Source organism: Mycobacterium kyogaense, assembly GCF_003254575.1.
GTDB classification, from domain to species: Bacteria; Actinomycetota; Actinomycetes; order Mycobacteriales; family Mycobacteriaceae; genus Mycobacterium; species Mycobacterium kyogaense.
Genome location: NZ_QJUA01000031.1, coordinates 1 through 56,942, shown reverse-complemented (window position 1 = coordinate 56,942; position 56,942 = coordinate 1). Strand labels below are relative to the sequence as shown.

The following is a 56,942-nucleotide window of genomic DNA, read 5'->3' as shown; positions in this document are numbered from 1 at the left end:
CACCGACAGTTACCGATGTCTCTGTTACGTGGACCATCTCGTTGTGTTTCGGCGACGTAACAACTGACGGCCTAGCGTGTGGTCGCCACCGGAAGCTCCGCGCCCCCGCGCTCGACGCCCGCTCGACTCGACAGCAACGTGAGGACGACGATCGTCAGCCCCAGCAGCACGAAGACGGCCCAGAGAGGGTGGGTGGCCGTCGCGAATTCCGCCGTGTGGGTGAGGGCGTCGCCGGCCAGTGGGCCGCAGAGCGCCACGCCGATGGCCAGGCCGACCTGCCGGCTCGTCGTGGCCAGCGCCGCGGCCGTGCCCGAGCGATCTGAGGGCAGCGCTGTGACCGCGAGCGCGGTGACGGGCGCGTTGACCATGCCGAAACCGATGCCGAAGACTGCGAACGACAGCCCCAGCGACCACATCGGAGTGTCGGACTCCAGCAGCATCAGTGACGCTGCTGCACCCGTGAACGCGAATCCGGAGACCAGCAGCGGGGTGCGCGTTCCCCACCGACCGATGAGGTGCCCGGCCACGGGAGAGCACAGGGCTGCGGCGGCGGCCATGGGCAGGAAGCACAGGCCGGCCCGGATCGCCGACAGTCCCCGTTCGTCCTGCAGATAGTGCGACATCACGAACAGGAATCCGCCGTAGAGCGCGAACGAGCAGACCGCGATGCCGATCGCCGAACAGAACAGCGGTCGGCGGAACAGGCGCAGATCGATGAAGGGTGTCCGGTGGCGTGCCTCCACGGTGAGGAACGCGATGGCCGCGCCGAGCGCCATCGTCGCGACCCCGACGACGGCCCCGCTGGTGGCGCCTCGGCCGGGGGCTTCGATGAGGACGAAGACCACGCCGAATATCGTTGCTGCGCCCAGCAGTTGGCCGGCCGGGTCGAATCCCGTCGGTCGCCGGGACGTGGATTCGGGGACGAACACGATGGTCAGCACGATGGCCGCCAGACAGATCGGGATGTTGATCCAGAACACCGCGCGCCAGCTCACCAGATCGGTGAGAGTTCCTCCCAGAACCGGACCGAGCGCCAGCCCCAGCCCGATCACCGAACCCCAGATCCCGATGGCGCGAGCGCGCTCGACGCGCCCCGGGAAGACCTGAACGACGATGGCCATCGCGATGGTGTTCAGCATCGATGCGCCCACGGCCTGTATCGCACGCGAGCCGACCAGCACCCCGACCGAACCCGCGAGGCTGCACATCAGCGATCCCAGCGCGAACGTCGTCAGGCCTGTCAGGAAGACGCGCTTGCGCCCGTAGCGGTCACCGGCCGCACCGGACAGCAGCAGCACGGTGGCCATGGTCAACGCATAGGCGGCGACGACCCACTGCATCGATGCCGCGGAGGCTCCGAGGTCGTCGCGGATGCTCGGTATCGCGACGTTGACGATCGTGCCGTCCATCGCGGCGATCAGGACGCCGAGGCAGCACGCCGCCAGAATGACCGCCTTGCGGCGCGGTGAACACTCCGCTTCCCCCACCGGCGCAGCGTAGAAGTGCGCGGTCAGGATCGCGCAGCCAACGACTCTTTCGTCAGAATCCGGCCGACTGGGCGTTGAGCACGATCTCCGACAGCGGCTTGCGCTTGCGAGGCATCTGGTCGCGCTCGGCGATCTCCGGGTCGACGTCGGCGTGTTCGCCGAGCCGTCCGACCGCGATGACCATCAGCGGTCGCAGGCTCGCGGGCAGGCCGAACGCCGTGACCGCCCCGGGGGTGTCGAAACCCGCCATCGGGTGGGTGACCAGCCCCCGCGACACCGCCTCGATCGCGAGAGTGGCCATCGCCGCACCGGCGTCGACCGCGCTGTACCGCGCAGTGGTGTCGTCCTCGCCCTCATCGGCGCACAGCAGCAGCAGCGCCCCCGCGGCGTGGGCGTAGCTGTTGCCCCGCTTCAACAGCCCCGCCAGAGTGCCGAAGGTGTCGTCGCCGCGGACGCCGACCACGAACCGCACCGGCTGGCGACGGCCCCAGGTAGCGGCCCAGCGGGCCGCCTCGAGCAGGGCGGTCAGGTCGTCCTTCGGGAGTTCGGCGGTGGCATCGAAGGCCCGCGGGCTCCAGCGGGCCGCTATCGGAGGGTGCAGAGGGACCGAGGTGTCGGCCGACCGATCAGTGCCTGTCACCCCGGCGACGCTACTGGGGCGAATAAATCAGGTGCGCTCAGCCTTTATCCTTGTTCGGGTTCCCTCACGTCCGAAAGGCTCTCCAGTGGCGCTCGTCGTACAGAAGTACGGCGGATCCTCGGTGTCCGACGCCGAGCGCATCCGTCGTGTGGCCGAGCGCATCGTCGAAACCAAGAAGGCCGGCAACGACGTCGTCGTCGTCGTCTCGGCGATGGGCGACACCACCGATGAGCTGCTCGACCTGGCCAAACAGGTCTGTCCCGCACCGCCTGCGCGTGAGCTGGACATGCTCCTGACGGCCGGGGAGCGAATCTCCAATGCGCTCGTCGCGATGGCGATCGAGTCGCTCGGCGCGCAGGCCCGCTCGTTCACCGGCTCGCAGGCCGGCGTGGTGACCACCGGCACCCACGGCAACGCCAAGATCATCGACGTCACGCCCACCCGGCTGCGTTCGGCACTCGACGAGGGCCAGATCGTGCTCGTCGCCGGCTTCCAGGGCGTGAGTCAGGACACCAAGGACGTCACCACCCTGGGGCGGGGCGGCTCCGACACCACCGCCGTCGCCGTGGCGGCCGCCCTCAACGCCGACGTCTGCGAGATCTACACCGACGTCGACGGCATCTTCACCGCCGACCCGCGCATCGTGCCCAACGCCCGCCGCCTGGACACCGTCTCCTTCGAGGAGATGCTCGAGATGGCCGCCGCCGGCGCCAAGGTGCTGATGCTGCGCTGTGTCGAGTACGCGCGCCGCTTCGACCTGCCCATCCACGTCCGCTCGTCGTACTCCGACCGGCCGGGCACCATCGTCAAAGGATCGATCGAGGACATCCCCATGGAAGACGCCATCCTCACCGGAGTAGCCCACGACCGCGGCGAGGCGAAGGTGACCGTCGTCGGCCTACCCGACGTCCCCGGTTACGCCGCCCAGGTGTTCCGCGCGATCGCCGACACCGACGTCAACATCGACATGGTGTTGCAGAACATCTCCAAGGTCGAGGACGGTAAGACCGACATCACGTTCACGTGCTCGCGGGAGAGCGGGCCGGGCGCGGTCGAGAAGCTGACGTCCCTGCAGGACGAGATCGGCTTCACCCGAGTGCTCTACGACGACCACATCGGCAAGGTGTCGCTGATCGGTGCCGGGATGCGCAGCCATCCCGGCGTGACGGCGACGTTCTGCGAGGCGCTGGCCAAGGCCGGCATCAACATCGACCTGATCTCGACGTCGGAGATCCGGATCTCGGTGCTGATCAAGGACACCGAGCTCGACCGGGCGGTCGCCGCGCTGCACGACGCGTTCGGGCTCGGCGGCGACGAGGAAGCGGTCGTGTACGCGGGAACGGGGCGCTAGCAATGGCCGGTCGAGCGAAGCGACGGGGGAAATAATGGTGCGCATTGGAGTAGTCGGAGCGACCGGTCAGGTCGGCCAGGTCATGCGAACCCTGTTGGCGGAACGTGACTTTCCCGCCACCGAGGTCCGGTTCTTCGCATCGGCCCGCTCGGCGGGCAAGAAGCTGGAGTTCCGTGGCCAGGAGATCGAGGTCGAAGACTCCGAGACGGCGGACCCGTCGGGTCTGGACATCGCGTTGTTCTCCGCCGGCGCGACGATGTCGCGGGTGCAGGCGCCGCGATTCGCCGCCGCAGGCGCGGTCGTGGTCGACAACTCCTCGGCGTGGCGCAAGGACCCAGACGTCCCGCTGGTGGTCTCCGAGGTCAACTTCGCGCGCGACGCAGGGGTGCGGCCGAAAGGCATCATCGCCAACCCGAACTGCACCACGATGGCGGCGATGCCGGTGCTCAAGCCGCTGCACGACAAGGCCGGCCTCGTTCGCATGATCGCCTCGACCTATCAGGCGGTGTCGGGCAGCGGACTCGCCGGCGTCGACGAGCTCTTCGGTCAGGCCAGCGCCGTGGTCGCCGACAGCCAGGCGCTGGTGCACGACGGCAGCGCCGTGGCTTTCCCCGCGCCGAACAAATACGTGGCGCCGATCGCGTTCAACGTCGTCCCGCTGGCAGGCTCGCTGGTCGACGACGGATCCGGGGAGACCGACGAGGACCAGAAGCTGCGCAACGAGAGCCGCAAGATCCTCGGCATCCCCGACCTCGCGGTGTCCGGCACCTGCGTGCGGGTGCCGGTCTACACCGGACACTCGCTGTCGCTGAACGTCGAATTCGCGCAGCCGCTCTCGGCCGCCGAGGCCACCGAGATCCTGTCCGGGGCGCCCGGTGTGACGCTGGTCGACGTGCCGACGCCGCTGGCCGCCGCGGGCGTCGACGACTCTCTGGTGGGCCGGATTCGGCAGGATCCCGGCGTGTCCGGCGGCCGCGGACTCGCGCTCTTCGTCTCCGGCGACAACCTACGAAAAGGTGCGGCGCTGAACACCATTCAGATCGCCGAGTTGCTGGCCGCCCAGCTCTAGTGCGCCGAAACCGACGTTCGGGCGGGTAAGTGCGAGAGACGGGCGCCTTTTCGTCGATCTCGGCGCTGGTGCTCGCCCTGGCCCTCGCTCCCGGCGCGTCTGCCACGCCGGTCGATCTGCCCCCGCTGCAGCCCGGCCAGGTGCTGCGTGTCGGCCCGGTGGCCGGAACCGGCACGCCGACAGCTGATTACGGTATCGGCGCGACGGATCTGTGTGAGTTCATGCAGTTCCCCTCCGGCATCCTGCAGGTGTGCGGGGACAGCTTCGCCGGCCAGGGCGTCGGATTCGGCGGCTGGTATTCGCCGATCGCGTTGCACGTCGTCGACGGGTCGCTCGAGGACCCGGGCGGGGTGCGCTACGACGGGGTGACCGGGATCGGCACTCCGCTGCTCGCCGACCCGACACCGCCGGGCTCCTCGCAGCTGCCCGCCGGCATCGTCGAGATCAACCGGGAGAACTATCTGCTCGTCACCACCACGAAAGATCTGCGGCCGCAGTCGTCCCGTTTGGTGAAAGCCGAAGCAGGGCAGGGCAACTGGGCGACGGTGGCCGGCTCGGTACGCGATGCCGCCTATGCCGGCGGTGGTCAGTCCCAGATCAGTGGCTACTACGACCCGATCCCGACTCCTGACTCGCCGCGCGGCTGGGTGTACATCGTCGCCAACAACTTCGACCGCACCGGCCCGTTGACGCTCTATCGGACGCCGCCGCAGACCTTCACCGATCGTGCACACTGGCAGGCGTGGTCTCCGGCCGGCTGGGGTACACCGCCCGCGCCGCTGTGGGGTGACCGGGTCGGCGAGATGAGCGTGCGCCAGATCGACGGGCAGACCGTGCTGTCGTACTTCAACGCCAGCACCGGCAACATGGAGATCCGTGTCGCGAACAATCCGACACAGCTGGGGACCGCGCCGGTGACCACCGTCGTCGTCGCTGCGCCATGGCCAGAGCAAGCCGAGGATCTCCCTGCGCCACAAGACAATAGACTCGCCCAGCCCTACGGTGGATACCTCTCACCGGCGTCGACACCCGACGCGGTGCGCGTCTTCGTCAGCCAGTGGAACACCACCCCGCGCGGCGGCAGCCCGTACCGCGTCATCCAGTTCGCGGTGAATCCGGTCAAGCCCTGACGGCGCGCTCCCCGCCGGGTTTGCACTGCCGAGCGACCGGACATTATGTTCATGGCGGATGTGATCGTGCGGGAAGGGAGTGACCGATGTCCGTTCTGTTCATCGCGGAGAGGTCCAGGCGAGCGAGTGCGGGACTCTCAGGCCTGTCGATGGTCGCCGGCGACGGTGTCGGGTTCTCCGAGGACCCGCCGTTCCTGTACAGCGACTCGCCCGCCGAAGCGAGGAGAGTGGCCCTGGTGAGCGGCGGGGGCGCGGGTCACGAGCCGATGCACGGCGGATTCGTCGGCCGCGGCGGGCTGGACGCAGCCTGTCCGGGTGAGATCTTCACGTCCCCGCACAATCGGCAGATCTACGCGGCGTGCAGCCGGGTCGCGCGACCGGACGGCGTGCTGCAGATCGTGAAGAACTACACCGGCGACGTCCTGAACTTCAACATCGCCGCCGAGAGGTTGCGGGCCGACGGCATCCCGGTCGAGCAAGTGCTGGTCGACGACGACTGGGGTTCGCGTGACGCCGGGAAGGTGGGCAGGCGGGGCACCGCGGCGACGGTCATCGTCGAGAAGGTGCTGGGTGCCGCCGCCGACGACGGGATGTCCCTGACGGACCTGGCTGCCCTGGGACGGGACATCGTGGCGCGATCGCGCACCGTGGCGATCGCCGCGGAGGCCCACCGCAGCCCGGGAGACGGCGACCGCGCCTTCGAGGTGTCGCCGGACTCGCTCGAATTCGGTGTCGGCATCCACGGGGAGCCCGCACGCGAAAGCATCGAAGCCGCCGACCTCGACGGGTTGGTCGGCACCATGGTCGACGCGCTGACCGCCGACCTTTCGGCACCGGACGGAGTGCTGGTGCTGGTCAACGGCCTCGGCGGAACAGGGCAGCTCGAGTTGCTGCACGTCGGCGACGCCGCTGCCCGGGCCCTCACCGACCGCGACCTGACGGTGCGCAGCCTGGTCGTGGGTGCGTACTGCACGGCCCTGGACATGCGGGGCGTGAGCTTGACGGTGGTCGACGCCGACCCGGCCTGGCTGCCGCACTGGTACGCCGATCACGGAACCCCCGGGCTGCCCCGACCCCGGCCGTTCCCGGGGATCCGGACACTGCGCGGCGTCGCCTCGGACGACGACGCATCCGAGGCAGCGTCACCGTGGCTGCAGGATGTGGCGAGCCGAACCGAGCGACTGCGGGATCGGTTCAACGCGCTGGATCAGGCAGCAGGCGACGGCGACTTCGGCGACAACCTCTCGGTCGGCGTCGGGCACGCGGTGCGGCGCGGGGACGTCGATGACGACGTGGTGGCCGATCTCGGACATCTCGCCGACGCGTTCCTCGATGACGTCGGCGGGTCGAGCGGACCGCTGCTGGGGCTGGTGTTCGGCGGGGTGTCGTCCCGTGCCGAGGATTCTCGGTCCGAGGAGCTCGGCGGCGCCGTGCTCGCCGGACTCGCCGATGCGTTGACAGCCGTGCAGCGGGCAGGCGGTGCCGAGCCCGGCGACCGGACATTGGTCGATCCACTGGCCGCCATCGTCGAGGACGCCCGCACGCGGGGCGTGAGTGCGCTCGATGAGGCATCGGTGCTGGCGGGAATCGAGGCGGCCGCGTCGACCGCGGACATGGTCGCCGGCCGGGGTCGGGCCGCCTACGTCGGAGAACGCGCGATCGGCCAGCCCGATGCCGGTGCTGTCGCGATCGCGTGGTTGGCCGCGTTGCTCTGGCAGGCCGCCGGCGGTGGCTCTGCGGCCGTCGACGACGCACTGGCGGACCTGCTGTCTGCCGCGTGACCCGCGTGGCCGGCGGTTGCTCACCGAACCCGACCTCATACGCAATTCACAGGCAACGCCTAACCGGCATTGTGCGTTGTGGAGCAGGATCGTGCGCATGAGCGAGACACCGCCACCGTCGGCACCGCAGTCATCGTCACCCCCGCCCGACCAGAACGAGCCCGCCACGGGGCCCGTCTTCGCGCCGCCGCCCGCCTACACCGAGCCCGCCCCGACGCCGCAGAACACCGTCTACGTCGAGCGATCCAGCCGCCTCACCAAAGTCGCGGCATGGGTCGGCATCGTCGCCGGCTCGCTGTTCATCGTCGTCGTGATCTTCGGCGCCGGCTTCTTCACCGGTAAGGCCGTCGGCAATCACCGGGACTACGACCGCGGCCACGAGATGATGATGCGGCCCGGCGCGTCGATGTTCCCGATGGGTCCGCCGGGAGGCTTCCAGCGCGGTCCGTCGTTCTCCGGCCCCTTCGGCCCGGGACAGATCATCGAGATCCCGCGACCCGGCGGAGCGCCGGGGGAGCCCGATACACCGACGCCGCCGCGGCCCTGAGTACGGATGGTTTCTACAGCTTCTGGGTATGCGGCGCCAAGACGGCGGCGCAGCCCGGCAGCCGCTCGGCAGCTTCAGGAGAGTAGATGTCTGACAAGTACGCGACCACCGACGGTGGTGCCCCGGTCCCCAGCCTCGAGCACTCGCTGACCGTCGGCCCGGACGGGCCCATCCTGCTGCAGGACCACTACCTGCTCGAGCAGATGGCCAACTTCAACCGGGAGCGCATCCCGGAGCGCCAGCCCCACGCCAAGGGCGGCGGTGCCTTCGGCGAGTTCGAGGTCACCCATGATGTCAGCGCTTTCACCAAGGCCGCGTTCCTGCAGCCGGGGGTGAAGACGGAGATGGTGGCCCGGTTCTCGACGGTGGCCGGTGAGCGTGGCAGCCCAGACACCTGGCGTGATCCGCGCGGGTTCTCGCTGAAGTTCTACACGTCCGAGGGCAACTTCGACATGGTCGGCAACAACACCCCGGTGTTCTTCCTGCGTGATCCGATGAAGTTCCAGAACTTCATCCGCAGCCAGAAGCGGATGCAGGCGTCGAACCTGCGCGACCACCACATGCAGTGGGACTTCTGGACGCTGTCGCCGGAGTCGGCGCACCAGGTCACGTGGTTGATGGGTGACCGCGGCATCCCGAAGACGTGGCGGCACATGAACGGCTACTCGAGCCACACCTACAGCTGGGTCAACGCCGACGACGAGCTCTTCTGGGTGAAGTACCACTTCAAGACCGACCAGGGCATCGACTACCTCACCCAGGAGGACGCCGACCGGCTGGCCGGCGAGGATGCCGACTATCACCAGCGGGACCTGTTCACCGCGATCGAGGACGGCAACTTCCCGACGTGGACGCTGCACGTGCAGGTCATGCCGTTCGAGGACGCGAAGACGTACCGCTACAACCCCTTCGACCTGACCAAGGTGTGGCCGCACAGCGACTATCCGCTGCAGCAGGTCGGAAAGATGACGCTCAACCGCAACGTCGTCGACTACCACGCTCAGATGGAGCAGGCCGCGTTCGAGCCGAACAACGTCGTGCCGGGCACCGGGCTCTCACCCGACAAGATGCTGCTGGCGCGCGGCTTCTCCTACGCCGACGCTCATCGGCACCGCCTCGGTGTCAACTACAAGCAGATCCCCGTGAACGAGCCGAAAGTGGAGGTGCGGGCCTACTCCAAGGACGGGCCGATGCGCATCCGCAACGTCACCGATCCCGTGTACGCGCCCAATTCGATGGGCGGGCCCGAAGCCGACCCGCGGCGGGCGTCCGAGGTGCACTGGGCGTCCGACGGCGACATGGTGCGGGCGGCGTATGCGTTGCGCGCCGAGGACGACGACTGGGGCCAGGCCGGCACTCTCGTGCGCGAGGTTCTCGACGACGAGGCGCGAGATCGCTTGGTGCAGAACATCGTCGGGCATGTCTCCGACGGTGTGAAGGAGCCGGTGCTGTCCCGGGTGTTCGAGTACTGGCGCAACGTCGATCCCGATCTCGGCAAGAAGGTCGAGGAGGGCGTGCGGGGCGCGTGACGCGTCGCGAGTGCACGGTTTCTGACGAGAACCTCGAGACGGCGCGTCAGAAACCGTGCACTCGGCGTCAGCGCTGGCCCGGGTAGGGCAGCAGCGCCATCTCGCGAGCGTTCTTGATCGCCGTGGCGACCTGTCTCTGCTGCTGGACCGTGACGCCGGTGACCGACCGCGATCGGATCTTGCCGCGCTCGGACAGGAACTGCCGCAGCGTCGCGGTGTCTTTGTAGTCGACGGCCTCGATTCCCAACGAGGACAACAGGTTCCGGCGCTTCTTCGCGGGCTCGAGTACCCGCCTCGACCGCTTCACCAGCTCGACTTCCGCACACCCGGCAGCTCACCGCGATGGGCGAGTTCGCGCATCCGGACCCGCGAGAGCCCGAATTTGCGCAGATGGCCGCGGGGCCGGCCGTCGACCGCGTCGCGGTTGCGCAGCCGCACCGGGCTCGCATCCCGCGGTTGCCGATTCAGTTCTGCCTGGGCCGCCGCACGCTCCTGCGGTCCACCGATGCGGATGATCTCCTTGAGTTCGGCGCGACGCTCCGCGTACCGGGCGACGATCTCGCGGCGCCGGGCGTCGGCGACGATCTTGGATTTCTTGGCCATCAGCGCTCTTCGCGGAATTCGACGTGCCGGCGCGCGACGGGATCGTACTTGCGCAGGACGATCCGGTCGGGATCGTTGCGCCTGTTCTTGCGCGTGACGTAGGTGTAGCCGGTGCCCGCTGTTGAGCGGAGCTTCACCACGGGACGGATGTCGGTACTACGTGCCATCAGACTTTCTGCCCTTCCCGGCGGAGGCGGGCCACCACCGATTCGATGCCGTCACGGTCGATGGTCTTGATGCCTTTCGCGCTGACGCGCAACGTGATTCGGCGACCTTCTGACGGCAGGTGATAGGTCTTGCGTTGGATGTTGGGGTCCCAGCGCCGACGAGTGCGGCGGTGCGAATGCGACACCGCGTTGCCGAAGCTGGGTGCGCGTCCGGTGACCTGGCAGTGAGCCGACATGGCGCCTCCTTAATGGAAATCGTTTTCGACAAGATGCGGAGTGGACTGTAGCGTGAACGCGTCTTTATTGAAAATCATTCCCGATAAGGAGTCAGTCGATGCGCACCCCCGTCATCGTCGTGGCCGGCCACAACAGCGCCGCCGGCACAGCCGAGATCACTCGAGTCCTGCTCGAGCGACCGGGCACGCTGGCGGTGGAGCACGTCTTCGACGGGCACGTGGTGCACCGCACCACCACGTCGATCCAGCGCGGCATCACCGTGAAAGCCGACGCGGTACTCGAGCTGACCAACTGCTGCCTGTCCTGCACCGTGCGCGAGGATCTGCTGGCCCACCTGTGCCACCTGCACCGCCGCGGCGGTGTCGAGCGCATCGTCGTGCGTCTGGCTCCGTCGCTGGAACCCGCACCCGTCTGCGCCGCGATCGCGCACTCGACCGCCGCGAGTGAGCTGTCTGTCGCTGCTGTGCTCACCGCCGTCGACACGGACACCTGGTTGCCCCACGCGCTCGGTGAGGACGAGTTGGCCGACGGACGGACCGTGGCGCAGGTCGCGGTCGGACAGGTCGAGTTCGCCGACGTCGCCGTTCTGTCGGCCCCGGATCGCGAGACACTCGCCGTCGTTCGCAGGCTCGCCCCGCGCGCCCGCATCACCGTCGGCGCCGACCGACTCGAACTCGCCCTCGCGCACCTCGAATCGGATGCACGACGCGGCCGCGGCGACGATCCGCATGCGTCGCTGCTCGCCGGTCAACCGCCGTTGGACCCCGACGGTCGCGTCGGGCTGGTCGAGTTCACCGCTCGGCGCCCGTTCCACCCCGACCGCCTGCACGATGCGCTCGACGTGCTGCTCGACGGCGTGGTGCGCAGCCGAGGGCGGCTCTGGGTCGCCAACCGGCCGGACCGGGTGATGTGGTTGGAGTCTGCAGGTGGCGGCCTGCTGGTGACGAACGCGGGAAAATGGTTGGCGGCGATGACCTCTCGCGAGACCGCCTACGTCAATCCGGAACGCCGTGCGATGGCGGCTCTGATGTGGGACCCGCGCCACGGCGATCGGCACACCTCGCTGGCAGTGCTGACCTGCGGGGCCGGCGACCGGGACATCACGCGAGCGCTGAACGGCGCCCTGCTGACCGATGACGAGGTGAGCCGTGAGCACGAATGGTCCTGCTACGCCGACCCTTTCGGCGACTGGCATGCCGACCCGTGCGGTGAAGCGGTGTCCACGTCCGCAGGCGAGGAGGAGAGCGGCGCGGAAGGTTGATCGCCGACTGGCATGATCGGTGAGGTGAAAGCCGTCGCTGCAGGCTGCATCGCCGCTGCCAGTTTGGCTCTGACCGTCACGTCGGCCGCGCCCTCCGCTGCCCGGCCGTCCGAGCCCGGAGTGGTGAACTACGCGGTGCTCAACAAGGGTTCCGTCGGCAACATCGTCGGCGCGCGCCTGGGCGTCGAGTCGACGTTCACGGCGCCGTTCCAGGCGTACTGGGTCGACAATCCGGTCTGCAACAACTGGGCCGACATCGGGTTGCCCGAGGTGTATCTCGATCCCGACCTCGCCGCGTTCAACGGCGCGACGGCCCAGGAATCCCCATCCGACATGACGCACTTCGTCAAACAGGCGGTCGGCGTCTTCGCCACGCCCGAGGCCGCCGGCCGCGCGTACCACCGCGCCGTCGATCGGACCGTCGGCTGCAGCGGCCAGACCACAGCGATGCATCTCGACAACGGCGCCACCCAGGTGTGGAGCTTCACGGGCGGACCTGCCGGCGCCGACCAGGCCGACTGGGTCAAGCAGGAGGCCGGTACCGATCGGCGGTGCTTCGTCACCACCCGGCTGCGGGAGAACGTGCTGCTGCAGGCCAAGGTGTGTCAATCGGGCAACGGCGGACCCGCGGTCAACGTGCTCGCCGGCGCGATGCAGAACACCCTCGGCCAGTAACGCTGCACGCCCGGATGGGCACGTCATAGGTGTGTCATGCCGCCGAGGGGGGAATTGTCGGTGCGGTCTGGAAGATAAAAGGGAAGACTCGTCACGCAGATCGTCAACGATGGAAAGAGGGGGCTGATATGGCCCGCACCATGCCGTGCGACGTTTCCCCCGGCAACACCCTGACCAGCGCCGAAGCCGCCGCCGAACGTCTCGTGGCGAGCTGCCTGGTCGACGGGCCGGTCGGTGGGGTCGGGCTGGAGGTCGAGGCGCACTGCTTCGTCCTGGCCGATCCGCAGCGCCGTCCCGGCTGGGACGAGCTGACCGCGACCATCGCGACGCTGCCGCCGCTCCCCGGCGGCAGCGTGGTCACCGTGGAGCCCGGAGGGGCGGTCGAGCTGTCGGGTCCTCCTGCGGCCGATCCCGTCGCCGCGATCGCGGCGACGCGCGCCGATCGCGTTGCGCTGCGCTCGGTCTTCCGCGAGGCCGGCTTCGGACTGGTGCTCCTCGGCGCTGATCCGCTGCGCCCGCCGCGCCGGGTCAACCCGGGCGGCCGGTACCAGGCCATGGAACGCTTCTTCGAGACCAGCGGCACCGGTGAAGCCGGCGCGGCGATGATGACGTCCACGGCGTCGATCCAGGTCAACCTCGAGGCGGGACCGCGGTCGCAGTGGGCGCAGCGGGTCCGGTTGGCGCACGCTCTCGGCCCCACGATGATCGCGGTCGCGGCGAACTCGCCGGTGCTCGGCGGCGGCTTCACCGGCTGGCAGTCCTCCCGGCAGCGGGTGTGGGGGCAACTCGATTCGGCTCGATGCGGGCCCGTGCTCGGCGCCAGCGGTGACGACCCGGCCAGCGATTGGGCGCGGTATGCGCTGCGTGCGCCGGTGATGCTGGTGAACAGTCCGGACCCGGAGCCGGTCACGGAATGGGTGCCGTTCGCGGACTGGGCCGACGGGCGGGTGCTGCTCGGCGGGCGGCGGCCCACCAAGGCCGACCTCGACTACCACCTGACCACGCTGTTCCCGCCGGTGCGCCCGCGCGGCTTCCTGGAGATCCGCTATCTGGACAGCGTTCCGGACGCATTGTGGCCCGCGGTGGCGTGGACACTGACGGCCCTGCTGGACGATGAGGGCGCCGCCGACATCGCCGCGGAAGCCACCGAGGAAGTCGCGACGGCGTGGGATCGCGCGGCGCGAATCGGTCTGGCCGACCGACACCTACATGCGGCGGCGCTGACCTGTGTGACCGCTGCCGCCGAGCGGGCGCCATCGGAGCTGACGGAATCGATGGACCTACTGGTGCGTTCGGTCGAGCGAGGCCGCTGCGCCGCCGACGACTTCGCCGACCGCGTGGTCAGTTCCGGCATCGCCACGGCGATCACCGAGATGGCAGAAGGGGAACTGTGACGACCCGCGAGCTCCTGGCCGAGGAACTGACCACCGCCCGGCACCGCACCCTGCGATTGGTCGACTTCGACGACGCGGAGGTGCGTCGGCAGTACGACCCGCTGATGAGCCCCCTGGTCTGGGACCTCGCGCACATCGGCCAGCAGGAGGAGCTGTGGTTGCTGCGGGGCGGCAACCCCGATCGTCCGGGCATGCTGACCCGCCAGGTCGATCAGCTCTACGACGCGTTCGTGCATTCGCGGGCCAGCAGGGTGGACCTGCCGCTACTGCCGCCCGCCGACGCGCGCGCCTACTGCGCCACGGTGCGCAACAAGGTGCTCGACGCTCTCGATGCGCTGCCCGACGACCACCCCGAGGCGTTCACGTTCGGGATGGTGGCCAGCCACGAGAACCAGCACGACGAGACCATGCTGCAGGCCCTGAACCTGCGCTCGGGCGCCCCGCTGCTCGACCGTGGCGCCGCGTTGCCCGCAGGCCGCCCCGGGCTGGCCGGCACATGGGTCGAGGTGCCGGCCGGTGAGTTCGTTCTCGGTGTCGACCCGGCCGAAGAACCCTTCTCCCTGGACAACGAGCGGCCCGCGCACACGGTCGTGGTTCCCGCGTTCCGCATCGGCCGGGTGCCCGTCACCAACGGCGAATGGCAGCAGTTCGTCGACGACGGTGGATACGACCAGCGGCGCTGGTGGACCGATGCCGGCTGGGCCCACCGTCAGCAGGCCGGGCTGGCCGCGCCGCAGTTCTGGAACACCGGGACACTGGTCGGCACCCGCACCCGCTTCGGTCACATCGAGGACATCCCCGCCGACGAGCCCGTTCAGCACGTCGACTTCCACGAAGCGCAGGCGTACGCGGCGTGGGCCGGTGCCCGGCTCCCCACCGAGATCGAGTGGGAGAAGGCGTGCGCGTGGGACCCGGAGGTCGGCCGGCGCCGGCGCTACCCGTGGGGCTCGGACACCCCGTCGGCCGAGCGGGTCAATCTCGGTGGCGACGCGCTGCGGCCGGCTCCGGTCGGCGCCTACCCCGGCGGTGCCTCGGCCTACGGCGCCGAACAGATGCTGGGTGACGTGTGGGAGTGGACCACCTCGACGTTGCGGCCGTGGCCGGGGTTCACGCCGATGGTGTACGAGCAGTACTCCAGCCCGTTCTTCGACGGCACCACCTCCGGCGACTATCGCGTGCTGCGCGGCGGGTCCTGGGCGGTGGCACCCGGCATCCTGCGTCCGAGCTTCCGCAACTGGGACCACCCGATCCGCAGGCAGATCTTCTCGGGTGTGCGGTTGGCCTGGGATGTGTAGGCACCTGGCCTGGCTGGGTGAGCCGGTGACGGTGGCCTCGCTGATGCTCGAGCCACCGTCCGGGCTACTGGTGCAGTCGTATGCACCCCGCCGACAGAAGCACGGGCTGATGAACGCCGACGGCTGGGGCGCAGGCTTTTTCGACGGTACGCACCCGCGACGGTGGCGCAGCGCTGCGCCGCTGTGGGGTGACGTGTCGTTCGCGTCGGTGGCGCCGGCGTTGAGCAGCTCGTGCGTGGTCGCCGCGGTGCGATCGGCCAGCGTCGGGATGCCCATCGAACCGTCTGCGTCGGCGCCGTTCACCGACGGGACGTGGTTGCTGTCGCACAACGGGCTCGTCGATCGCGCAGTGCTGCCGTTGTCACCGCATGCCGAGTCGACCAACGACAGTGCGCTACTGGCCGCCCTCATCTTCGAGCGCGGGCTGGACGCGCTCGGGGACACCGTGGCCGCGGTCGCCGCCGACGACCCGAATGCCCGGCTGAACATTGTGGCCGGCAACGGTTCTCGACTGCTGGCCACCACCTGGGGCGACACCCTGTCGGTGCTGCGCAGACCCGACGGCGTGGTGCTGGCGAGCGAACCCTACGACGATGATCCGGCGTGGCAGGAGATTCCCGACCGCCACTTCGTCGAGGTCATCGGCCACCACGTCGACCTCTCACCGCTGAAAGGATCGTGATGACGTTCTCGCTGGAGAACTACCTGGCCGCAGACGCCGCCGAGGCCGCGTTGCGTCGGGATGTGCGCGACGGGCTCACCGGCGACCCGAAATCGTTGCCGCCCAAGTGGTTCTACGACTCGGTCGGCAGTGATCTGTTCGATCAGATCACCCGGTTGCCGGAGTACTACCCGACGCGCGCCGAGGCGCAGATCCTCACCGCGCGGGCAGGGGAGATCGCTGCCGCGTCCGGCGCGGACACCCTCGTCGAACTGGGCAGTGGAACCTCGGAGAAGACCCGACGCCTGCTCGACGCGATGCGTGAGCGCGGCGCATTGCGCAGGTTCATCCCGTTCGACGTCGACGCCACGGTGCTGGAAGCTGCGGGCGCAGCGATCTCCGATGAGTACCCGGGCATCGAGATCGCCGCGGTCTGCGGTGATTTCGAGGAGCACCTGGGCAAGATCCCGGCCACCGGGCGGCGCCTGGTGGCGTTCCTGGGCTCCACCATCGGCAACCTCACCGCAGGCCCGCGCGCAGAGTTCCTCTCGTCGGTCGCGGCGATGATGCAGCCCGGCGACACGCTGCTGCTCGGCACCGATCTGGTGAAGGACACCGAACGTCTGGTCCGCGCCTACGACGACAGCGCCGGGGTGACGGCGCGGTTCAATCTCAACGTCCTCGCCGTGGTGAACCGGGAACTCGGGGCAGACTTCGACGCCGCCGCGTTCACCCATGTCGCCCGGTGGAATCCGGACGAGGAACGCATCGAGATGTGGCTGCGGTCCGATCGCTCGCAGCGGGTGCACATCCCGGCGCTCGACCTGTCGGTCGACTTCGCCGACGGCGAGGAGATGCTCACCGAGGTGTCGTGCAAGTTCCGGCCGGCCGGCGTCGACGCCGAACTGCGCGCGGCGGGATTGACCCGCACGCAGTGGTGGACCGACGAGGCGGGCGACTTCGGACTGTCGCTGGCAGTGAAGTGACACTCGCGCAGCAGTGGCGGGCCGCGCGCCCGCCGGCGGCCGGCGTGCACCTGGACAGCGCCGCATGTTCGCGCCAGAGCGTGGCAGCCCTCGAGGCTGCAGCGCAGCATGCCCGGCACGAGGCCGAGGTCGGCGGTTACGTTGCCGCCGTCGCGGCGGCTCCGGTGCTGGACGCGGGCCGTGCGGCGATGCAGGCGCTGGCCGGGATGGCCGATGCCGAGGTGTTCTTCACGACGGGGTCCAACAACGCGCTCGACATCCTGCTCTCCGACTGGGCGGGCGATCGTGTGATCGCATGTCTGACCGGTGAGTACGGTCCGAACCTGGCGATCATGGCCCGGCACGGCTTCGAGATCCGCGAGCTGCCCGTCGACGGATTCGGCCGGCTCGACCTCGACGCCGTCGGCGCGGCCCTCTCCAACGACCCGCCCGCGCTGGTGCACCTGACGATGCTGGGCAGCCACAGCGGGGTGGTCCAACCGGCACGTGAGCTCGCAGGCGCGTGTCGCAGTCAGGGCTTGCCGCTGATCGTCGACGCGGCGCAGGGCTTCGCGCACCTCGACTGCACGGGCATCGGGGCCGACGCCATCTATTCGTCGTCGCGGAAGTGGTCGGCCGGACCGCGCGGCGTCGGCGTGCTCGCCACGCGGCCCGGGCTGCTGTCGGAGGACACGCAGGCGCGGATCGCGCACGCCGAAACCAGCGTCGCCAACCACGTGGGGTTCTCAGTGGCCATCGGCGAACACGTCGCCGCCGGACCGGCGAACATCCAGGCCGGGCTGCGTGAGGTCGGCGCGCAGACCCGCCGTGCGCTGGCCGACGTGCCGGGCTGGCACGTGCGAGAGAACGTCGACGAACCGAGCGCGATCACGACGCTGACCCCGCCCGACGGAGTCGACGCCGCGGCGGTGCGCGCGGACCTGATCGTCCAGCACGGAATCCTCACCACGTTCATCGGCGTCGAGCGCGCGCCGAAGGAGATGACGCGTCCCGCCCTGCGCGTCTCACCGCACGTCGACCTCACCGACGACGACCTGGCGGCGCTCGTCGAGGCATTGGTGGCCGTCACGCGGGTGTGACGCGGCGCACTTCTGGTTATCCCTGCTGCACCATCACTGGAGGGGGACGCCACCATGACCGCCGCCGAGGCCGACACACCGGACACGCCCGAGAAGTCCGGGAAGAAGCGCGACCGGACGCACTGGCTCTACATCATGGTGATCGTCGCGGTGATCGCCGGCATCATCGTCGGTTTGGTGGCCCCCGAGGTCGCCGGATCGCTCGGGGTGCTGGGGGAGCTGTTCGTCAAGCTGATCAAGATGATGATCGTCCCGGTCATCTTCTGCACCGTGGTCTTGGGCATCGGCAAGGTGAAGGCCGCGACCGCGGTCGGCAAGGTCGGCGGGCTGGCCATCGCCTACTTCCTGGTGATGTCGACCGTGGCGCTGGCGATCGGCCTGGTGGTCGGCAACATCATCAGCCCCGGCACCGGGTTGAACGTGCCCAACGATCCCGGCAAGGGCGTCGAGCTGGCCGGTGAAGCCGAATCTGCCGGCGGCACGATGGACTTCATCGCCAACATCATCCCGTCCACATTGTTCTCCTCGGTCACCGAGGGCAACGTGTTGCAAGCGCTGTTCGTGGCGCTGCTCGTCGGCTTCGGTATCCAGTCGCTGGGTGCCACCGGGGAGCCGCTGCTGCGCGGCATCGAGGCGCTGCAGAAGCTGGTGTTCAAGATCCTCATCGGCGTGCTGTGGCTCGCGCCGATCGGCGCCTTCGGCGCCATCGCCGAGGTGGTCGGTGACACCGGCTTCGAGGCGGTGATCCAGCTCGGCGTGCTGATGGCGGCCTTCTATCTGACCTGCGTGATCTTCGTCTTCGGGGTGCTCGGCGCACTGTTGTGGACCGTGGCGCGGGTGTCGGTGTTCAAGCTGGCCCGGTACCTCGCGCGGGAGTACCTGCTGATCGTCGCGACGTCGTCGTCGGAATCCGCGCTGCCGCGGCTGATCGCGAAGATGGAGCACGCCGGGGTGAAACCCGCGACCGTCGGCATCGTCGTGCCCACCGGCTACTCGTTCAACCTCGACGGCACCGCCATCTACCTGACCATGGCCTCGCTGTTCATCGCCGACGCGTTGGGTGACCCGCTGTCCATCCCCGAACAGCTCGGGCTCCTCGCGTTCATGATCGTCGCGTCCAAGGGGGCGGCCGGCGTCAGCGGCGCCGGGCTGGCCACGCTGGCCGCCGGCCTGCAGAGCCACCGACCCGAGCTGCTCGACGGCGTCGGGATCATCGTCGGCATCGACCGGTTCATGTCGGAAGCGCGGGCGCTGACCAACTTCTCCGGCAACGCCGTCGCCACCCTGCTGGTCGGGCATTGGACGCACAGCGTCGACGAGGAGCGGTTGCGCGACGTGCTCGACGGTAACCGTCCGTTCGACGAATCCACGATGGTCGACGACCACGACACCAGCGACCGGCCCAAGGAGACCTCTCCGACCGGGTAGGTAGGGCCCTGCCCGCCCGTCCGCACTTGCGCTGCCCGACGATTCGGTTGTGCCCGTGAGCTGTTCTCCAGCTCACATCTGCCGTGCCATGGTGGTCCCCCGACACCAGCCGCAGCACCGCAGAGAGGACCCCGCCATGAAGGTCGAAGATCTTCTGAAGCCCTTCCCCATCAAGGAGTTTCACCCGTTCCCCCGCGCCATGATGGGGCCCGGCGCGCATGAGATGGTCGGTCCGGAAGCCCTCAAGATGGGCTTCAAGCGCGTGCTGCTGATGAGCTCGGGCCTGCGCGGCACCGACATCGTGCACAACATGGCCGAGTCCCTGAAATGGCACGGCCTCGAGGTCGTCGTCTACGACCAGGTGGAGTCCAACCCCAAGGACTACAACGTGATGGACTCGGTGAAGCTGTACCAGGAGAACGAGTGCGACAGCTTCATCTCCATCGGCGGCGGCTCCACCCACGACGCCTGCAAGGGCGCCCGAATCTCGATCGCCCACGACGGCCGCAATGTCAACGACTTCGAGGGTTTCAACAAAAGCGAGAACCCCAAGAACCCGCCGCACATCGCGATCTCGACCACCGCGGGCACCGGGTCGGAGACCTCGTGGGCCTACGTCATCACCGACACCACCACCGACCCGGACAACCCGCACAAGTACGTCGCGTTCGACGACGCCTCGGTGGCGACGCTGGCCGTCGACGACCCGGTGCTGTACTACGAATGCCCCGTCGACTACACCGCCCAGTGCGGTTTCGACGTGCTCGCCCACGCCTCCGAGCCGTACGTGTCCCGGCTGAACTTCGAACCGTCGCTGGGCAATGCGATCCGCGCTATCAAGCTGACCGCGGAGAACCTGCGCGAAGCCACCTGGAACGGAACGGATCTCAAGGGCCGCGAGGGCATGATGTACGCGCAGTACATCGCCGCACAGGCCTTCAACTCCGGAGGTCTCGGCATCATCCACTCGATCTCCCACGCGGTCAGCGCCTTCTACGACACCCACCACGGCCTCAACAACGCGATCGCGCTGCCGCGCGTGTGGGCGTTCAACATGCCGGTGGCCTACAAGCGCTTCGCCGACATCGCCCAGGCGATGGGTGTGGACACCTACGGCATGACCGACGTGCAGGCCGCCGACGCGGCGCTGGCCGCGGCGATCCGCCTGCTGCGCGACGTGGACATCATCGAGCGCTTCGTCGACGTGAAGCAGGACAGCTACTCCAAGAACCGACTGGGCAAGGGCCCCACCAAGTTCTACGAGAACGCGCCGGCCATCTTGGGCGACAAGGCTGACGTCGACCGCATCACCAACCACGTCCTCGGCGACGCCTGCACGCCGGGCAACGCCAAGGAGTGCACGTTCGACACCGTGCGTCCGGTGGTCGAGCACTGCATGAACGGCAGCCTCGACGAGCTGCTGCCCTGACATGTTCACTTCGGTGGAGCAGGTGCGCGAGGCGCTCGCCGGCGAGGGATACGTCGCCGACGAGCGCCTGGCCACCACGGTGTTCCTGCAGACCCGTCTCGACAAGCCGCTGCTGATCGAGGGACCGGCCGGCGTCGGGAAGACCGAGTTGGCCAAGGTGCTGGCGGCAGCCACCGGGCGGCGGCTGCTGCGCCTGCAGTGCTACGAAGGCCAGGACGAGACTAAGGCGCTCTACGAGTGGGATTACGGCAAGCAGCTGCTGTACACCCAGATCCTGCGGGAGAAGATCGGGCAACTCGTGGCCGATGCGACGGACCTCGACGAGGCTGTCGAGCGCATCGGGACCCAGGAGAGCGTGTTCTTCTCCGACCGCTTCCTGGCGCCGCGACCTCTGCTCGAGGCGGTGCGGTCGGAGGAACCGGTGGTGCTGCTGATCGACGAGATCGACCGTGCTGACGAGGCATTGGAAGCGGTGCTGCTCGAACTACTCGGGGAATACCAGGTTTCGGTGCCCGAGCTGGGAACGTTCACCGCGAAGCACGCGCCGTACGTGATCCTCACGTCGAACAACACCCGTGACCTCGCGGCGGCCCTGAAACGACGCTGTCTGCACCTGTTCCTCGACTACCCCGCGGCGGAACGGGAACTGCAGATCGTGCAGTCGAAGAACACCGGCCTCTCCGATGCGCTCGCCACCGAACTCGTCGAGGTGGTGCGTGGGCTCCGCGAACTGGAACTGCGCAAGGCGCCCAGCATCTCCGAGACCATCGACTGGGCGCGCACCCTGGCCGTGCTCGGGGTGAAGGACCTGTCGGCGCAGGTGCTCTCGGACACGGTGTCGGTGGTGGTCAAGTACGACAAGGACGTTCGCAAAGCGCTGGATGCGCTGCCGCGCCTGGTCGATCCGAATGCGACAGTGCCGGAACACAAGCACAACCATCACGATCACGGCCACCACCACGATCACGACCATCCGCACGGTCATGATCACGACCACGACCACGGGGACGACGGTCGGGCCGCGCGGCTGGCCAAGGACAAACCGGGTCGCTTCACCGACGGCTACTACGGCACCCCGAAAAGGTCAGAGACCGCGACCTTGGGTCGACGCCGGGCGCTGTGACCGATGGAAGCCACACTGCACCGCTTCGTCCGGCTGCTCCGCCTCGGCGGGGTGCGCGTCTCGATCCCCGAGGCGACTGACGCGATGCGGTGCGCTGGGCAGCCCGGTGTGTTGTCGTCCCGGGCTGTCCTGCGCACTGCACTGCGGGTCGCGTTGGTCAAAGACGAGCGGGACGGACCGATCTTCGACGAGATCTTCGATGCGTTCTTCAGCCTCGTGCGCGTCGAAGGCGACGACCATGGGCATGGGCACACCCACGCCCACGATGACCTCGTCGACACCGGGGAGCTCGAATCCTTCACGCTCTCCGAGCAACCCAGTGAGACCCCGGAGCAGGGTCACGAGCACGGCAAGCCGTCGAGCATCCGTGACTACTTCAAGCAGGAGGACCTCGCGCAGCGCTACAACCTGCATCAGGAGGCCAACAAGATCGACCTGGCGGCACTGACCGACGAGATCGCGTTCAGCCATCAGGCTCGCACGGGCGCCGACGACGCCTATCGGGTGCAGCTGTCGACCGACCGGCTGCACGGTGCATCGACCGTGGGCACCCTGTCGACATCGGCAGGCACCCCCGTCGACGCCGAGCTCACCATCGCCCAGCAGGAGGCGCTCCTGGGTTGGCTGCACGGCGAATTCGGGGACCAGGCCGGCGACGGCGACGACGCGGCCGCGCTACGGCGGCGGCTGGCCGGGGTGCTGGAGAATCTCCCTCAGGCGCTCACACGCCACCTCGAAGCGCTGCTGGCGCTGGAGACCGCGATCGTCGAGACGCGGGAGCGGCGCGAGGCCCGGGTGGACCGGATCGGAGAGGCCGAACGCGCCGACCTCGAGGACTCGCTGCGCCGGCTCGCCCGCACGCTGCACGGCGCGTTGACCCACCGGCGGAGGGTCGCTGCCGCGGGACGCGTCGACTCCGGTCAGACGATGCGCCGCAACATGCGCTTCGACGGTGTGCCGTTCATGCCCGTCACGGTGCGGCGCGCCGAGGACCGGCCGAGGCTGGTCGTGCTGGCCGATGTCAGCCTGTCGGTGCGGGCGACATCGCGGTTCACCCTGAGCCTGGTGCACGGCCTGCAGGACCTGTTCACCCAGGTCAGGTCGTTCGTGTTCGTCGCCGATATCGCCGAGACCACCGAGCTGTTCCGCGACCAGCCCGGCGACCGGGCGCTGGGCCAGATCTTCGGCGGGGACGTGATCGACACGGCGGCGAACTCGGACTACGGCAGCGTCTTCGGCGACTTCCTCGCCGAGCACTCGTCGGCGGTGACCCGGCGCACCACGGTGCTGGTACTCGGCGACGGCCGCACGAACGGCCGCGACCCCAACCTCGCCGCCTTCGAGGAGATCACCCGCCGCGCACGCGAAACCGTGTGGCTCACCCCCGAACCGCGCTACTCCTGGGGCCTGGGCAGCTGCGATCTGCCCCGCTACGCCGAGTTCTGCGACCGGGTCCGCGTGGTGGCCGACCTGACGGGCCTGGAAAGCGCCGCCCACGAATTCGCGGCGGAAGCCGTGGGTAGGTGAGGCATGGGTCGTACCCTGAAAACGCGCGGTCACACCACGTGACCGCGGCCCGGGTTGGCGAGGCGAGATGACGACAGGACACACGCACACGGCGGTCGAGTCACGGCTGCTCAAGTTCCACGCCCCCGAGATCGTGTTCGGGGTGTCCTCGATGGTCGAGGCGGCCCACGCGGCGATGCGGCTCGGCGCGATGCGGCCGATGCTGGTCACCGATCCCGGACTCATCGAGGCCGGCTGGGCCGACGAGATGGTCGGCCACCTTGCCGAGCAGGGCATCGCGACGCGGCTGTGGCATGACCTGACGCCCAACCCCAAAGACCACGAGATCGCCGCGGGCTTCGAGCGCTACGCCGAGTACGGCTGCGACGTGCTGGTCGCCGTCGGTGGCGGATCGGTGATCGACGCCGCCAAAGGCGTGGCGATCCTGGCGGCCAACGGCGGCGACATCCTGGACTACGAAGGCGTGGACAAGGCCGAGATGCCGATCCCGCCGCTGGTGGTCGTGCCGTCCACCTCCGGCACCGGCGCCGACGTCTCGCAGTTCTGCATCGTCACCGACACCACCCGCAACACCAAGATCACGATCCTCGGCCGGGCGCTGGTGCCCGACATCACCGTGATCGACCCGCGGCTGCTGACCACGATGCCGGACTGGCTCAACGCCGCCACCGGCCTGGACGCCCTCACCCACGGCATCGAGGCGTTCGTCTCGCTGGGGCACAACCAGCTCACCGATCACCACGCGCTGCGGGCCGTGCAGATGGTGACCGACAACCTGGCCGACACCCTCTCCCGGCCCGACGAGATGTCGTCGCGCGTGCTGATGGCGCAGGCCGCGCTCGAGGCGGGGCTGGCCTTCACCAACGCGATCCTGGGCGCCACCCATGCGATGAGCCACCAGGTGGGCGGACTGCTCGACCTGCCGCACGGCGTCGTCAACGGCGTGCTGCTGCCGCATGTGATCCGGTTCAATGCCGAAGCAGACCCCGAGCCGTACAAGACCATCGCGACCTTCCTCGGGGTGGCCGATGCGGGGGCGCCGGCGGTCGAAGCGGCACTGGCGCTGGCCGATCGCATCGACGCGCTGGCCCGCGACGTCGGGGTGCCCCGCGGGCTCGCCGAACTGGGAGTGCAGCCCGAGGACCTGCCTCGGCTGGCCGAGACCGCGCTGTCGGATGCCTGCATGAGCACCAACCCGCGACCCGCCGACGTGGCCCAGATGCACGCGCTGTTCCAGGCGGCGATGTGAGATGACCGCCGCCGACGCCGGGCCGCCGGACCTGGCCAGGCTCACCGGGCTGCGTTCGGGCAAAGGCCGCTTCTACTCCGAATTGCGGCTCACCGCAGCACGGTTGGATCGGGTGATGGTGGCGCTGGACACCATCTCGCGCGCGCTGGTGCAGACGATCGACGGCCCCGAGAAGCTCGTCCGTGCCGTGGCAGAGGCGGCCCGCGCCACCCTGGACGCCGACTGGGTGCTGCTCGCCCTGGCCGACGGCGCGCTGCCCGAAGCCAGTGTGCGGCATCTGATCCTGGATTCCGGGGGAGTGTCGTATGCGTTCGAGGGGCTGTGTGACGCCCGCGATCCGGGGGCCGCGCTGCCCGACGCGGTCCTCAACCGGCTCAACGACATCCTGCGGGGACAGCTCGCCGCGTTCCGGCTCCCGGTGATCGAGACGCAGCACGCGCACGTACCGATCGAACTCGACGGCACGGTGATCGGAGCGTTCGCGGCCTGGACTCCGCCGCACCGGACGCTCGACGGCACCGACGCGATGGTGATGCGCATCCTCGCCAGCCAGACCGCCGTGGCGCTGCAGAACTCGGCGCTGTTCACCAAATCGGTGTCCCTGCTGGCGCAGTCCGAGGCGCGCAACGCCGAGCTGCTGGCCACCCAGCGTGAACTGGGGGCGGTCCAGCGCCACCAGGTGCTCAACTCCGAACGTCACCGCATCGCGCGGGAGCTCCACGACAGCGTCGCGCAGACGGTGCTGTCCGCAGGCATGCAGATCGAGGTGTGCCGCAGTGAAATAGCCTCGCAGTCAGGGGAACTGGCGAGTCGGTTGGACCTGGCCAAGGAGCTCACCCGATCGGCCACCGAGCAGTTGCGCTCGGCGATCTATGCGCTGAACCAGCCCGCCGACGCGCAACGGTCCAGTCTGGCCGCGATGCTCGGCCAGCTCGCCACCGTGCACATGCCCGAGGATCTGCGGGTCACGCTGCGCGTCGACGGGTACGCCCGCGAACTGCCCAGCGAGGTCGAGCACGCACTGTTGAGGATCGCGGGGGAGGCGCTGTTCAACACCGCGATGCACGGTCACGCGACCCGGGCCAATGTGCGGCTGACCTACCGCCAGGATGCGGTCTCGCTCTCGATCGCCGACGACGGCACCGGTGACCCGGACAAGCTCCGCCTGATGCTGCGGATGGCCGAGGCCGCCGATGTCGACGGTCGGCACCGCGGCCTGGCCAACATGGCCGCACGTGCGGCAGGGCACGGAGGAACCTTCGGCGTGTACCGCTCACGCCTCGGCGGCGTCCGCGTCGTGGCCCGCATTCCCTATCGTGCAACGGATCTCGCAGAAAGCCGGACGCCATGACACCCATCAGGCTGGTCCTCGTCGACGACCATGCGATCCTGCGTCAGGGCCTGCGCTCGGTCCTCGAACGCGCCGACGACCTCGTGGTGGTCGGCGAGGCCGCCTCGGAGACCGAGGCGGAGGCCGTCGTACGCGCCACGTCTCCCGACGTGGTCCTGCTGGACCTCAAGCTGTCGGCGGGTTCGGAGTTCGAGGGACTGACGTTGTGCGGCAAGCTCTCCGCCGCGTATCCGGATCTGGGCCTGCTGATCCTCACCACGTTCCTCGACGAGGACCTGGTGGTGCGGGCCGTGCACGCCGGTGCCCGCGGCTACGTGGTCAAGGACGTCGACACCACCGAGCTGGTACGCGCGATCCGCGCCATCTCCGCCGGGGACAGCGCGTTCGATTCACGCAGCGCCGCAGCGGTGGTCCGGTCCCTGTCGGGACGCGGTGAACCCAAGGCGCAGCTCACCGACCGGGAAGTGGAGGTGCTCCGACTCCTGGCGGCAGGCTTGTCCAACAACAAGATCGGCGAGAAGCTCTACATCTCCGCGACCACGGCGAAGTTCCACGTCAGCAACATCATGCGCAAGCTCGAGGTGAGCAGGCGCGCCGAGGCGGTGTACGCCGCGAGCAAGCGGGGTCTGATCTAGCGATCGAGGATCAGCCAACCGCCGTGCAGTTCGAAGGTGCGGGCGCTGACGTTCGGGTGCCGGCGCATCAGGTCGTCAGCCAGACGCCGCATCCGCGCCGGATCGAAGCGCTGCACGTGGCCGTAGCACTCCCGCGGCTCGTCTTCGAACGGAACTGCGATCACCACGCGGCGGCGTGCCAGCCGCAGGGCTTCATCGCAGACGGCGATCATCACGTCGTCCGGGACATGTTCGATCAGGTGCAGCGCGGTGACGGTGTCGACACTGCCGGACTGCAGCGGCACGGCCGTCGCATCGCAGGCCAGCGTGGTCAACGGCCGCTGCAATCGCGGGCTGACTGCGTTCAGTAACCGCATCGTCGAGCCGTTGAGATCGGTGGCCGTCACGTCGATCTGGCGCGCCATGCGCAGCGGGAAGAAGCCGAAGCACGAGCCCAGATCGAGCAGCCGATCCCCCCGCACCTGTGCCTGCGCTTCGGCGTGGATGGGCCCGAAGGCGGTGTCACCCCGTTCGAGCGCGCGCAGCGAGTTGCGATAGAACCGCAGCCACGAAGCCAGGCTCCCGTCGACGGTCGAGCGCACCACACCCGTGAACACCAACTCGAATTCTGCTTGACCGCGCAGCATCTCGGTGTCGACCAGGTACTCGGTCAGTAGCGATGTCAGTGCATCGGAAAGCTCGGCGGGGCTCAGATCGTGCTCGACGGAGAGCAGATCGTCGCGCCGCTGCACACAGAACCGGCCGGCGCACACCGTCGCCGCGCTGCGGTGGGGCCGATGCGGACCCCGCCGGCGGCTGACCCGGATGTGCTGACTGCTCCACAACCCTCGAGGTGACGGTGCCAGCGGATCGAGTTGCGCTGCTTGCATGTTCGACAACGCTAGGAGGCGGTGCCGGCGATTCGCGTGCCCCGATCGGGCGCGATGTGAGGTCCGCCCGGGTGGGTGGGTACTGCCCGATCGGTGAGTTCTTCTGAGCCGTTCTCGCTTCTAGCGTTGACGGCAACGAGATGTGAAGGAGTCACCATGGCCGCATGGTTCGAAACCGTCGCCGACGCGCAGCGACGAGCCCGAAAGCGCCTGCCGCCCAGCGTCTACAGCGCACTCGTCGCAGGTTCGGAGAAGGGTGTGACGGTGTCGGACAACACCGCCGCTTTCGCCGAGCTGGGTTTCGCGCCCCACGTGGCGGGCCTGTCCGGTAAGCGGGACATGGCGACCACGGTGATGGGGCAGGCGATCTCGTTGCCTGTGTTGATCTCGCCGACCGGTGTGCAGGCCGTGCACCCGGACGGGGAGGTCGCGGTGGCGCGCGCGGCCGCTGCGCGCGGCACCGCGATCGGTCTGTCCTCGTTCGCGAGCAAGCCCATCGAAGAGGTCACAGCGGCCAACCCGGCCACGTTCTTCCAGATGTACTGGACCGGTGGCCGGGACAAGCTGCTGGCCCGCATGGAACGTGCGCGGAGCGCGGGTGCGGTGGGTCTGATCATCACCACCGACTGGTCGTTCTCCAACGGCAGGGACTGGGGGAGCCCGGCGATCCCCGAGCGGATGGACCTCAAGGCGATGATGCGGTTCGCGCCGGAGGGAATCCGCAGGCCGCGTTGGCTTCTCGAGTTCGCGAAGACGGGGCGTGTACCCGACCTGACCGCGCCGAACCTCGCCGACGGCGGTGCGGCACCGACCTTCTTCGGCGCCTACGGCGAATGGATGCAGACTCCACTGCCGACCTGGGAGGACATCGCCTGGCTGCGGGAGCAGTGGGGCGGACCGTTCATGCTCAAGGGGGTGATGCGCGTCGACGACGCTCGGCGGGCGGTCGACGCCGGCGTCACCGCGATCTCGGTGTCCAACCACGGCGGCAACAACCTCGATGGCACTCCGGCCCCGATCCGCGCGCTGCCGGCCATCGCCGAGGCTGTCGGCGACGACGTGGAGATCGTGCTCGACGGCGGGATCCGCCGCGGCTCCGACGTCGTCAAGGCGGTGGCGCTCGGTGCCCGTGCGGTGATGATCGGGCGCGCCTACCTGTGGGGCCTGGCGGCCGGCGGGCAAGCCGGTGTCGAGAACGTCCTCGACATCCTGCGCGGCGGTATCGATTCGGCACTGCTGGGGCTCGGGTTGTCCTCCATTCAGGAGCTGGAGCCCACGAGTATCATTGTGCCCCCGGGCTTTCGAAGAGACCTGGGCGTCTAAGCCGGTTTGTGGGCGGTGAGCAGGAACGCGCTCATCTTGGCCCGCCCCTTGTCGTCGCGGGCGTGCGGCGGCAGAGGAACTTCGGCGGGCATCTTCGCGTGGATGAAGGCCGGCCGGATCTCGTCGATGTCCCAGTACTTGCCGACGACGTCGCGGAGTTCGTCCTCGGTGACCTCGTTGGGCTTCTGCTCGACATCGGCCGGGAACGCGCCGCGCGCGAACACCAGGATGAAGTAGGTCGCGCCTGGTGCTGCGGCACGGTGCACCGCCTGCACGTAACTGTCGCGGCCCTCCAGCGGCAGCGAATGGAACAGAGTCGAGTCGATCACCGTCGAGAACCGGCCGTCGAACCCGGTGAAGGACGTGATGTCCGCGGCGAGGAACGTCGCGCCGGTCAGGCCGCGCTCCTGTGCCGCCGCCGTCGCAGCGGCGATGGCGGTCGGAGAGAGGTCGATCCCGGTCACGGTGTAGCCCTGCGCAGCCAGCGCCAGCGACAGCTCGGCATGGCCGCAACCGGCGTCGAGTACCTCGCTGCGCACCCGCCCCGCGTCGATCAGGGCCGCGAGTTCGGGCTGCGGCTCACCGATGTTCCACGGCGGCTCAGCGGCGAAATCACTCTCGCCCCGATATGCGCTGTCCCAGTCCATGTCGTGGAGGTTGTCGGTCATGACCACAAGCTACGCGCCGAGCGGGAAGATCCGGCCGCGCCCGAGGCTTGAAGAAAGGCAACACCGGCCACTGAAAGGCTGACCAACCATGATCAGGCCCCTGACCATTCCCCGCGGCTCCTTCGACCTCGCGGGTCTGCTCCACCTGCCCGACGATGCCGACGCCGGCCACCCGCTCGCGGCGGTGGTGCTCTCCACCCCGGGCAGCAGCGTGAAGGAGCAGATCGGCGCCAACTACGCGACCCGGCTCGCCGCCCGCGGCATCGCCGCTCTCGTCTTCGATCCGGCGTATCAGGGAGAGAGCGGCGGGACGCCCAGGGATCTGGAAGACCCCTACCGTCGCGGCGAGGACATCTCGTTCGCCGTCGACGCGCTCCAACAGGTGCCCGAGATCGATCCCGGCCGCATCGGGGTGCTCGGCATCTGCGCCGGCGGTGGCTACGCCGTGTACACCGCGCGCACCGATCACCGCATCCGCGCGGTCGGTACCGTGGTCGCCGGCAACATGGGTGAGAGCTGGCGGTCGGCGGCCTTCGCCCCTGACGGCCCCGCCGCGGCACTCGACCGTCTTGCGGCCGAGCGCACCCGCGAGGTCCGGACCGGCTCCCTTGACCGCCTCACCTGGTTACCCGACACCGCCGAGGACGCCGTCGCCGCGGGCGTCACCGACATCGACAACACCCAGGCGATCGAGTACTACCGGACGCCGCGGGGCGGGCACCCGCGGTCGACGAACCGGCGGCTGGCCCGAAGCGATGCGCTGCTGATCGGCTACGACGCGTTCCACCTCGTGGACCAGCTGCTGACGCAGCCTCTCGCGGTCATCGTCGCCGGGCGCCGGGGCGTGACCATGTCCTACGAGGCGGGCATGACACTGTGGGCGATGGCGCCGAACCCGATCGACCTGATGGTGATCGAGGGTGCCGGTCACTACGAGATGTACGACGTTCCGGAGTACGTCGACCAGGCCGTCGATCGACTGGCTGGCTTCTACCGCGAGTTCCTCTCCGGCACGTAGGCCCGTCACACGTCGATGGCGACGGTGGCCCGGTAGTCCTGCAGCGCAATGGCATCCTGCGGCGATCGCGGATAGGGGTCGAGGGCACGCAACGCGACACTGTGCCCGCCCACCTGGGCCGTCGGCCCCGTCGTCTCCGATGCGGGGTAGGTGCTGAGCTCGATCGTCTGCGGCGGCGTGCCGGCGGATTCGACGACGAGTGCGATGCGCGCCTGGCCCGCCCACACGCAGTCGACCAGCGCGGGGCACCGAGAGTCCTCGAGCACCCGCTCGAAGCGGACGGTCACGGCCGAACCTGCCACTCCCGCCTGCTGCCCACCGGCCAGCACGAGCACCGGCTCGGCCGCGGCAGTGCCGGCGGTGGCGACGGTGAGAACGGTTGCCGCGCAGGCGATGAGGCGTCCCCTCACGTCGGCACCTCCCAGGTGTGTACCGGATCGTTGGAGTGCATGCGTTCGCAGTACAGGCGCAGCATCTCGGCCAGCGCCGCGGGCCGGCTCATACCGCGGCCCTGCAGCGCCGCCACCGCCGCCGTCTGCCACACCGCGCCGTTGCGGCCCGACTTTGCGCGGCCCTCGATCACCCCGAGGTAGCGGTCGCGAACCTCAGCGGCCACCTCCCAGCGGCGCAGCCCCTCGTCGGCCAGCGGCAGCAGATGCCGCAGCACCAACTCGTCGGGAGTGACCTCGCCCGCGCCCGGCCAGTACAGGCGGGCATCGAGGCCGTACTGGGCGGCAGCCTCGAAATTCGCCTGTGCCGTCGAGAAACTCAGCTTGGTCCACAGGGGGCGGTCCTCCTCGGACAGCGCCCGCAGCGCGCCATAGTAGAACGCCGCGTTGGCCATCATGTCGACCACCGTCGGCCCCGCGGGCAGGACGCGGTTCTCCACCCGCAGGTGCGGGCGGCCGGCCACCACGTCGTACACCGGCCGGTTCCAGCGGTAGATGGTGCCGTTGTGCAGCCGCAGCTCCGACAGCGTCGGTGTCCGGCCGGCGGCGAGTTCGGCGACCGGATCCTCGTCGGACAGCTCGGGCAGCAGTGACGGGAAGTACCGCACGTTCTCCTCGAACAGATCGAAGATCGAGGTGATCCACCGTTCCCCGAACCACACCCGCGGCCGCACCCCCTGCGTCTTCAACTCGTCGGGGCGGGTGTCGGTGGCCTGGGCGAACAGCTCGATGCGCGTTTCGGCCCACAGCCGGTGGCCGAAGAAGTACGGCGAGTTGGCGCCCAGCGCGAGCTGCGGCCCGGCCAGCACCTGGGCGGCATTCCAGTTGTTCGCGAAGTCGCCGGGAGACACTTGTAGGTGCAATTGCATACTGGTGCAGGCAGATTCGGGAGCGATCGAGGCGGTCTGCAGGCTCAGCCGTTCCGGGCCGTGGATGTCGATGTCGATGTCCTCACCGCGCGCGGTGAAGATCGAGTCGTTGAGCGCCTGATAGCGGGTCGACTCACTCATCCAGTGCCCGGACAGATGCTGGGGCATCAGCGTGGGCAGGATGCCGACCATCACGATGTGTGAGCCGTCGCTGTTGGCCTTCGCCTCCGCCGCGTTCAGGCTGGCCCGTACCTCGCCCTCCAGATCGAGCGCCGCGCGGCCGGGCAGCCGGCGCGGCGGCACGTTGAACTCGATGTTGTAGGCGCCGAGCTCCGTCTGATACGCGGGATCGGCGATCGCCGCGAGCACCTCGGAGTTGTTCATCGCCGGCTGATAGTCGCCGTCGACCAGGTTGCACTCGATCTCCATGCCGGTGAGCGGCTTCTCGAAGTCGAAGCTGGACTGCGCCAGCATCGTCTCGAACACGTCGAGGCACAGCTGCACCTTGCGCCGGTACTCGCGGCGATGCTCGCGAGTGAACTCGGTCTGCGTCAGTTCCTCGCCCACGACAGCCATTCAACGCCATCGGCTGCGATCGGGCGGCACAGTTGGCCGGTAAGGTCGGGCGGAGCACGAGGGGAGGAACGGTCAGGGGATGAGTGCGCGCGCCACCTTCGTGCTGCTCGGGCCGTTCCACGTGGCCGTCGATCGCACTGTCGTGCCCCTGGGCACACCCAAGCAGCGCGCCGTGCTCGCGGTGCTGGTGCTGGGCCGCAACCGCCCGATGCCGACCGAAGCGCTGATCGATGCGGTGTGGGGCGAGAATGCCCCGGCCGAAGCCCGGGCCAGCCTGCACGCCTACCTCTCGAATCTGCGTCGCCTGCTGCGTACCGCCGGCGTGGACGACCGCCGCTTCCTGGAGAAGGCATCCGGTGGCTACCGGGTACACGTCGACGAGCAGGACGTGGACCTCGGCCGCTTCATCGCGGCCCGGAGGACGGGGCTGGAAGCTGCCGCGGAGGGGCGGTTCGAGGACGCGAGCGCGCACCTGAGCGACGCGCTCGCGCAGTGGCAGGGTGACTTCCTGGCCGATCTGCGCGGCTTCCCCTTCGTGACGTCGTTCGAGGTGGCGCTTTCGGAAGACAGGATCTCAGCCCACACCGTGCGGGCGCAGGCCGAGATCGCCTGCGGGCGAGCCGAGTCGGTGATCGGCGAACTCGAAGAACTGGTCGCCCGCCACCCGTACCGGGAGCCGCTGTGGGCGCAGCTCATGACGGCCTACTACCTCGCGCAGCGCCAGTCCGATGCCCTGGATGCGTATCGTCGCGTCAAGGATGTGCTCGCCGACGAACTCGGCATCGACCCGGCGCCCGAGCTGCGTGATCTGCACGCCGTGATCCTGCGCCAGGCGCCCCTGAACGTCGGACCGTCGATTCGCAAGACCGCGGCCGACACGATGGTCGCCACCGTCAACCGTCTGATGTCGGCGACACCGGGCGGTACCGCGCGGCTACGCACGCCGTCGGGCCAGACGTATCCACTGACCGACGTCGTCACCCGGATCGGCAGGCATTCCGGCAACGACATCGTGCTCGGCGACCCGCGCGTGAGCCGCCAGCACGCGGTCATCATCGGCTCCGGCACCGGGTACGTGATCATGGATGCCGGCTCGGCCAACGGAATATCCCTGCGCGGCGGCCGCATTCAGGGCAGCGCCGAACTCTCCGACGGCGACCGGCTCGGAATCGGCGACGGCGAGTTCGTCTTCGAGCACGACGGAGACTGAGACCGCGGCGCCCCAGGACCACCGAGGACGCCACAGTCCCAAGATTTTTCCAAGGTCGTCCCGAGAACCTTGTCTCACTCGTCGGGGACACCGGGACGGCACGGTCGACTTGGGCGGCCGCGCCACCGATCGGGGGACGGTACGACCGGTGCCCGACGAGCAGGCCGCTGGTGCGAGGGGACTCACGCGGCCGACCGGTCGGGTCCGGGGAATTCGGTGCGCCGAGGACCCCGGACCCGGCCACCCGGTCAGCCGAGAACGGCGCGCGCCCGCACCACGTCGGGCAACGTGCAGTCGGCCGGCAGCCGGGCCAACGCGTCGGCGAGCTGGGGGTGCGCCGGCTCGCCGCGCAGGTCGACATCGTCGAGTGCGGCCCGCAACTCGTACAGTGGTGCACCCTGGTGGCGGGCCAAGGCCATCGCCGCCCCCAGATCGGCCGCCCTGGTGTCCGGATCGGTGTGCGTGCTCGCCCGGGCCCGCAGCAATTCCGCGTCGAAGAAGTGCATCTGGGTGTCCTCGGCGATCTGCAGCGCGCCGTTGATGCGATCCCGCGCATCGTCGCGGCGTCCTGCAGCGATGAGCAGGCGGCCGATCACGCAGTCGTACTGGGTCTGGTACGCGTACAGCCCGAGCGCTCGCCAGAAGTCGGTGAACCCGGTCAGCGCGTCGATCTGCTCCGTCAACCCCTCGCCGGACTCGGATGCGTGCAGCGAGACCTCGGCCGCGACGGTGGCCTGTCCGAGCGTGGAGCCGAGCGCATGCCAGAAATCGATGCCGTATCGCTCGGCCCGTTCGACCATCTCGGCCACCACCTGCTGGGCGCGTGCGAGGTCACCGCTCTCGCGGCGCAGCCAGATCTCGATGTGGTGGGCATAGGCCTGGTTGTAAGGCCCCCACGGGAACGCCAGCTCGTCACCGCGGTTCACGGCCTTCACCATCGCGGCTTCTGCAGCTGCCTGTTCTCCGCGCAGCGCGTGGTAGATCGACAGGTGCTCGTAGGCCAGCGCGACCACGTCCCACGGGATGAACCACAGCTCCTGCATGCTGTTCTGGCCCTCGGCGTCGAAACCGGCACTCGCCTCTTCGAAATACTCTCTGGCGCGCTCGAATTCGCCACGCAGGAAACTCACCATGCCCTGCACGCAGGCGATGGCGGGGTTCCACACCCGGCGCCGCTCGTCGGGCGTCTCCTGCAGAGCTTCCGCCAGCTGGTGCGCGCGCCGCAGATCGGACTTGTTGATGTAATAGCTGCTGACCGCCAGCAGGGTCCCGATCACCTGATCGTCGTGCAGATCCGAGCCGACGATCTGCAGGCTCCGCTCCAGATCCTCTGCCACCGAAGGACTTTGGTAACCCTCCGCGGTCGAGGTGAGGAATCCCCGTTCGAGCCGTGGCTCGATCTCCAACCGGTCGCGGTCGCGGCCCGGCGGGCACAGCTCCAGTTGCGCCAACGACTTCGTCAGGTAGGCGCGGGCCTCCTCCAGGGCGCCGCGACGGCGCGCGGTGGCCGACGCCTCGCGGTACGCGCCTGCTGCATCGGCGTGCCGCTCGGCCTGCTCGTAGTGGGCGGCCACCAGACGCCAGTCCGGTTCCCCGGCCGCACCGGCGACCAAGACGTCTGCGGTCCTCCCGTGTAGGGCACGACGCACGCTCGGCGGCGCCAGTTCCGCGGCCACCTCACGCAGGAGTTCGTGACGGAACTTCCACACGTCCGGCCCGTGCGGCTCGAACACCTTGGCGTCCTCGAGCTCGTCGATGACGTCGTCGACCGCGTCCTCGCTCAGCGCCGACACCGCGATCAGCAACCCGCGATCCACGTGTCTGCCGATCACGGCGGCCGCCTCGACCACCGGCACCACGTCGGGGACGGCGAGCAACCGGGCGAACAGCGGCTCGTACAGGGAGTCAGGGACCGTCGAATGCGTTGCGCCCGAATCGGAATCGAGACCGTTGACCACCTGCTCGATGTAGAACGGCACGCCGCCGCACCTGGCTCGCACCGCCGCGCACTGTTCCGGCGCGATCCGCGGATCGAGGGCCAGCACCAGTTCGTCGGTCTGCTCGTCCGACAGCGGCGACAGATCGAAGACCTTCGCGGGCCACTGCTCGCCGAGCCAGTTGCCCTCACGGCCGGTGATGACCACCAGCAACCGGCCGCCGGTCGTGCTGAGCACGCTGCCCAGTAAGTCCAGCGTGGACCGGTCGAACCAGTGGGCGTCCTCGACCAGCAGGAGGCCGGGCCGACCGCCGAAGGCGGAGAACAGGTAGTTCTCCATTGCTGCGGCGATGAGCTCCGCCAGTTTGCGTCCCTCGGCCTGCGGTGGTGCATAGCCGAGTGCGGCGTCGAGGCCGAGAATCGGTGCGAGCAAGGGGATCTCGGCATCCGGGTCCAGCCCGAGCGTCCGCAGCTCGGCCTCCAGCAGCTGCAGGCGGCGGACCGGATCGGTCATCCGCGTGATGCCGCAGCGTCGTTCCAGCAGCAACCGGGCCGGATGCAGGCCCACGTCGGTGTGCACAGGGGAGCCGACGAGCTCGAGAACGGTTCCGCCGTCGTGCTGCACCAGCTGGGTGGCCGTGGCGGCGAGGCGGCTCTTGCCGATACCCGCCTCACCCCGGAACACCACGGCCGGCACCGTCAGCGTGCCCGCCTGCGCGCGCCGCCAGCTCTTCTCCAGTCGAGTGGATTCGCGGTCCCGCCCCACGAGCGGCCCCATGGGTGCGGTCGTGGTGTAGGCGCGTTCGCCGAGAACGCGGAACGGATTGATCACCTCCGCCGAACCCGGCATCGTGGCCGACGGCAGCCGTTCGAGATCGAATGCGTTGCGCACCAACGGTTCCACCGAGTGAGACACCGCCACCCCGCCCGTCGGCGCCAGCGCGGACACCTGCGCGGCCAGGCTGACCGCGAGGCCGTACACGTCGTCCTGGTCGCTGTCGAGATAGACCGGCCCGCGATGCACACCGATGCGGACATCGACGCCCGCTCCGAACCTGCGTCGGGCCTGCTCGCTGAGCCGCGCCACGTCGTGGGCGATGTCGAGCCCCGCCTGGACCGCGCGGTGCACGTCGTCCTCGTGCGCATTGGGATAGCCGAACACCACCAGCAGCCCGTCGACGTTGGCCGTGGCGACGTGACCCTCGTAGCGCTCGGCCACCTGGCGGACGACGTCACGGAAGCGACTGATCAAGAGGCGGTGGGTTTCCGGCTCGACACGCAACGCCAGATCGGTGGCATCGACCAGATCGGCCGAGATCATCGTCAGGCGCCGGATCTCGCCGCGATCGGTCGGAGCGCGCAGCAGATCCTCGGCCTCGGCGTTGCGATGGTCGACAGCCAGCACCTGATCGGCCAGGGCCGACGCCCGCGCCCGATCGCCGCTGTTGATGGCCGCGACGGCCCGGTCCAGCAGGTCATCGATCGAATCGCCCGTACGCGACAGATCGAGGTCGCCCTCACTCGTCTCGTCGAGGGCTGTGACCTTACTGACTCTGCTGACCTCGCCGACCTCGCTGCCCAACAGCGTCGCCACCAGATCGCCGTCCGCGCCTCCCCGGCTCGACGTCACCGACACCCTCGCCTGGCCGGAGACCGACCGGTCGAGCGCCCGGCTCGCCGCCTCGGCGAGCTCCAGCGCGCTCTGATAGCGGTCGTCGGGATTCTTGGCCATGCCTTTGGCGATGACGGCGTCGAACGCGGCCGGGATGTAGGGGTTGATCGCCGACGGCATGGGCGGTGGCGCGGTCAGATGGGCCATCATCTGTTCCTCGACGCTCTGGCCGGGGAACGGTGTGGTCGCGGTCAGGCACTGGGCCAGCACACAGGCCAGCGAATACACGTCGGACCCGACGTCACCGACGCCGTTGCGGAACCGCTCGGGGGCCATGTAGAGCAGGGTGCCGACGATGTGCGCGGAATTGGTCAGGCCCGTGTCGGTGATCGCCCGCGCCACCCCGAAATCGATCAGGTAGGCGAAGTCGTAGCGGGCGATGAGGATGTTCGACGGCTTGACGTCCCGGTGCACCAGACCGGTCTGATGAGCGGCATCCAGGGCCATCGCGACCTGCTCGACGATCACCACGGCCCGGCTCGGGATCAGCGCCCCGCCGGCCAGCAGACTCTGCAGGTCAGATCCGTCGATCAGGCGCATGTCCACGTACAGGCGGCCGTCCACGTCCCCGTAGTTGTGGATCGGCACCACATGCGGCTCGGTGAGGCGAGCGGCGGCGTGCGCCTCCCGGCGGAAACGCTGGAGGTAGAGCTCGTCTTCAGCCCACTGGGCCGGCAACAGCTTGAGGGCGACGACACGGTCGGTCACCGTGTCGTGGGCACGCCAGACTTCGCCCATGCCCCCACGGCCCAGCAAATCGAGTAACCGATAGCGACCGAAAGGTGTCCCCTCCATTCACACCCCCCCCGAGCAGCGAGCAACCCCCTCGACAGTGTCACATTATGCCGCTTGGCTCAGGACACGATCGGTGCGGCGCACCGCCGCGAGGCCGTCGAGACCGAGCTCAGGCGCCTGCCGACGGTCCTCTCGAGGCCAGCATCACCTGCGGGCTGAGGCAGCCACCGCGCAGTTCGACGTGCATGTCCGGATCGGCGTGGCGGGCCAGCGCGCGCAGCGCCGACGGGCTGTAGGCCCGCAGCGAGCTGATCACGCCGTCGTGCGCGAACGGCAGGAACGGTGCCAGCGGCAGCATCGTCGCCAGCCGGGCCAGGTGCAGCGGTGCGGGCGGCCGGGGTAGGTCGATGATCAGCAGTGTGGTGGCCGCGCGGGTGCCTTCGGCGAGGACGTGCACGGCGTCCGCCGGCGACAGGTGATGGAACGACAGCGCGAACACTGCGAGGTCGAACGCACCGTCGTCGGCGTCGAGGGCGGTGGCATCCATCTGTGCGACGGTGGCGCGGGGATGGGCGCCCAGCTCGGCGGTGATGGCCGCGACGGATTCGGGTGCGACGTCGGTGACGGTGACGCGGGCCGTCGGGTGCCACTCGAGGAGCCGGCGAGACAGTGCGCCGTGCCCGGCACCCAGCTCGAGAATCCGGGGGTCGGGCACGTCGGCGACCTGTTCGAGCGCGAGGGTGGCGAACCGGTCGTGGTTGCCGAAGACATCACCGGTCCAGTCCAGCGCGCGGATCACGCTGCGCTTGATCTGCGGATCGACGTCGTCGCGGTCCAGGTACTCCTGGCGGTCGGTCTCCAACAGACGATCCAGGCAGGACGCTTTGGGGCCGCCGCGGGGCATGCCCGCCAGGCGTGCGACGTCGCTCGCGGTGGTCAGGGCCCCACCTGGAACGGCACGACAGGCGGGAGACCGCCGCCGGGCATGGTGAACAATTCGGGGATCTGCGGCCGCTCGGTGGGCACCTTCGCCCCGTCGCGGTACACGAGCGTGCCGGTGTAGACGCCGTCGTCGTACCCGTCGTAGTAGAAACTGCCCGCGACGATGTACTGGCATTCGGCGTGTGTCGCGGTCACGGGGACGAAGACGCCGCCGAATTCGGGGTTCTCGCAACCGCTCCGTGGGTCGACGGGTGGGGGCGCCGGCTGGGCGAGGGCGGGCCCGCTGAACAGGAGTGACGCGGCCGCTGCGGCGGCCATGAGACCGGCGAGCCTGTGGTGGCGGGGTCGAGTGTTGATGATCGGCACCTTTCGTCGCGCCTTCGCGAACTCTAGCGCGACCCGGCGAGGTGTTCGGCCGATCGGCCCGTCCCGGTAGTTCATCATGGACGGATGGCCGACTTCGTCGCAGCAATCGACCAGGGCACCACCAGCACCCGGTGCATGATCTTCGACCACGACGGCGCCGAGGTGGGCCGTCATCAACTCGAACACGAGCAGATCCTGCCCCGCGCCGGCTGGGTCGAGCACAACCCCGTGGAGATCTGGGAGCGCACCGGTTCGGTGCTGGCGACGGCGCTGAACAAGACGAACCTGGCCGCCGGCGACCTCGCCGCCCTCGGCATCACCAACCAGCGCGAGACGTCGCTGGTGTGGAACCGCAAAACGGGACGCCCGTACCACAACGCGATCGTGTGGCAGGACACCCGCACCGACCGCATCGCCTCGGCACTGGACCGCGACGAGCGCGGCGACATCATTCGCCGCAAGGCTGGCCTGCCGCCGGCCACCTATTTCGCCGGCGGCAAGGTGCAGTGGATCCTCGACAACGTCGACGGGGTGCGCGACGACGCCGAGAAGGGTGACGCCATCTTCGGCACCACCGACACATGGGTGCTGTGGAATTTGACCGGAGGGCACCGCGGCGGAGTGCACGTCACCGACGTCACCAACGCCAGCCGCACGATGCTGATGAATCTCGAGACGCTCGACTGGGACGACGAGCTGCTCTCGTTCTTCGGCATCCCGCGTCAGATGCTGCCCGAGATCCGGCCGTCGTCGGTGACCGAACCGTTCGGCACCACCCTGGACACCGGCCCCGCCGACGGCGAGATCCCGATCACCGGAATCCTCGGCGACCAGCAGGCGGCGATGGTCGGACAGGTCTGCCTCGCCGAAGGCGAAGCCAAGAACACCTATGGCACAGGCAATTTCCTGCTCCTCAACACCGGGGAGAAGATCGTCCGCTCCGACAACGGACTGTTGACCACCGTGTGCTACCAGTTCGGTGACTCGAAACCCGTGTACGCGCTGGAGGGTTCGATCGCGGTGACCGGCTCGGCGGTGCAGTGGCTGCGCGACCAACTCGGCATCATCAGCGGAGCGTCGCAGAGCGAGTCGCTGGCCCGCCAGGTCGAGGACAACGGTGGCGTCTACTTCGTCCCCGCGTTCTCGGGTCTCTTTGCGCCGTACTGGCGTTCGGATGCGCGCGGCGCGATCGTCGGGCTCTCCCGCTACAACACCAATGCGCACGTGGCCCGCGCGACGCTCGAGGCGATCTGCTACCAGAGCCGCGACGTCGTCGACGCGATGGAGGCCGACTCCGGTGTGCACCTCGAGGTGCTCAAGGTCGACGGCGGCATCACCGCCAACGACCTGTGCATGCAGATCCAGGCCGATGTGCTCGGCGTCGACGTGGTGAAGCCCGTGGTCGCCGAGACCACGGCGCTGGGCGCGGCCTATGCCGCGGGCCTCGGCGTCGGGTTCTGGGAGGGCGCCGACGATCTGCGCGCGAATTGGCAAGAGGACAAGCGCTGGTCGCCGGACTGGTCCGACGACCAGCGCGCCGAGGGATACGCGGGATGGCAGAAGGCGGTGTCGCGCACGCTGGACTGGGTCGACGTGGACTAGGCCGCATCTGATCAGTCGTTGTTGGTCAACACCACCTTCCCGACGGCGCGGCCGGACTCCAACAGCTCGTGACCACGCGCTGCGTCGCGCAGCGGCACCTCGGTGTCGACCACGACGCGGATGGCGCCGGCCTCGAACAGCGGCCACACGTCTCGGCGCACACCGGCGACGATCGCCGCCTTCTGCTCCGCGGGCCGGCCGCGCAGCATGGTCGCGGTGACGCTGGCGCGCCGCACCATCAGCGCACCCAGGTCGAGCGGCGCCGGCCCCATCGCTCCGCCGATCACCACGAGGTGGCCGTCGGGAGCGAGGCACGTGATGTTGCGGTCCAGATAATCAGCCCCGACGACGTCCAACACGGCGTCGACACCGCGGCCGTCCGTCGCTTCGAGGGTGGCCGCCACGAAGTCCTCGGTGCGATAATTGATCGCCGTCTGCGCGCCGAGAGCCTTTCCGTGGCTGACCTTTTCATCGCTGCCGGCCGTGGTGATGACGTAGGCGCCGATGGCGCGGGCCCACTGCACCGCGAACGTCCCGATGCCTCCGCCGGCGCCGTGGACGAGCACTGCGTCGCCCGCACCAAGCCCGGCGACCATGGCCAGATTCGAGTAGACGGTGCACGCGACCTCGGGGACAGCGGCCGCTTCGACCAGGGACAGACCCGCCGGGATCGGGAGCAGCTGATCTGCGGCGACCACTACCTGCTCGGCGTATCCGCCGCCATCAAGCAACGCACACACCTGATCGCCGACCGACCACTCGCCGACATCGGCTCCGACGGCGATGACGGTGCCCGCGCACTCGAGCCCGAGGACGTGGGAAGCGCCGGGCGGCAACGGATAACGGCCCCTGCGCTGGAGGAGGTCGGCGTTGTTGACACCGGCCGCGGCAACGGCGATCACCACCTCACGAGCGCCGGGGGCCGGCACATCGATGGGGCGCCACTGCAGGACGTCGGGCCCGCCGGGCGCGTCGAAGACGATCGCCGACGTCACGATGCTGCCGTGACCGTCGAACCGGAGCGCGAGGCAGCCCTTCGCGCAATGCTTTCCGCGTACAGCGGCGTCTCCACCGCGCAGTGGCGGCCCGACGCCTCCTGGCGCGCCTTCGCCGCCTCCTCGAAGGTCTGCCCGTGCTCGGCGATGAACGCGAGGAAGTGCTCGGTGGGGTGAGACGTCACGGTGTTGGTGTACCGGCAGTGGTTCTCGTCGAGCCGTTCCATCCGCAGCTCCCAGATGACCTGGGTGGTGGTCCACCCCAGTGGGGTCAGCACATCGGACAGCGACACCATCTTGCAGTAATGCGGCTCAGCGACGGCGAATCGGTACTGCTGGACCACGAGGCCGCTGCCGATCATCTCGACGTTGATCGACATGGGGGTGCCGTCGTCATCGACGGTATAGCCCGCGGCTTTGTGGTCTCCCGGCGCGCAACGCTGATACTCGTGCGTGGGCAGGGTCTGCAGCCATTCGGCGATGTTCACGTGGTCGAAATCCGCATCCACCTGTGCGGTCAATTCGGCGTGGGACAGCACCAGATCCTGCCGGACATCAGTCTTCATCGCTCGTCTCCTCAGTTCGTGTGATGAGACGATGCTCCCGCGCAATGGTGGTCACACACCACGCCGCTACCCGCAGTCCTCAGGTAGTGCTGGCCCCCATGCGCTAGTTGTCGCCGGCGGCGACCAGCGAGCGCAACGTGACGTCGGGGTTCTCCCGCGCCACGTTCTCCAGCCGCCACTTGGTGGAGAACACCGCCAGCAGCACGCCGTCGCTGCGGGTCAGCACCTCGACCGAGGCCAGCCGCTGCAGCACCTCCGCGCCGTCGGCATCGCAGATCCGAGCGACGGTGTAGGGCAACGATTCCAAGGTGATCGCGGCGCCGAACTCGCTGGCCATCCGATGGCTGGCCACCTCGAACTGCATCGGGCCGACCGCGGCGAGTACCGGCGCCTGCTCACCGCGCCGATCGGAGCGCAGCACCTGCACCACACCCTCCTGGTCCAGCTGCTCGATGCCCTTGCGGAACTGCTTGTGCTTACTCGGGTCCTTGCCGCGGGCGACCGCGAAGTACTCGGGGGAGAAGCTGGGAATAGGCGGATACACCACGGGTACTTCGGAATACAGCGTGTCCCCGGGGCGCAGCGCCTGTGCGTTCGCCAAACCGATGACATCGCCGGGCCACGCGGTGTCCAACGTGGAACGCTGCTGACCGAACACCGTCTGCGCGTACTTGGTGACGAACGGCTTGCCCGTCGCCGCATGGGTCAGCACGTCACCGCGCTCGAAGGTGCCCGAACACACACGCGCATAGGCAATTCGGTCCCGGTGCGCCGAATCCATACCGGCCTGCACCTTGAAGACGAATGCGCTGAACGGTGCCGTCGCCTCGCGCCGGTGGCCCTCGGCGTCGAGCGCCCCCGACGGCGGCGGGGCGAGCTCGGCGAGCACGTCGAGCAGCTGGTTCACCCCGAAGTTGAGGGCCGCCGAGGTGAACAGCACCGGGCTCGACGTGCAGTTCCGGAACGTTTCGGGATCGAAATCCGCGTCGTCGGCGCTGAGCAGCTCCGACTCCTCGACCGCGGTGTCCCAGTCCACGCCCGCGGCGTCGTGGGCCTTCTCCGGATCGATGTGTTCCTCGGGCGCCGCGGTGGCGCCGCCGGCGGTGCGGGTGAACCGGATGTAGTTTCCGGTGCGGCGATCCAGCACGCCCTTGAAATCGCCGGCGATGCCGACCGGCCACGTCAGTGGGGTCGGCTTGAGCCCGATGCGTGTCTGGATCTCGTCGATCAGCTCGAGCGCATACCGGCCGGGGCGGTCCCACTTGTTGATCACCGTGATGATCGGGATGCGGCGGTGGCGGCACACCTGGAACAGCTTCAGCGTCTGCGGTTCCAGGCCCTTGGCCGCGTCGATGAGCATGACCGCCGAATCGACGGCGGTCAGCACGCGGTAGGTGTCCTCGGAGAAATCGGCGTGGCCCGGGGTGTCGAGGAGGTTGATCACACAGGTCGAGCCGGTCTTGGTGACGTACGGGAACTGCAGCGCCGTCGACGTGATCGAGATGCCGCGCGCCTTCTCCATCTCCATCCAGTCCGACACGGTGGAGCGGCGGCCGGCCTTGCCGTGGATGGCGCCGGCCTCGGTGATGGCTTTGGCGTGCAGCACCAGAGCCTCCGTCAGCGTGGACTTGCCGGCGTCGGGGTGACTGATGACGGCGAAGGTCCGTCGGCGCTGCGCTTCGGCCGACAACTGGTCGGGCCGAGACCCGGCGGTGGAAGTCGTCATGATGACCTCGATGGTATTGCCGCCGGCGGCGAAACGAAGAATCGCTGGTCGAGGCTAGGCGGCAGCGTCGAGTGCCTGCTTGGTCTCGTCGTCGAGCTCGATGTCGGCGACGGCCGTGTTCTCCTCCAGGTGCGCCACCGATGACGTGCCGGGGATCAGCAGCACGTTGGGCGCCACGCTCAACGTCCACGCCAGCGCGATCTGCGCCGGCGTGCGGCCCAGCTTCTCCGCCTCGGCCCGCACCGCGGGATGACCCAGGACCGGGTTGTCGGCCGTGAACGCCGAACCCAGCGGAAAGAACGGCACGAAGGAGATGCCGTGCTCGGCGCACAGTTCCAGCACCGACTGCGACCTGCGGTCGACCAGGTTGTAGGCGTTCTGCACCGTGACGATCTCGGTCTTGTCCAACGCGATGCGCAGGTGATCTTCAGACGCGCTGCTCAACCCGATGCCCTCGATCAGCCCCTCGTCGCGGGCGGCGATCATCGCGTCGAGCTGGCGGGGGAACAGGTCGGCGTCGACGGGCCCGACGCTGTTGGGATCACCCGCGTGGATGCGCAGGTTGACCGCGGCGATGCGGTCGGCGCCGAGCGTCTCGAGGTTCTGTTCGATGTCGGCGCGCAGCTCGTCGGGCTGCTGGGCGGGATTCCAGTTGCCTGCCTCGTCGCGGCGGGCGCCGACCTTGCTGACCAGAGCCAGGTTCTCGGGATAGGGGTGCAGGGCCTCGCGGATCAGCTCGTTGGCGACGTTCGGTCCGTAGAACTGGGCGGTGTCGATGTGGTTGATGCCCAGCTCGAGTGCCCTTTTCAGAACGGCGATGGCCTGGTCGTGGTCGCGGGGCGGACCCATCACACCCGGACCGGGCAGCTGCATGGCGCCGAATCCGACGCGGCCGACGACGTGGTTCCCGAGGTTGAACGTCTGCATGGTCTCTAGTGACGCAGAACCGGCGCGGTTTCTTCCCCTGTTTGGAAAAGAAACCGCGCCGGTGTCGGTGTGGTCAGTCCTCGCTGAGGATCTGATAGATCTCCCGTCGCGCGGTGTTGACGATCTCGACGATGCGCTGCTGCTGCTCACTGGTGGCGGCGTGCGCAGACTGCGCGACCGCTCCCATCAGCTGGCCGACGGCGGTGCGCAGGCCCATCGCCGTCGGATCGGCGCCCGAGGTGATCTCGTCCCACGGCGGGGTCTCGATCTTCTCCGCAGCGGCGCGACCCTCGTCGGTCAGCTCGAAAAGCTTCTTGCTGCCTTCGCTTTCGGTCGCCACCAGCAGGCCTTCGTCGACGAGCAACTGCAGGGTGGGGTACACCGAACCGGGGCTCGGCTTCCACAGCTGCTGGCTGCGTGCGTCGATCTCCTGGATCATCTCGTAGCCGTGCATCGGCCGCTCTGCGAGCAGCGCGAGGATGGCTGCGCGCACATCGCCGCGCCGGCCGCGACCGCCGCCGCGCCGACCGCCGCCGCGTCCGCCCGCACCGAATCCGAAGGGGCCGGGGCCGGGTCCGAATCCGAAGCCGGGTCCGAACCCGGGGCCGCCGGGTCCACCCGGTGCGAAGGGGCCGAAACCGGCCTGCCCGCGGTGTTCCCGCACGTGATCCCGGAATTCGCGACGAGCCTGCCTGCGGTGTTCATGCAGGGCGCGCCGGTCTTGCGGGCCGAACCCGAAACCGAAGCCGCGCTCTGGAGGGGTGAATGGGGTGTTCATGTGGTGTGTCCTTACGTCATGGGGAGCGCCGGTCTGCGCTCCGATGCATTGACGATATATCGGGAACTATCGAGATGCAACGTCCAATTTTCGCCTGAGGTGTCAGGCTGGGGTGATGACCGACACCGACATCGATGGCGAGGTGGCCCCCGTCGACACGTTCCGCACCGGCAACTACGCGCCCGTGCCCGACGAGCTCACTGCCTTCGACCTGCCCGTCGAGGGTGCGATCCCCGCCGACCTGTCGGGCTGGTACCTGCGCAACGGACCCAACCCCCGCGCCGACGGCGGACACTGGTTCACCGGGGACGGCATGGTGCACGGCGTGCGCATCGAAGGCGGCCGGGCGGCGTGGTACCGCAACCGCTGGGTGCGCACCGACAGCTTCGACGAACCTTTCGGTGTCTACAACCCCGACGGCACGCGCAACCTGCGCTCCAGCGTCGCCAACACCCACATCGTCAACCACGCCGGCAAGACCCTGGCGCTCGTGGAATCCTCGCTGCCGTACGAGATCAGCAACGATCTAGACACCATCGGCGCCTACGACTTCGGCGGCAAGCTCGTCGACGCGATGACCGCGCACCCCAAGATCTGCCCGACGACGGGCGAGCTGCACTTCTTCGGCTACGGAAACCTGCTCGGCCCCAGCGTGACCTACCACCGCGCGGACGCCTCCGGTGACCTGGTGATCAACCGACCCGTCGACGTACCCGCGATGACGATGATGCACGACTTCGCGTTGACCGCCGATCATGTTGTCTTCATGGATCTTCCGGTGGTGTTCAACCTCGAGGCCGCGATGCGCGGCACCATGCCGTTCCGCTGGGAGGACGACTACGGAGCGCGGCTGGGCGTGCTGCGTCGCGCGGATCCGTTCGGTGAGGTGCGCTGGTTCGACATCGACCCCTGCTATGTGTTCCACGTCGTCAACGCCCACGACACCGACGAAGGATTGGTCCTGCAGGCGGTGCGTTACCCCGAATTATGGCGAGAGAGCAGCGATTTCGGACCCAAGGCTGTCATGTGGACGTGGACGATCGACCTGCACCGCGGCACCGTCACCGAAGCGCAGCTCGACGACCGGGCGGTGGAGTTCCCGCGGATCGACGACCGGTTGGTAACCCTTCCGGCGCGCTATTCGGTGTCCGTCGCCGGCGCCGGCCTGGTCCGTCACGACCTCGTCTCCGGCGCCACCCAGGAGCACCGCTTCGGCACCGAGGCCTCCCCGGGAGGGCCGGGAGAGGCCGTGTTCGTACCCGCCGACGGCCCAGCAGACGAGAGCAGCGGCTGGTATCTGGCCTACGTCTACGACGCCGCGCGTGACGGCAGCGATCTCGTGATCATCGACGCCGCTGACTTCACCGGCCCGCCTGTCGCCAGAATCACTCTCCCGCAACGTGTTCCGTACGGATTCCACGGCAACTGGATCGCCGACCGAGTCAGCTAGCTTCCCTGCGATGCTGCTGCGGGCTCACACCGTGCACCCGCTTGAACGCGGTGCTGAGCGCGAACGGGCTGCCGTAGCCCACCTGGTGAGCCACTGCGGCGACCGTGGCGCCCGAGTGGAGCAGATCAGCTGCCAGTGCGAGCCGCCATCCCGTCAGAAAGGCGATCGGCGGCTCGCCGACCAGATCGGTGAAGCGGCGGGCGAATGCCGCCCGGGAGCATCCGACCGCAGCCGCCAGTCGCTGCACCGTCCACGGATGAGAAGGATTGCGGTAGATCAACTTCAGGGCAGGGCCGATCAGCGCGTCGTGCTCGGCCCGCCACCAGGTCGGGGCCGCCTCATCGTGATCGAACCACGCGCGGACCGCGCTGATCAGCAGCAGATCCAGCAGCCGGTCCAGGTACGTCTCCTGTCCCGGGCCCTCACGGCCGGCCTCGTCCGACAGCAACGTGACCAGCGCCGGGTCGGCCGGCATCACGGCCACCGGAGGCAGCGCGTCGAGGAGGCGGGCACCCACGATGCTGTGCCCCTCGTAGGCGGCGATCACCGACCGGCATGCGCCGGAGCTGCTGTTGCCCCAGGTGCGCACCCCCAAGGACATCTCGAAACGCAGGTCGTCCCCCGACACCGTCGTGCAGCGCTGACCGGGATGGATGACGATCATCGGTCGGGTGCCGGCATCGTCGGCGAACACGTAGGGCTCGGTGCCGCGCGTCAGCGCCAGCTGGCCCGCCGTCAGCTCGACCGGTCGCCCGTCGGCGGGAACGATGACCGCGCGGCCGTGCGTCTGACAGATGACGGTCAGCGGCGCCTCGTCGCACACCCGCATCGACCACGGCGGGTCCAGCCGCATCCGCAGGACGAAGGCACCCCGGGCGCGGATGCCGTCCAGCAATCCGGCGAGAGCATCCATGCCCGCAGCGTAGACGCTCGATGATGTGTGTGGGTCTTTCAACTATGGATCGTCTTCGATGAGACGTGTGGACTGTGCTGATGACCAGCACCCTGACCGTCGTGTCGTCCGCTTCCGCGCTGGCCAGCGCCGCGGCGGGCGGCATGATGTTCGTGTTCTCGACGTTCGTGATGGCCGGCCTGGACCGCGCCGGCCCGCAGGACGCCATCGCGGCGATGCGGGGGATCAACGCCGCGGCGCAGACCAGCGCGACGTTCCTGCTCGCGTACTTCGGCGCCGCGCTGCTGGCCATGGCGATGGGGGTGATGGCGGCGGTGGCGTCGCCTCCGGGCCGAGGATGGTTGATCGCCGGTGCCGTACTCGGCGTGGCCGGGGCGGTGGTCACGGTGGCGGCGAACGTGCCTCTGAATGACGGGCTCGACGCAGCCGCCGCCACACCTGACGTGTGGCAGGCCTACCTGGCGAAGTGGACCTCGTGGAACCACGTGCGTACGGTCACAAGCCTGGTCGCCGCGCTGCTGACGATGATCGGCGTGGTGCGTCAGTAGGGATTCGGGGCCGGTGGCTGCAGCCGCGCCAGTGCCCGGCGGTGCCGCTCGGCGAGGACCGCGGCGAGCACCTGGCCGGCCGGGGTGCCCGGCGGGGGCGGCGGGGAGATCTGCGCGACCACCTCCCCGGTGATGCGGCCGGCCATCTCGTCACGCACCCGCGGGTCGAGCTGATGCGCCCGGCTCAGGAATTGCCGCGCCATTTCGGCACTTTCGGGCCGCAGCGCCGACAGTTCGAGAGTCGAGGCCCACGGGGCGAGCTGCGGCGGCATCATCGGCGGCGGCGCCATCCGCGGGCCCCGTTCGGTGATCACGACCGTGCCCGCGAAGATGTCGCCGATCCGTTTGCCCTGCGGGGACACCAGACTGCAGATCACGGCCGGGCCACCCATCAGCAGCCAGATCTCCAGATAGCCGGCCAGCGCACGAAAGAGGGCCTGGCGGAACCGTTCTGGGCTGCCGTCGTCGGAGACCACGCGCAGCCCCATCGCCATCTTGCCCAGCGACCGGCCCCGGGTGGCTGTCTCGAACGCCAACGGATAGCCGACCAGGCCCAGCACGATGAACACGATCAGCACCGCATCGGAGAGTGCCGAATCCCACTGCGAGAGCGTCAGCGCCCACAGCACCACGCCCAGCACGTAGACGATCAGGATGACGACGACGTCGATCACCGTCGCCACGACGCGGACCGGCAACTGGGCGATCTGGATGTCGAGAACGACCGCGTCACCGGTCACCACCGGTTGCTGCGGACTGACCATGACGCCACGCTACTAAAGTCGACCGCGTGGATGTCGACGCGTTCGTGCTGGCGCACCGGCCGGCCTGGGACCGTCTCGACCATCTGGTGAAACGGCGCCGGCGGCTCACCGGCGCCGAAGCCGACGAACTGGTGGACCTCTACCAGCGGGTGTCGACGCACCTGTCGATGGCGCGGTCGTCGTCGGCGGACGCGGTGCTCATCGGAAAGCTCTCCAGCCTGGTGGCGCGGGCACGCTCCGTCGTCACGTCCGCGCACGCCCCGTTGTGGCGGGAGTTCGTGCGGTTCTGGACGGTGTCGTTCCCCGTCGTCGCATACCGCTCCTGGCGGTGGTGGGCGGGCACCGCGGCCGCCTTCTTCGTCGTGTCGGTGGCGTTGGCGGTGTGGGTCGCCGGCACACCCGAGGTGCAGGCGACCATCGGCACACCGAGCGAGATCCAGCAGCTGGTCAACTCGGAGTTCGCCGACTACTACAGCGAGCATCCCGCCGCGTCGTTCGCGTTCAGCGTGTGGACGAACAACGCGTGGATCGCCGCGCAGTGCGTGGTGGCCGCGATCCTGCTCGGAATCCCGATCCCGTACATCCTGTTCCAGAACGCGCTGAACTTCGGGGTCCTCGCGGGCGTGATGTTCAGTGCGGGCCGCGGCGACGTGTTCCTCGGGCTGATCACACCGCACGGCCTCATCGAGTTGACGGCGGTGTTCCTCGCCGCGGCGGCGGGCATGCGGCTCGGCTGGTCGGTGGTGTCGCCGGGGGATCGGCCGCGCGCGCAGGTGCTCGCCGAGCAGGGCCGGGCGATGATCTCGGTGGCTCTGGGGCTGGTCGCGGTGCTGGCGGTCGCGGGGCTGATCGAGGCTTTCGTCACGCCGTCGCCGCTGCCCACGTTCGTGCGGATCGCGATCGGTGTGGCCGCGGAAGCCTGCTTCATCGGCTACGTGGTGTATTTCGGCCGGCGAGCGGTGCGCCGCGGCGAGACCGGGGACATCGACGACGCCCCCGACTACGTGCCGACGGGCTGAGTTTTTCCGGCGAACAGACGCGAACTCGAGCTTTTTGGGCGTGTTTCACGCGAGTTTGCGACTGCTCGCCGCTTCGTGGGGGACCCACGCGGGGGTACGGCGGTCCAGATGGGTGGCGATCCGCTCGACGAGCCTCTCGGGATACATGCGCACGTCGGCGGCCACGATCGGAATGACGGTCCAGCCGAGCTGTTGAATCGCGGCGAAGCGCGCCCGATCGCGAAGCATCTCGAGCCGTCCGGCGTGCCACTCCACGCTCTCGTACTCCGCGACCACTCCCGCGTCAGGCCAGGCGAAATCGACACGCCAGCCCTCGACCTCGTACTGCAGCTCCGGCCGGGGGAGACCGCCGTCGATCATCACCAGCCGGGCCTCGCTCTCCATCGGTGACTCGGCACGGCCGTCGGCAACGGGTGACAGCGCGCGGACCGCGACGATGCCGCGGCGGCCCTTCTGCTCGGCGATCGCTTGCTCGATGGCGGCGAGCGTGCACCATCCCGAGTGCAGGGCCGCATCGAGCGTGGCCAGTGCGCGGGGCCGCGGCAGCATGCGAGCGGTCTCGACCGCGGTCCACGCCGGAGCGGTCGCGAGCCGTCCTTCGACACGCTTGAGCGGGGCGCCCAGCCGCTGATGCACCATCAGGCCTCGGGTCGGCCGCAGCCGGATCCCGGGATCGAGAACGTGCAGCGTCGTGGTGCCCTCGGTGTCGAAGCCGTAGAGCGCGGCCGCGGTCCCGAGGCACGCGACGGCTGGCTGACCCAAGTGGCGGTCCAGCGCCGCGAGTCGGCCCGCTCGGTCAGGGATAGCTCTGCTGTACATGCCATGCCGAACGCGGACCAGTTCACCGCACTTGGTGAGGTGGTCGAGTCGGCCGCGGGTGATGACGGTGAGAAGTGTTGCGGTGTCGATGAATTCTCCGTGACGGGTGAACAGGTCGTCGAGCGCGGGCTGCATGGCGCCATCGTGGGCCTGGCTGGGCGGGGGTGAGCCGCATCAATTGATGTAACTGGGGATGAATGCGGCTCTGGGGATGATTTCTGTTGCGCGAGCAGACGTGAACTCGAGCGGACACGCCGTGAAATAGGTCGAGTTTGTGTCTGTTCGCGGGAGAAAGGTGACCCCCTACAGGCGGCCGGTGGCTTTCAGCGCCAGGTAGTGATCGGCCAGGGCCGGCGCCAGCTCCTCCGGCGGGGCGTCGACGACATCTACGCCGCGGCCCCGCAGCCGCGATGCCACGTCCCGCCGATCGCCCCGGGCCCGCTCGGCCGCCGCGGCGTCATACACCTCGACCGCATCGGCCCGGCCCGCCGCGAGCGCGTCGACCCGCGGATCGGACACCGCGGCCAGCAGCACCTGATGCTTGGCCGTCAACTGCCCGAGCACACCCATGAGTCCCTCGTCGATCGCGGTGGCGTTCAGGTCTGTCAGCAGCACCACGAGCGCTCGGCGCCGCACCCGCCGCAGCACCGCCGCCACCATCGCGCGCGCGTCGGACTCCACCAGCGCAGGCTCCAGCGGCGCCATCGCCTCGACCAGCTGGGCCAGTAGATCGTTGCGCGACGCGTTGAACACACCGGCCCGGGTCACCCGATCGTGGGCGAGGAAGTCGACGTGATCGCCGGCCCGCGCCGCCAGCGCCGCCAGCAGCAGCGCCGCATCCATCGACCAGTCCAGCCGCGGCCAGCCCACCGGCTCTGCCGCCGCGGGATCGACACCGATGCGGCCCGCCGACGTCCGCCCGGTGTCCAACACGATCACCACCCGACGGTCCCGCTCCGGCCGCCACGTCCGCACCACCACATCGGCGCGCCGGGCGGTGGCCCGCCAGTCGATGGAGCGGATGTCGTCACCGACCACGTATTCGCGCAGCGAGTCGAATTCACTGCCCTGGCCGCGGATCATCGCCGGTGTCGCACCGTCGAGTTCGCGAAGTCTGGCAAGCCGTGACGGCAGGTGCTTGCGCGACAGGAACGGTGGCAGGATGCGGACCCCGCCCTCCACCCGGTGCGAACTCTGCCGGCCCGCCAGCCCCAGCGGACCCAGCGACCGGGCGGTCACCGGCCCGGCCACCTGGTCGCCGCGCCGCACGGGGTTCAGCTGTGTGGTCACCGAGTGCTGTTGTCCGGCAGCGAGATCGACAGGATGGGTGCGCGGTGTCGCGGCCGCGCTGGGCGCCCACGCGTCCCGCACCACGCCGCGGAAGCGCGAGCGCCCGCGATTGACGATGCGCAGACTGGTCTCGACCGGCTGCCCCAACCGGGCCGATCGCGTGCCGCTGCGGGAGAACTCCAGTGAGCGCGGACTACCTGCCAGCGCGATGTCGACGAGCACGGCGAGAGCGAGCAGTGCCAGCAGGACAGCGAAAGTGGTTGCCGGATAGGGCGACAACCCGACCGGCACGGCGCACGCCGCGGCGATCAGCCCCGTGAGCCCGGTCAGGATCACCAGCGGGGCACCGGCACGGCAGAGAGGATGCCGTCGAGCACGCCGTCGGCGCTCGCGCCTTCCAGCTCGGCTTCCGGACGCAGCGCCACCCGATGCCGCAGCGTCGGCCGGGCCATCGCCTTCACGTCGTCGGGGGTGACGTAGTTGCGCCCCGAGAGCCACGCCCAGGACCGTGCCGTGGCCATGAGTGCCGTCGCGCCACGCGGCGACACCCCCAGCTTGAGTGACGGGGAATGCCTTGTGGCGCCGACGATGTCGACGATGTAGCCGAGCACCTCGTCGGCGACCAGCACCCGCCGCACCGCCTCGCGGCCGGCGGCCAACTCCGCCGGTCCCGCGACGGGCCGCACGGCGGACAGATCCCGCGGGTCGAACCCGCGCGCATGCCGGTCGAGGATCGCGATCTCCTGATCGCGCGGGGGCAGCGGGATGTCGAGCTTGAGCAGGAACCGATCCAGCTGGGCCTCGGGCAGTTGGTACGTGCCCTCGTACTCGATCGGGTTCTGCGTGGCGGCCACGATGAACGGGTCGGGCAGCGCCCGCGGATCGCCGTCGACGCTGACCTGGCGCTCCTCCATCGCCTCCAGCAGGGCGGCCTGCGTCTTGGGCGGCGTGCGGTTGATCTCGTCGGCCAGAAGCAGATTGGTGAACACCGGCCCGGCGCGGAAGGTGAACTCCGCGGTGCGGGCGTCGTAGACCAGCGAACCCGTGACGTCACCGGGCATCAGGTCCGGGGTGAACTGCACCCGCTTGAACTCCAGCTGCAACGCCGCCGCCAGCGTGCGCACCAGCAGCGTCTTCGCGACGCCGGGAACACCTTCGAGCAGGACGTGGCCGCGGCACAGCAGCGCGACGACCAGGCCGCTCACCACCGCATCCTGACCGACCACGACCTTGCCGATCTCGGCGCGCAGAGCCATCAGCGCGGTGCGGGCCCCCTGCTCGGAATGGTCTGCTGTGCTGGGCTGTGTCACGACTGCGCGACCTGCCTTTCGATGTCGTCGAGTGCGCCGGCCAGGGCCACCAGCTCGGGGTCGCTCTCCGGCGGCCGCCCGTACAGGATATGGGCGACCCACTGGGGGTCCTGCCCGCTGCGCTGCGCCGCGGCGGCGACGACGGCCCCTGCGACCGCGTCGGGTCGCAGGCCCAGCCGCGGCAGCAGCCGTTGCCGGGCCGCGGCGCGCAGCGCGTCGGCGGCGCGATCGCGTGCCCGCCGTGACCGGTACAACCGGCCGCGGCCCTCCACGGTCTCCGAGGCGCGCACCACCACCGGCAGCGGTTCGGCGACCAGTGGCCCCACCCGGCGGCTCCGCCACAGCGCGAGCAGTGCGACGGCCACCACGAGCTGGAGCACCATCCAGGTGACCTGGTCGGGGATCAGGTCCATGATGTCGGCGTCGCCCGCCGACCCGGCGCCCTCTCCGTGCTGAGGTGCGTACCAGATCACGGTGGTGCGCGTGCCGGCCAGGTTCATCGCCAGCGCGGCGTTGCCCTCCTCGAGCAGACCGCCGTTGGTCAGGAAGCTGGAATCGCCCATCACGGTGACCGTCCGGCCGTCGTCGTCGTACCGGGCCAGCACCCCGCCGTAGCAGCGGGTCACGGCCGTGGAGCCCGCCGCGGTGAACGTGTCTGCCGCGCCGAACTGCACCGGCCCCGCGCGCTGCGCTTCTCGCAGATCGCAGTCCGGTGCCAGGCCGCCGAATTCGGTGGCGTCGCCGCTGCGCACCGCCGGTGCCAGCGCCTCGCGCGTCTTGCCGATCGGTGCGAGGAGAAGCCGATCCCCGGGCAGAGCCGCCAGGCGGCGCAGCTGATCGTCGTCGTAGAGCCAGAACGTCTGCCCGGCCACCAGCAGCGTGTCCGGACGGGCGGCGCGCTCGACATCGGCCAGGGATTCGGCGACGACGACGTCGATTCCGTTGTCGCGCAACAGGGTGACCAGTGCGCGGGCGCCGTCGGGAGACGTCGACGCGGCCTCCAGTGGGCCGCCGGGGCGCGGCGCGGTGAGCCAGGTGCTCAGCGTCGCGACCGCGACGACGGCGGCCACCGCGAGCAGGACCCACCGCCAGGTCTTCCATCGCTGCCCGAGCGTCGGACCGATCGCGGTCGTCATCGCACCGGAGCCCAGGGTGGCTGCGCCGACGATGCCTGCGACGCCGCACCCGTCGACGGCCGCCGGCCCAGCGCGTCGTCGAGAGCCGCCACCGTCCGATACCGGTCTTCGGTGCCGGGTACCTCGCCGTAGCTGACGTCGTTGAAGACCCCTGCGGCAGAAACGAATTCGGATGCCAGGTCAGGCAGCGCGCGGCCCGCGTCCAGGGCCAGTTCGGTCGCCGTGCGACCCGCGGCCGCGCTGAGGACCCCGTCTTCCTCGAGTTGGCGGGCCACCGCGCGCAGCCGGTGCTGGATTGCGGGGGTCCATTCGGCCTGCGCGGCATGACGTTGCGCGGTGGCTCGGTGTTGCGCCGCGGTGAGCACGTGACCGGCGAACAACTCGTCGTCGGCAGATCTGCTGCTGCGCATGGCTCGTCGCGCGATGCGGATGACCACCAGGACGGCGATGACGGCCAACAGCACAAGGACCGTCACGGTCACCCAGCCGCCCGGTAGCGATGCTGCCTCGGAGGTGATGCGGTACAGCAGGCGATCGAGCCATTCGAGGAGCTGATCGGTCAGCGACGGCCGTGGATAGATCGCCTTGGACAGTTCGTTCTGCGCCGCGTCCCGGGCTGCGTCCCGGTCGATGTCGATCGGTGCCACGTCACCGCCGGCCGGTCAGCCACAGATCGTCGGTGGAGTGCGCTGCCGTCGGCGTCTGCACCGCGCCGGTCTGCAGCACGAGGTCGAACGCCTCGGAGCGGATCCGTCGGTCGGTGTACTGCAGCACCACGATTCCTGCGCTGAACGGACCTGTGATGATCTGGCCGATCGCACCCCCGACCGCGATGATGACCAGCGCGACCATGGCAGCGGACACGCTGCCCCCGGTGGTCAGCAGCACCTGGCCGCCGAAACTGAACGGGATCGCGACGGCCCCGGCGACCAGCTGGGCGACCAGCATCGCGAGCAGGCGGATGCCCAGGACCCGCCAGAAGTCGCCCCGGATCAGCGCGAACGAGCGGCGTACCGCCGAGACGATGTCGAGGCGCTCCAACACGATCGCGGCGGGGGTGAACGCGAGCATGGTCCCGACGTAGACCAGAACCGCCAGAGCCCCCACGCCGAGCGGGATGGCGACCGCCACGGCCGCCCACCGGTTGATGAAGACCCCGACCGCGGCGACGACAGCCACCCCGATGCCGATCAGCACGAGCGCGCCGACCGCCTCGAGCACGGTGAATCCGAGCAGCGCCCACAGGCGCGGCTTCAACCGCTGCCACGCCTCGCCGATCGTGATGCCGGAACCGAAGATCGCGCGCCCGATGACCACGGTCAGCAGGCCGCTCAACAGGATCGTCGACAGCGCGGTGGCCAGGCCCGCGGTGAGGCTCGACAGCATCGACGCGATGCCCGCGCCCGTCTCGAACATGGTCGCGCCGGTCGCGGCACTGTCGATCGCCTGCTCGACGTCACCGCTCAAGGCCAGGGGCCACAGCGACAGGATGAGCGCCAACACCTGCGCGGCGACCACGACGATCGCGGTCAGGCCCAGCGTGGCCTTCGGATTGGCCCGCATGTAGGCGAACGCGCCGTTGAACATGTCCGACAGGGTCAGCGGCCGCAGTGGCACGATGCCGGGGCGCAGAACCGGGGGAGGGCCCCAACCCGGTGCCGGCCCGAAGCCCGGCGGCGGAAACCAGCCGGGCGGAGGCCCGTAACCCGGTGGCGGTCCGTAACCGGGCGGTGGCCCGTAGCCGGGCGGCGGTCCGTAACCGGGCGGCGGCCCGTAGCCGGGAGGTGGTCCGTAACCGGGCGGTGGCCCGTAGCCGGCGGGAGGGCCAGGGG

53 protein-coding genes are annotated in these 56,942 nt (G+C 69.2%); 27 read left to right on the top strand and 26 right to left on the bottom strand.

What is annotated here, in order from left to right; all coding sequences use genetic code 11:
• Window positions 1–71: 71 nt before the first annotated feature.
• Both DMB80_RS19725 and DMB80_RS19720 read right to left on the bottom strand, forming a co-directional pair.
• A complete protein-coding gene (locus DMB80_RS19725) occupies window positions 72–1,487 on the bottom strand; it encodes an MFS transporter (protein ID WP_111511404.1) in 1,416 nt (471 codons plus the stop codon).
• 52 nt (window positions 1,488–1,539) lie between these two features.
• Entirely contained in the window at window positions 1,540–2,127 is a 588-nt protein-coding gene (locus DMB80_RS19720; protein ID WP_111511403.1) for a nitroreductase family protein, read from the bottom strand.
• Between the two features lie 85 nt (window positions 2,128–2,212).
• Between DMB80_RS19720 and DMB80_RS19715 the strand changes: the two genes are divergently transcribed.
• From DMB80_RS19715 to DMB80_RS19690, 6 genes are all read left to right on the top strand, one after another.
• Complete coding sequence (locus DMB80_RS19715) at window positions 2,213–3,478, top strand: aspartate kinase (protein WP_111511402.1); 1,266 nt, start codon at window positions 2,213–2,215, stop codon at window positions 3,476–3,478.
• A 34-nt stretch (window positions 3,479–3,512) separates the two neighbouring features.
• Window positions 3,513–4,547, top strand: a complete 1,035-nt coding sequence (locus DMB80_RS19710; protein ID WP_111511401.1) for an aspartate-semialdehyde dehydrogenase — start codon at window positions 3,513–3,515, stop codon at window positions 4,545–4,547.
• A 65-nt stretch (window positions 4,548–4,612) separates the two neighbouring features.
• The gene (locus DMB80_RS19705) at window positions 4,613–5,677 is read left to right on the top strand and encodes a DUF4185 domain-containing protein (RefSeq protein WP_420812203.1); all 1,065 of its coding nucleotides are present in this window, start codon (window positions 4,613–4,615) and stop codon (window positions 5,675–5,677) included.
• 86 nt (window positions 5,678–5,763) lie between these two features.
• Window positions 5,764–7,458, top strand: coding sequence for a dihydroxyacetone kinase subunit DhaK (locus tag DMB80_RS19700; protein ID WP_111511400.1), 1,695 nt, complete (start codon window positions 5,764–5,766; stop codon window positions 7,456–7,458).
• Window positions 7,459–7,555: 97 nt separating this feature from the next.
• A complete protein-coding gene (locus tag DMB80_RS19695; RefSeq protein WP_111511399.1) occupies window positions 7,556–8,005 on the top strand; it encodes a hypothetical protein in 450 nt (149 codons plus the stop codon).
• Window positions 8,006–8,091: 86 nt separating this feature from the next.
• Complete coding sequence (locus DMB80_RS19690) at window positions 8,092–9,534, top strand: catalase (RefSeq protein ID WP_111511398.1); 1,443 nt, start codon at window positions 8,092–8,094, stop codon at window positions 9,532–9,534.
• A 67-nt stretch (window positions 9,535–9,601) separates the two neighbouring features.
• Here the strand turns inward: DMB80_RS19690 and rpsR are convergent, their stop codons facing one another.
• Genes rpsR through rpmB form a run of 4 tightly spaced genes read right to left on the bottom strand, consistent with a single transcriptional unit; the run spans window position 9,602 to window position 10,540 of the window.
• The gene (rpsR, locus tag DMB80_RS19685) at window positions 9,602–9,841 is read right to left on the bottom strand and encodes a 30S ribosomal protein S18 (protein WP_111511397.1); all 240 of its coding nucleotides are present in this window, start codon (window positions 9,839–9,841) and stop codon (window positions 9,602–9,604) included.
• Complete coding sequence (gene rpsN / locus DMB80_RS19680) at window positions 9,838–10,137, bottom strand: 30S ribosomal protein S14 (protein ID WP_111511396.1); 300 nt, start codon at window positions 10,135–10,137, stop codon at window positions 9,838–9,840. Before rpsN ends, rpsR begins: the two co-directional genes overlap by 4 nt.
• On the bottom strand, window positions 10,137–10,304 hold the full coding sequence (rpmG, locus tag DMB80_RS19675; protein ID WP_111511395.1) for a 50S ribosomal protein L33: 168 nt from the start codon (window positions 10,302–10,304) through the stop codon (window positions 10,137–10,139). The genes rpsN and rpmG overlap by 1 nt, the downstream gene beginning before the upstream one ends.
• Window positions 10,304–10,540: a 50S ribosomal protein L28 gene (gene rpmB, locus DMB80_RS19670; protein ID WP_111511394.1), complete on the bottom strand. Its 237-nt coding sequence runs from the start codon at window positions 10,538–10,540 to the stop codon at window positions 10,304–10,306. The genes rpmG and rpmB overlap by 1 nt, the downstream gene beginning before the upstream one ends.
• Before the next feature lie 98 nt (window positions 10,541–10,638).
• Between rpmB and mrf the strand changes: the two genes are divergently transcribed.
• From mrf to DMB80_RS19600, 14 genes are all read left to right on the top strand, one after another.
• Window positions 10,639–11,802, top strand: coding sequence for a ribosome hibernation factor-recruiting GTPase MRF (mrf, locus tag DMB80_RS19665; protein WP_111511393.1), 1,164 nt, complete (start codon window positions 10,639–10,641; stop codon window positions 11,800–11,802).
• 12 nt (window positions 11,803–11,814) lie between these two features.
• Window positions 11,815–12,477: a sensor domain-containing protein gene (locus DMB80_RS19660; protein WP_111511392.1), complete on the top strand. Its 663-nt coding sequence runs from the start codon at window positions 11,815–11,817 to the stop codon at window positions 12,475–12,477.
• A gap of 128 nt (window positions 12,478–12,605) precedes the next feature.
• Window positions 12,606–13,871, top strand: coding sequence for an ergothioneine biosynthesis glutamate--cysteine ligase EgtA (gene egtA / locus DMB80_RS19655; RefSeq protein ID WP_111511391.1), 1,266 nt, complete (start codon window positions 12,606–12,608; stop codon window positions 13,869–13,871).
• Window positions 13,868–15,166, top strand: a complete 1,299-nt coding sequence (gene egtB / locus DMB80_RS19650; RefSeq protein WP_111511390.1) for an ergothioneine biosynthesis protein EgtB — start codon at window positions 13,868–13,870, stop codon at window positions 15,164–15,166. Before egtA ends, egtB begins: the two co-directional genes overlap by 4 nt.
• Window positions 15,159–15,848 carry an ergothioneine biosynthesis protein EgtC gene (gene egtC / locus DMB80_RS19645; RefSeq protein WP_111511389.1) on the top strand — a complete coding sequence of 230 codons (690 nt, stop codon included), beginning with the start codon at window positions 15,159–15,161 and terminating at the stop codon, window positions 15,846–15,848. The genes egtB and egtC overlap by 8 nt, the downstream gene beginning before the upstream one ends.
• Window positions 15,848–16,813 (top strand): L-histidine N(alpha)-methyltransferase, encoded by a 966-nt coding sequence (gene egtD / locus DMB80_RS19640; RefSeq protein WP_111511388.1) that lies wholly within the window; start codon window positions 15,848–15,850, stop codon window positions 16,811–16,813. The genes egtC and egtD overlap by 1 nt, the downstream gene beginning before the upstream one ends.
• Window positions 16,810–17,892, top strand: a complete 1,083-nt coding sequence (gene egtE, locus DMB80_RS19635; RefSeq protein ID WP_111511387.1) for an ergothioneine biosynthesis PLP-dependent enzyme EgtE — start codon at window positions 16,810–16,812, stop codon at window positions 17,890–17,892. Before egtD ends, egtE begins: the two co-directional genes overlap by 4 nt.
• Before the next feature lie 54 nt (window positions 17,893–17,946).
• Complete coding sequence (locus DMB80_RS19630) at window positions 17,947–19,320, top strand: cation:dicarboxylate symporter family transporter (protein WP_111511386.1); 1,374 nt, start codon at window positions 17,947–17,949, stop codon at window positions 19,318–19,320.
• Between the two features lie 136 nt (window positions 19,321–19,456).
• Complete coding sequence (mdo, locus tag DMB80_RS19625) at window positions 19,457–20,749, top strand: NDMA-dependent methanol dehydrogenase (RefSeq protein ID WP_111511385.1); 1,293 nt, start codon at window positions 19,457–19,459, stop codon at window positions 20,747–20,749.
• Window position 20,750: 1 nt separating this feature from the next.
• A complete protein-coding gene (locus tag DMB80_RS19620) occupies window positions 20,751–21,872 on the top strand; it encodes an AAA family ATPase (protein WP_111511384.1) in 1,122 nt (373 codons plus the stop codon).
• A gap of 3 nt (window positions 21,873–21,875) precedes the next feature.
• Complete coding sequence (locus DMB80_RS19615) at window positions 21,876–23,399, top strand: VWA domain-containing protein (RefSeq protein ID WP_111511383.1); 1,524 nt, start codon at window positions 21,876–21,878, stop codon at window positions 23,397–23,399.
• A gap of 67 nt (window positions 23,400–23,466) precedes the next feature.
• Window positions 23,467–24,648, top strand: coding sequence for an iron-containing alcohol dehydrogenase (locus DMB80_RS19610; protein ID WP_046364028.1), 1,182 nt, complete (start codon window positions 23,467–23,469; stop codon window positions 24,646–24,648).
• 1 nt (window position 24,649) lies between these two features.
• Window positions 24,650–25,999, top strand: a complete 1,350-nt coding sequence (locus DMB80_RS19605) for a MadS family sensor histidine kinase (RefSeq protein WP_162938621.1) — start codon at window positions 24,650–24,652, stop codon at window positions 25,997–25,999.
• Complete coding sequence (locus tag DMB80_RS19600) at window positions 25,996–26,634, top strand: MadR family response regulator transcription factor (protein ID WP_073684463.1); 639 nt, start codon at window positions 25,996–25,998, stop codon at window positions 26,632–26,634. Before DMB80_RS19605 ends, DMB80_RS19600 begins: the two co-directional genes overlap by 4 nt.
• On the opposite strand, the gene mftM is transcribed toward DMB80_RS19600, so the two are convergent.
• Window positions 26,631–27,503 carry a mycofactocin oligosaccharide methyltransferase MftM gene (mftM, locus tag DMB80_RS19595; RefSeq protein WP_111511382.1) on the bottom strand — a complete coding sequence of 291 codons (873 nt, stop codon included), beginning with the start codon at window positions 27,501–27,503 and terminating at the stop codon, window positions 26,631–26,633. The two genes, DMB80_RS19600 and mftM, sit on opposite strands and share 4 nt — an antisense overlap.
• Window positions 27,504–27,659: 156 nt before the next feature.
• Between mftM and mftD the strand changes: the two genes are divergently transcribed.
• The gene (gene mftD, locus DMB80_RS19590) at window positions 27,660–28,826 is read left to right on the top strand and encodes a pre-mycofactocin synthase MftD (protein ID WP_111511381.1); all 1,167 of its coding nucleotides are present in this window, start codon (window positions 27,660–27,662) and stop codon (window positions 28,824–28,826) included.
• On the opposite strand, the gene DMB80_RS19585 is transcribed toward mftD, so the two are convergent.
• Window positions 28,823–29,473 carry a class I SAM-dependent methyltransferase gene (locus tag DMB80_RS19585; RefSeq protein WP_111511416.1) on the bottom strand — a complete coding sequence of 217 codons (651 nt, stop codon included), beginning with the start codon at window positions 29,471–29,473 and terminating at the stop codon, window positions 28,823–28,825. The two genes, mftD and DMB80_RS19585, sit on opposite strands and share 4 nt — an antisense overlap.
• A gap of 109 nt (window positions 29,474–29,582) precedes the next feature.
• Here DMB80_RS19585 and DMB80_RS19580 point away from each other — a divergent pair, with 109 nt between their 5' ends.
• The gene (locus DMB80_RS19580; protein WP_111511380.1) at window positions 29,583–30,512 is read left to right on the top strand and encodes an alpha/beta hydrolase; all 930 of its coding nucleotides are present in this window, start codon (window positions 29,583–29,585) and stop codon (window positions 30,510–30,512) included.
• 5 nt (window positions 30,513–30,517) lie between these two features.
• Here the strand turns inward: DMB80_RS19580 and DMB80_RS19575 are convergent, their stop codons facing one another.
• Complete coding sequence (locus tag DMB80_RS19575) at window positions 30,518–30,922, bottom strand: hypothetical protein (RefSeq protein WP_111511379.1); 405 nt, start codon at window positions 30,920–30,922, stop codon at window positions 30,518–30,520.
• The gene (locus tag DMB80_RS19570; protein WP_111511378.1) at window positions 30,919–32,406 is read right to left on the bottom strand and encodes a glutamate-cysteine ligase family protein; all 1,488 of its coding nucleotides are present in this window, start codon (window positions 32,404–32,406) and stop codon (window positions 30,919–30,921) included. Before DMB80_RS19570 ends, DMB80_RS19575 begins: the two co-directional genes overlap by 4 nt.
• 79 nt (window positions 32,407–32,485) lie before the next feature.
• Between DMB80_RS19570 and DMB80_RS19565 the strand changes: the two genes are divergently transcribed.
• Window positions 32,486–33,616, top strand: a complete 1,131-nt coding sequence (locus DMB80_RS19565; RefSeq protein WP_111511377.1) for a BTAD domain-containing putative transcriptional regulator — start codon at window positions 32,486–32,488, stop codon at window positions 33,614–33,616.
• Window positions 33,617–33,864: 248 nt separating this feature from the next.
• Here DMB80_RS19565 and DMB80_RS19560 read toward each other — a convergent pair whose 3' ends face one another.
• The 3 genes from DMB80_RS19560 to DMB80_RS19550 form a co-directional block, all read right to left on the bottom strand.
• Complete coding sequence (locus tag DMB80_RS19560) at window positions 33,865–38,019, bottom strand: protein kinase domain-containing protein (protein ID WP_111511376.1); 4,155 nt, start codon at window positions 38,017–38,019, stop codon at window positions 33,865–33,867.
• A 109-nt stretch (window positions 38,020–38,128) separates the two neighbouring features.
• Window positions 38,129–38,863: a class I SAM-dependent methyltransferase gene (locus tag DMB80_RS19555; RefSeq protein ID WP_111511375.1), complete on the bottom strand. Its 735-nt coding sequence runs from the start codon at window positions 38,861–38,863 to the stop codon at window positions 38,129–38,131.
• Window positions 38,864–38,895: 32 nt separating this feature from the next.
• Window positions 38,896–39,219 (bottom strand): hypothetical protein, encoded by a 324-nt coding sequence (locus DMB80_RS19550; protein ID WP_240431282.1) that lies wholly within the window; start codon window positions 39,217–39,219, stop codon window positions 38,896–38,898.
• Window positions 39,220–39,351: 132 nt separating this feature from the next.
• On the opposite strand from DMB80_RS19550, the gene glpK reads away from it, so the two are divergent.
• Window positions 39,352–40,869, top strand: a complete 1,518-nt coding sequence (glpK, locus tag DMB80_RS19545; protein ID WP_111511374.1) for a glycerol kinase GlpK — start codon at window positions 39,352–39,354, stop codon at window positions 40,867–40,869.
• A gap of 11 nt (window positions 40,870–40,880) precedes the next feature.
• Here the strand turns inward: glpK and DMB80_RS19540 are convergent, their stop codons facing one another.
• The 5 genes from DMB80_RS19540 to DMB80_RS19520 form a co-directional block, all read right to left on the bottom strand.
• Window positions 40,881–41,864, bottom strand: a complete 984-nt coding sequence (locus DMB80_RS19540) for an NAD(P)H-quinone oxidoreductase (RefSeq protein ID WP_240431281.1) — start codon at window positions 41,862–41,864, stop codon at window positions 40,881–40,883.
• On the bottom strand, window positions 41,861–42,430 hold the full coding sequence (locus DMB80_RS19535) for a hypothetical protein (RefSeq protein WP_111511373.1): 570 nt from the start codon (window positions 42,428–42,430) through the stop codon (window positions 41,861–41,863). Before DMB80_RS19535 ends, DMB80_RS19540 begins: the two co-directional genes overlap by 4 nt.
• Window positions 42,431–42,533: 103 nt before the next feature.
• A complete protein-coding gene (locus DMB80_RS19530) occupies window positions 42,534–44,156 on the bottom strand; it encodes a peptide chain release factor 3 (protein WP_111511372.1) in 1,623 nt (540 codons plus the stop codon).
• A gap of 54 nt (window positions 44,157–44,210) precedes the next feature.
• Window positions 44,211–45,083: an oxidoreductase gene (locus DMB80_RS19525; RefSeq protein ID WP_111511371.1), complete on the bottom strand. Its 873-nt coding sequence runs from the start codon at window positions 45,081–45,083 to the stop codon at window positions 44,211–44,213.
• Window positions 45,084–45,156: 73 nt separating this feature from the next.
• The gene (locus DMB80_RS19520; RefSeq protein WP_111511370.1) at window positions 45,157–45,861 is read right to left on the bottom strand and encodes a PadR family transcriptional regulator; all 705 of its coding nucleotides are present in this window, start codon (window positions 45,859–45,861) and stop codon (window positions 45,157–45,159) included.
• 115 nt (window positions 45,862–45,976) lie between these two features.
• Here DMB80_RS19520 and DMB80_RS19515 point away from each other — a divergent pair, with 115 nt between their 5' ends.
• Window positions 45,977–47,311, top strand: a complete 1,335-nt coding sequence (locus tag DMB80_RS19515) for a carotenoid oxygenase family protein (RefSeq protein ID WP_111511369.1) — start codon at window positions 45,977–45,979, stop codon at window positions 47,309–47,311.
• Here DMB80_RS19515 and DMB80_RS19510 read toward each other — a convergent pair.
• Window positions 47,304–48,224: an AraC family transcriptional regulator gene (locus DMB80_RS19510; RefSeq protein WP_111511368.1), complete on the bottom strand. Its 921-nt coding sequence runs from the start codon at window positions 48,222–48,224 to the stop codon at window positions 47,304–47,306. The genes DMB80_RS19515 and DMB80_RS19510 overlap by 8 nt on opposite strands.
• An 80-nt stretch (window positions 48,225–48,304) precedes the next feature.
• On the opposite strand from DMB80_RS19510, the gene DMB80_RS19505 reads away from it, so the two are divergent.
• The gene (locus DMB80_RS19505; protein ID WP_240431280.1) at window positions 48,305–48,772 is read left to right on the top strand and encodes an anthrone oxygenase family protein; all 468 of its coding nucleotides are present in this window, start codon (window positions 48,305–48,307) and stop codon (window positions 48,770–48,772) included.
• On the opposite strand, the gene DMB80_RS19500 is transcribed toward DMB80_RS19505, so the two are convergent.
• Window positions 48,766–49,536 carry an RDD family protein gene (locus DMB80_RS19500; RefSeq protein ID WP_111511367.1) on the bottom strand — a complete coding sequence of 257 codons (771 nt, stop codon included), beginning with the start codon at window positions 49,534–49,536 and terminating at the stop codon, window positions 48,766–48,768. The two genes, DMB80_RS19505 and DMB80_RS19500, sit on opposite strands and share 7 nt — an antisense overlap.
• Before the next feature lie 26 nt (window positions 49,537–49,562).
• Between DMB80_RS19500 and DMB80_RS19495 the strand changes: the two genes are divergently transcribed.
• Window positions 49,563–50,555, top strand: a complete 993-nt coding sequence (locus tag DMB80_RS19495; RefSeq protein WP_111511366.1) for a stage II sporulation protein M — start codon at window positions 49,563–49,565, stop codon at window positions 50,553–50,555.
• Between the two features lie 45 nt (window positions 50,556–50,600).
• Here DMB80_RS19495 and DMB80_RS19490 read toward each other — a convergent pair whose 3' ends face one another.
• From DMB80_RS19490 to DMB80_RS19465, 6 genes are all read right to left on the bottom strand, one after another.
• Window positions 50,601–51,509 carry a hypothetical protein gene (locus tag DMB80_RS19490; RefSeq protein WP_111511365.1) on the bottom strand — a complete coding sequence of 303 codons (909 nt, stop codon included), beginning with the start codon at window positions 51,507–51,509 and terminating at the stop codon, window positions 50,601–50,603.
• 168 nt (window positions 51,510–51,677) lie between these two features.
• Window positions 51,678–53,000 (bottom strand): DUF58 domain-containing protein, encoded by a 1,323-nt coding sequence (locus tag DMB80_RS19485; protein ID WP_111511364.1) that lies wholly within the window; start codon window positions 52,998–53,000, stop codon window positions 51,678–51,680.
• The gene (locus DMB80_RS19480) at window positions 52,997–53,920 is read right to left on the bottom strand and encodes an AAA family ATPase (protein ID WP_162938624.1); all 924 of its coding nucleotides are present in this window, start codon (window positions 53,918–53,920) and stop codon (window positions 52,997–52,999) included. The genes DMB80_RS19485 and DMB80_RS19480 overlap by 4 nt, the downstream gene beginning before the upstream one ends.
• A 50-nt stretch (window positions 53,921–53,970) precedes the next feature.
• Window positions 53,971–55,110, bottom strand: a complete 1,140-nt coding sequence (locus DMB80_RS19475) for a DUF4350 domain-containing protein (RefSeq protein WP_111511362.1) — start codon at window positions 55,108–55,110, stop codon at window positions 53,971–53,973.
• A complete protein-coding gene (locus DMB80_RS19470; protein WP_111511361.1) occupies window positions 55,107–55,757 on the bottom strand; it encodes a DUF4129 domain-containing protein in 651 nt (216 codons plus the stop codon). The genes DMB80_RS19475 and DMB80_RS19470 overlap by 4 nt, the downstream gene beginning before the upstream one ends.
• Before the next feature lies 1 nt (window position 55,758).
• A partial coding sequence (locus tag DMB80_RS19465) for a DUF7847 domain-containing protein (RefSeq protein ID WP_111511412.1) occupies window positions 55,759–56,942 on the bottom strand: 1,184 nt, incomplete at its 5' end.

What these genes read in the sequence shown, in the direction of transcription:
- DMB80_RS19710 (WP_111511401.1), top strand. Translation starts at nt 3,513, where the DNA reads ATGGTGCGCATTGGAGTAGTCGGAGCGACCGGTCAGGTCGGCCAGGTC.
- DMB80_RS19700 (WP_111511400.1), top strand. Translation starts at nt 5,764, where the DNA reads ATGTCCGTTCTGTTCATCGCGGAGAGGTCCAGGCGAGCGAGTGCGGGA.
- DMB80_RS19695 (WP_111511399.1), top strand. Translation starts at nt 7,556, where the DNA reads ATGAGCGAGACACCGCCACCGTCGGCACCGCAGTCATCGTCACCCCCG.
- DMB80_RS19690 (WP_111511398.1), top strand. Translation starts at nt 8,092, where the DNA reads ATGTCTGACAAGTACGCGACCACCGACGGTGGTGCCCCGGTCCCCAGC.
- rpsN (WP_111511396.1), bottom strand. Translation starts at nt 10,137, where the DNA reads ATGGCCAAGAAATCCAAGATCGTCGCCGACGCCCGGCGCCGCGAGATC.
- rpmG (WP_111511395.1), bottom strand. Translation starts at nt 10,304, where the DNA reads ATGGCACGTAGTACCGACATCCGTCCCGTGGTGAAGCTCCGCTCAACA.
- rpmB (WP_111511394.1), bottom strand. Translation starts at nt 10,540, where the DNA reads ATGTCGGCTCACTGCCAGGTCACCGGACGCGCACCCAGCTTCGGCAAC.
- mrf (WP_111511393.1), top strand. Translation starts at nt 10,639, where the DNA reads ATGCGCACCCCCGTCATCGTCGTGGCCGGCCACAACAGCGCCGCCGGC.
- DMB80_RS19660 (WP_111511392.1), top strand. Translation starts at nt 11,815, where the DNA reads ATGATCGGTGAGGTGAAAGCCGTCGCTGCAGGCTGCATCGCCGCTGCC.
- egtA (WP_111511391.1), top strand. Translation starts at nt 12,606, where the DNA reads ATGGCCCGCACCATGCCGTGCGACGTTTCCCCCGGCAACACCCTGACC.
- egtC (WP_111511389.1), top strand. Translation starts at nt 15,159, where the DNA reads ATGTGTAGGCACCTGGCCTGGCTGGGTGAGCCGGTGACGGTGGCCTCG.
- egtD (WP_111511388.1), top strand. Translation starts at nt 15,848, where the DNA reads ATGACGTTCTCGCTGGAGAACTACCTGGCCGCAGACGCCGCCGAGGCC.
- DMB80_RS19630 (WP_111511386.1), top strand. Translation starts at nt 17,947, where the DNA reads ATGACCGCCGCCGAGGCCGACACACCGGACACGCCCGAGAAGTCCGGG.
- mdo (WP_111511385.1), top strand. Translation starts at nt 19,457, where the DNA reads ATGAAGGTCGAAGATCTTCTGAAGCCCTTCCCCATCAAGGAGTTTCAC.
- DMB80_RS19620 (WP_111511384.1), top strand. Translation starts at nt 20,751, where the DNA reads ATGTTCACTTCGGTGGAGCAGGTGCGCGAGGCGCTCGCCGGCGAGGGA.
- DMB80_RS19615 (WP_111511383.1), top strand. Translation starts at nt 21,876, where the DNA reads ATGGAAGCCACACTGCACCGCTTCGTCCGGCTGCTCCGCCTCGGCGGG.
- DMB80_RS19610 (WP_046364028.1), top strand. Translation starts at nt 23,467, where the DNA reads ATGACGACAGGACACACGCACACGGCGGTCGAGTCACGGCTGCTCAAG.
- DMB80_RS19605 (WP_162938621.1), top strand. Translation starts at nt 24,650, where the DNA reads ATGACCGCCGCCGACGCCGGGCCGCCGGACCTGGCCAGGCTCACCGGG.
- DMB80_RS19600 (WP_073684463.1), top strand. Translation starts at nt 25,996, where the DNA reads ATGACACCCATCAGGCTGGTCCTCGTCGACGACCATGCGATCCTGCGT.
- mftM (WP_111511382.1), bottom strand. Translation starts at nt 27,503, where the DNA reads ATGCAAGCAGCGCAACTCGATCCGCTGGCACCGTCACCTCGAGGGTTG.
- mftD (WP_111511381.1), top strand. Translation starts at nt 27,660, where the DNA reads ATGGCCGCATGGTTCGAAACCGTCGCCGACGCGCAGCGACGAGCCCGA.
- DMB80_RS19585 (WP_111511416.1), bottom strand. Translation starts at nt 29,473, where the DNA reads ATGGACTGGGACAGCGCATATCGGGGCGAGAGTGATTTCGCCGCTGAG.
- DMB80_RS19580 (WP_111511380.1), top strand. Translation starts at nt 29,583, where the DNA reads ATGATCAGGCCCCTGACCATTCCCCGCGGCTCCTTCGACCTCGCGGGT.
- DMB80_RS19570 (WP_111511378.1), bottom strand. Translation starts at nt 32,406, where the DNA reads ATGGCTGTCGTGGGCGAGGAACTGACGCAGACCGAGTTCACTCGCGAG.
- DMB80_RS19565 (WP_111511377.1), top strand. Translation starts at nt 32,486, where the DNA reads ATGAGTGCGCGCGCCACCTTCGTGCTGCTCGGGCCGTTCCACGTGGCC.
- DMB80_RS19560 (WP_111511376.1), bottom strand. Translation starts at nt 38,019, where the DNA reads ATGGAGGGGACACCTTTCGGTCGCTATCGGTTACTCGATTTGCTGGGC.
- DMB80_RS19555 (WP_111511375.1), bottom strand. Translation starts at nt 38,863, where the DNA reads ATGCCCCGCGGCGGCCCCAAAGCGTCCTGCCTGGATCGTCTGTTGGAG.
- DMB80_RS19550 (WP_240431282.1), bottom strand. Translation starts at nt 39,219, where the DNA reads ATGGCCGCCGCAGCGGCCGCGTCACTCCTGTTCAGCGGGCCCGCCCTC.
- glpK (WP_111511374.1), top strand. Translation starts at nt 39,352, where the DNA reads ATGGCCGACTTCGTCGCAGCAATCGACCAGGGCACCACCAGCACCCGG.
- DMB80_RS19535 (WP_111511373.1), bottom strand. Translation starts at nt 42,430, where the DNA reads ATGAAGACTGATGTCCGGCAGGATCTGGTGCTGTCCCACGCCGAATTG.
- DMB80_RS19530 (WP_111511372.1), bottom strand. Translation starts at nt 44,156, where the DNA reads ATGACGACTTCCACCGCCGGGTCTCGGCCCGACCAGTTGTCGGCCGAA.
- DMB80_RS19525 (WP_111511371.1), bottom strand. Translation starts at nt 45,083, where the DNA reads ATGCAGACGTTCAACCTCGGGAACCACGTCGTCGGCCGCGTCGGATTC.
- DMB80_RS19520 (WP_111511370.1), bottom strand. Translation starts at nt 45,861, where the DNA reads ATGAACACCCCATTCACCCCTCCAGAGCGCGGCTTCGGTTTCGGGTTC.
- DMB80_RS19515 (WP_111511369.1), top strand. Translation starts at nt 45,977, where the DNA reads ATGACCGACACCGACATCGATGGCGAGGTGGCCCCCGTCGACACGTTC.
- DMB80_RS19510 (WP_111511368.1), bottom strand. Translation starts at nt 48,224, where the DNA reads ATGGATGCTCTCGCCGGATTGCTGGACGGCATCCGCGCCCGGGGTGCC.
- DMB80_RS19505 (WP_240431280.1), top strand. Translation starts at nt 48,305, where the DNA reads ATGACCAGCACCCTGACCGTCGTGTCGTCCGCTTCCGCGCTGGCCAGC.
- DMB80_RS19500 (WP_111511367.1), bottom strand. Translation starts at nt 49,536, where the DNA reads ATGGTCAGTCCGCAGCAACCGGTGGTGACCGGTGACGCGGTCGTTCTC.
- DMB80_RS19490 (WP_111511365.1), bottom strand. Translation starts at nt 51,509, where the DNA reads ATGCAGCCCGCGCTCGACGACCTGTTCACCCGTCACGGAGAATTCATC.
- DMB80_RS19480 (WP_162938624.1), bottom strand. Translation starts at nt 53,920, where the DNA reads ATGGCTCTGCGCGCCGAGATCGGCAAGGTCGTGGTCGGTCAGGATGCG.
- DMB80_RS19475 (WP_111511362.1), bottom strand. Translation starts at nt 55,110, where the DNA reads ATGACGACCGCGATCGGTCCGACGCTCGGGCAGCGATGGAAGACCTGG.